56 protein-coding genes, 4 pseudogenes, 1 riboswitch and 2 other annotated features are annotated in these 57,671 nt (G+C 41.6%); of the genes and pseudogenes, 17 read left to right on the top strand and 43 right to left on the bottom strand.

Annotated features, from left to right (window positions below):
• Nucleotides 1-546: 546 nt before the first annotated feature.
• From B9Z54_RS03685 to B9Z54_RS03740, 12 genes are all read right to left on the bottom strand, one after another.
• Nucleotides 547-948 carry a hypothetical protein gene (locus tag B9Z54_RS03685; RefSeq protein ID WP_113927162.1) on the bottom strand — a complete coding sequence of 134 codons (402 nt, stop codon included), beginning with the start codon at nt 946-948 and terminating at the stop codon, nt 547-549.
• 146 nt (nt 949-1,094) lie between these two features.
• Entirely contained in the window at nt 1,095-1,562 is a 468-nt protein-coding gene (locus B9Z54_RS03690) for a GNAT family N-acetyltransferase (RefSeq protein WP_162785081.1), read from the bottom strand.
• A gap of 143 nt (nt 1,563-1,705) precedes the next feature.
• Entirely contained in the window at nt 1,706-1,984 is a 279-nt protein-coding gene (locus B9Z54_RS03695) for a hypothetical protein (protein WP_113927164.1), read from the bottom strand.
• Nucleotides 1,985-2,128: 144 nt separating this feature from the next.
• A complete protein-coding gene (locus B9Z54_RS03700; RefSeq protein ID WP_240189790.1) occupies nt 2,129-2,692 on the bottom strand; it encodes a cysteine hydrolase family protein in 564 nt (187 codons plus the stop codon).
• A gap of 102 nt (nt 2,693-2,794) precedes the next feature.
• On the bottom strand, nt 2,795-3,352 hold the full coding sequence (locus B9Z54_RS03705) for a cysteine hydrolase family protein (protein WP_113927166.1): 558 nt from the start codon (nt 3,350-3,352) through the stop codon (nt 2,795-2,797).
• Between the two features lie 277 nt (nt 3,353-3,629).
• The gene (gene xerA, locus B9Z54_RS03710) at nt 3,630-4,472 is read right to left on the bottom strand and encodes a site-specific tyrosine recombinase/integron integrase (protein WP_113927167.1); all 843 of its coding nucleotides are present in this window, start codon (nt 4,470-4,472) and stop codon (nt 3,630-3,632) included.
• A 235-nt stretch (nt 4,473-4,707) separates the two neighbouring features.
• Nucleotides 4,708-5,106 carry a GNAT family N-acetyltransferase gene (locus B9Z54_RS03715; protein ID WP_162785082.1) on the bottom strand — a complete coding sequence of 133 codons (399 nt, stop codon included), beginning with the start codon at nt 5,104-5,106 and terminating at the stop codon, nt 4,708-4,710.
• 540 nt (nt 5,107-5,646) lie between these two features.
• Nucleotides 5,647-6,675: a hypothetical protein gene (locus tag B9Z54_RS03720; RefSeq protein WP_113927169.1), complete on the bottom strand. Its 1,029-nt coding sequence runs from the start codon at nt 6,673-6,675 to the stop codon at nt 5,647-5,649.
• Nucleotides 6,668-7,552, bottom strand: coding sequence for an ABC transporter permease subunit (locus B9Z54_RS03725; protein ID WP_113927170.1), 885 nt, complete (start codon nt 7,550-7,552; stop codon nt 6,668-6,670). The genes B9Z54_RS03720 and B9Z54_RS03725 overlap by 8 nt, the downstream gene beginning before the upstream one ends.
• Before the next feature lie 165 nt (nt 7,553-7,717).
• Nucleotides 7,718-8,263 (bottom strand): TlpA family protein disulfide reductase, encoded by a 546-nt coding sequence (locus tag B9Z54_RS03730; protein ID WP_113927171.1) that lies wholly within the window; start codon nt 8,261-8,263, stop codon nt 7,718-7,720.
• Entirely contained in the window at nt 8,264-8,821 is a 558-nt protein-coding gene (locus B9Z54_RS03735; RefSeq protein WP_113927172.1) for a MauE/DoxX family redox-associated membrane protein, read from the bottom strand. It lies immediately after the preceding gene.
• On the bottom strand, nt 8,821-10,623 hold the full coding sequence (locus tag B9Z54_RS03740; RefSeq protein ID WP_113927173.1) for an ABC transporter ATP-binding protein: 1,803 nt from the start codon (nt 10,621-10,623) through the stop codon (nt 8,821-8,823). The genes B9Z54_RS03735 and B9Z54_RS03740 overlap by 1 nt, the downstream gene beginning before the upstream one ends.
• Nucleotides 10,624-10,820: 197 nt before the next feature.
• Between B9Z54_RS03740 and B9Z54_RS03745 the strand changes: the two genes are divergently transcribed.
• From B9Z54_RS03745 to B9Z54_RS03755, 3 genes are all read left to right on the top strand, one after another.
• Nucleotides 10,821-11,246, top strand: a complete 426-nt coding sequence (locus B9Z54_RS03745; RefSeq protein WP_113927174.1) for a peroxiredoxin family protein — start codon at nt 10,821-10,823, stop codon at nt 11,244-11,246.
• Between the two features lie 394 nt (nt 11,247-11,640).
• A complete protein-coding gene (locus B9Z54_RS03750) occupies nt 11,641-11,844 on the top strand; it encodes a hypothetical protein (protein ID WP_113927175.1) in 204 nt (67 codons plus the stop codon).
• A 35-nt stretch (nt 11,845-11,879) separates the two neighbouring features.
• On the top strand, nt 11,880-12,245 hold the full coding sequence (locus B9Z54_RS03755) for a hypothetical protein (protein WP_113927176.1): 366 nt from the start codon (nt 11,880-11,882) through the stop codon (nt 12,243-12,245).
• 475 nt (nt 12,246-12,720) lie between these two features.
• Here B9Z54_RS03755 and dat read toward each other — a convergent pair whose 3' ends face one another.
• From dat to B9Z54_RS03775, 4 genes and pseudogenes are all read right to left on the bottom strand, one after another.
• Nucleotides 12,721-13,572, bottom strand: coding sequence for a D-amino-acid transaminase (gene dat, locus B9Z54_RS03760; RefSeq protein ID WP_113927177.1), 852 nt, complete (start codon nt 13,570-13,572; stop codon nt 12,721-12,723).
• 21 nt (nt 13,573-13,593) lie between these two features.
• A pseudogene (gene pepV, locus B9Z54_RS03765) lies at nt 13,594-15,006 on the bottom strand (dipeptidase PepV).
• A 750-nt stretch (nt 15,007-15,756) separates the two neighbouring features.
• Nucleotides 15,757-16,947, bottom strand: a complete 1,191-nt coding sequence (locus B9Z54_RS03770; protein ID WP_113927178.1) for an ABC transporter permease — start codon at nt 16,945-16,947, stop codon at nt 15,757-15,759.
• Complete coding sequence (locus B9Z54_RS03775) at nt 16,907-17,617, bottom strand: ABC transporter ATP-binding protein (protein ID WP_113927179.1); 711 nt, start codon at nt 17,615-17,617, stop codon at nt 16,907-16,909. The genes B9Z54_RS03770 and B9Z54_RS03775 overlap by 41 nt, the downstream gene beginning before the upstream one ends.
• Before the next feature lie 297 nt (nt 17,618-17,914).
• Between B9Z54_RS03775 and B9Z54_RS03780 the strand changes: the two genes are divergently transcribed.
• A complete protein-coding gene (locus B9Z54_RS03780; RefSeq protein WP_113927180.1) occupies nt 17,915-18,136 on the top strand; it encodes a DeoR family transcriptional regulator in 222 nt (73 codons plus the stop codon).
• Nucleotides 18,137-18,233: 97 nt separating this feature from the next.
• On the opposite strand, the pseudogene B9Z54_RS03785 reads toward B9Z54_RS03780, so the two are convergent.
• Nucleotides 18,234-18,952 (bottom strand): annotated as a pseudogene (locus B9Z54_RS03785) (pseudouridine synthase).
• Between the two features lie 296 nt (nt 18,953-19,248).
• Between B9Z54_RS03785 and B9Z54_RS03790 the strand changes: the two are divergent.
• Nucleotides 19,249-19,470 carry a hypothetical protein gene (locus B9Z54_RS03790; RefSeq protein WP_113927181.1) on the top strand — a complete coding sequence of 74 codons (222 nt, stop codon included), beginning with the start codon at nt 19,249-19,251 and terminating at the stop codon, nt 19,468-19,470.
• Between the two features lie 1,004 nt (nt 19,471-20,474).
• Here the strand turns inward: B9Z54_RS03790 and B9Z54_RS03800 are convergent.
• Nucleotides 20,475-22,096, bottom strand: a pseudogene (locus tag B9Z54_RS03800) (putative polysaccharide biosynthesis protein).
• 153 nt (nt 22,097-22,249) lie between these two features.
• Here B9Z54_RS03800 and B9Z54_RS03805 point away from each other — a divergent pair.
• Nucleotides 22,250-23,530, top strand: a complete 1,281-nt coding sequence (locus B9Z54_RS03805; protein WP_113927182.1) for a BaiN/RdsA family NAD(P)/FAD-dependent oxidoreductase — start codon at nt 22,250-22,252, stop codon at nt 23,528-23,530.
• Between the two features lie 318 nt (nt 23,531-23,848).
• On the opposite strand, the gene B9Z54_RS03810 is transcribed toward B9Z54_RS03805, so the two are convergent.
• Nucleotides 23,849-24,034: a sporulation protein Cse60 gene (locus B9Z54_RS03810; RefSeq protein ID WP_113927183.1), complete on the bottom strand. Its 186-nt coding sequence runs from the start codon at nt 24,032-24,034 to the stop codon at nt 23,849-23,851.
• 1,602 nt (nt 24,035-25,636) lie between these two features.
• Nucleotides 25,637-25,837, top strand: a binding site (T-box leader).
• Between the two features lie 45 nt (nt 25,838-25,882).
• Between B9Z54_RS03810 and proS the strand changes: the two genes are divergently transcribed.
• Nucleotides 25,883-27,313 carry a proline--tRNA ligase gene (gene proS, locus B9Z54_RS03820; RefSeq protein WP_113927185.1) on the top strand — a complete coding sequence of 477 codons (1,431 nt, stop codon included), beginning with the start codon at nt 25,883-25,885 and terminating at the stop codon, nt 27,311-27,313.
• 48 nt (nt 27,314-27,361) lie between these two features.
• Here the strand turns inward: proS and B9Z54_RS03825 are convergent, their stop codons facing one another.
• The 9 genes from B9Z54_RS03825 to B9Z54_RS26375 form a co-directional block, all read right to left on the bottom strand.
• Complete coding sequence (locus B9Z54_RS03825; RefSeq protein WP_113927186.1) at nt 27,362-28,120, bottom strand: hypothetical protein; 759 nt, start codon at nt 28,118-28,120, stop codon at nt 27,362-27,364.
• The gene (locus B9Z54_RS03830) at nt 28,110-28,643 is read right to left on the bottom strand and encodes a sigma-70 family RNA polymerase sigma factor (protein WP_113927187.1); all 534 of its coding nucleotides are present in this window, start codon (nt 28,641-28,643) and stop codon (nt 28,110-28,112) included. Before B9Z54_RS03830 ends, B9Z54_RS03825 begins: the two co-directional genes overlap by 11 nt.
• Nucleotides 28,644-28,977: 334 nt before the next feature.
• Nucleotides 28,978-29,298: a rhodanese-like domain-containing protein gene (locus B9Z54_RS03835; RefSeq protein WP_113927188.1), complete on the bottom strand. Its 321-nt coding sequence runs from the start codon at nt 29,296-29,298 to the stop codon at nt 28,978-28,980.
• A 97-nt stretch (nt 29,299-29,395) separates the two neighbouring features.
• Complete coding sequence (gene leuS / locus B9Z54_RS03840; protein ID WP_113927189.1) at nt 29,396-31,810, bottom strand: leucine--tRNA ligase; 2,415 nt, start codon at nt 31,808-31,810, stop codon at nt 29,396-29,398.
• Between the two features lie 286 nt (nt 31,811-32,096).
• Nucleotides 32,097-32,316: a binding site (T-box leader), on the bottom strand.
• A 139-nt stretch (nt 32,317-32,455) separates the two neighbouring features.
• Complete coding sequence (locus tag B9Z54_RS03850; protein ID WP_113927191.1) at nt 32,456-33,643, bottom strand: MDR family MFS transporter; 1,188 nt, start codon at nt 33,641-33,643, stop codon at nt 32,456-32,458.
• 718 nt (nt 33,644-34,361) lie between these two features.
• Nucleotides 34,362-34,928 (bottom strand): DUF2812 domain-containing protein, encoded by a 567-nt coding sequence (locus tag B9Z54_RS03855; protein ID WP_113927192.1) that lies wholly within the window; start codon nt 34,926-34,928, stop codon nt 34,362-34,364.
• Nucleotides 34,915-35,232 carry a PadR family transcriptional regulator gene (locus B9Z54_RS03860; RefSeq protein WP_113927193.1) on the bottom strand — a complete coding sequence of 106 codons (318 nt, stop codon included), beginning with the start codon at nt 35,230-35,232 and terminating at the stop codon, nt 34,915-34,917. Before B9Z54_RS03860 ends, B9Z54_RS03855 begins: the two co-directional genes overlap by 14 nt.
• 274 nt (nt 35,233-35,506) lie before the next feature.
• Nucleotides 35,507-35,959, bottom strand: coding sequence for a M20/M25/M40 family metallo-hydrolase (locus B9Z54_RS26370; RefSeq protein WP_345840685.1), 453 nt, complete (start codon nt 35,957-35,959; stop codon nt 35,507-35,509).
• A gap of 14 nt (nt 35,960-35,973) precedes the next feature.
• Nucleotides 35,974-36,567 carry a M20 family metallopeptidase gene (locus tag B9Z54_RS26375; protein ID WP_345840686.1) on the bottom strand — a complete coding sequence of 198 codons (594 nt, stop codon included), beginning with the start codon at nt 36,565-36,567 and terminating at the stop codon, nt 35,974-35,976.
• A gap of 171 nt (nt 36,568-36,738) precedes the next feature.
• On the opposite strand from B9Z54_RS26375, the gene B9Z54_RS24670 reads away from it, so the two are divergent.
• Entirely contained in the window at nt 36,739-36,885 is a 147-nt protein-coding gene (locus tag B9Z54_RS24670) for a hypothetical protein (protein WP_162785083.1), read from the top strand.
• A gap of 102 nt (nt 36,886-36,987) precedes the next feature.
• On the opposite strand, the gene B9Z54_RS03870 is transcribed toward B9Z54_RS24670, so the two are convergent.
• The 3 genes from B9Z54_RS03870 to B9Z54_RS03880 form a co-directional block, all read right to left on the bottom strand.
• The gene (locus B9Z54_RS03870) at nt 36,988-38,313 is read right to left on the bottom strand and encodes a hemolysin family protein (protein ID WP_113927194.1); all 1,326 of its coding nucleotides are present in this window, start codon (nt 38,311-38,313) and stop codon (nt 36,988-36,990) included.
• 410 nt (nt 38,314-38,723) lie between these two features.
• Nucleotides 38,724-38,894: a glycogen biosynthesis protein GlgD gene (locus B9Z54_RS03875; protein WP_113927195.1), complete on the bottom strand. Its 171-nt coding sequence runs from the start codon at nt 38,892-38,894 to the stop codon at nt 38,724-38,726.
• Nucleotides 38,891-39,184 (bottom strand): YtzC family protein, encoded by a 294-nt coding sequence (locus tag B9Z54_RS03880; protein ID WP_113927196.1) that lies wholly within the window; start codon nt 39,182-39,184, stop codon nt 38,891-38,893. The genes B9Z54_RS03875 and B9Z54_RS03880 overlap by 4 nt, the downstream gene beginning before the upstream one ends.
• A 187-nt stretch (nt 39,185-39,371) precedes the next feature.
• On the opposite strand from B9Z54_RS03880, the gene mnmL reads away from it, so the two are divergent.
• On the top strand, nt 39,372-40,331 hold the full coding sequence (gene mnmL, locus B9Z54_RS03885; RefSeq protein WP_113927225.1) for a tRNA modification radical SAM protein MnmL/YtqA: 960 nt from the start codon (nt 39,372-39,374) through the stop codon (nt 40,329-40,331).
• On the top strand, nt 40,328-40,900 hold the full coding sequence (gene mnmM, locus B9Z54_RS03890; protein WP_113927197.1) for a tRNA 5-(aminomethyl)-2-thiouridylate-methyltransferase MnmM: 573 nt from the start codon (nt 40,328-40,330) through the stop codon (nt 40,898-40,900). The genes mnmL and mnmM overlap by 4 nt, the downstream gene beginning before the upstream one ends.
• A gap of 94 nt (nt 40,901-40,994) precedes the next feature.
• Here the strand turns inward: mnmM and B9Z54_RS26080 are convergent, their stop codons facing one another.
• From B9Z54_RS26080 to B9Z54_RS03905, 5 genes and pseudogenes are all read right to left on the bottom strand, one after another.
• Nucleotides 40,995-41,129 carry a hypothetical protein gene (locus tag B9Z54_RS26080; RefSeq protein ID WP_275887777.1) on the bottom strand — a complete coding sequence of 45 codons (135 nt, stop codon included), beginning with the start codon at nt 41,127-41,129 and terminating at the stop codon, nt 40,995-40,997.
• Between the two features lie 77 nt (nt 41,130-41,206).
• Complete coding sequence (locus B9Z54_RS26085; protein WP_275887778.1) at nt 41,207-41,341, bottom strand: hypothetical protein; 135 nt, start codon at nt 41,339-41,341, stop codon at nt 41,207-41,209.
• Between the two features lie 290 nt (nt 41,342-41,631).
• On the bottom strand, nt 41,632-42,633 hold the full coding sequence (locus B9Z54_RS03895) for an LLM class flavin-dependent oxidoreductase (RefSeq protein WP_113927198.1): 1,002 nt from the start codon (nt 42,631-42,633) through the stop codon (nt 41,632-41,634).
• 469 nt (nt 42,634-43,102) lie between these two features.
• Nucleotides 43,103-43,666 (bottom strand): annotated as a pseudogene (locus tag B9Z54_RS03900) (DUF2600 family protein); the annotation flags it as partial.
• A gap of 31 nt (nt 43,667-43,697) precedes the next feature.
• Nucleotides 43,698-44,507, bottom strand: a complete 810-nt coding sequence (locus tag B9Z54_RS03905) for an alpha/beta hydrolase (RefSeq protein ID WP_113927199.1) — start codon at nt 44,505-44,507, stop codon at nt 43,698-43,700.
• A 293-nt stretch (nt 44,508-44,800) separates the two neighbouring features.
• Here B9Z54_RS03905 and B9Z54_RS03910 point away from each other — a divergent pair, with 293 nt between their 5' ends.
• Nucleotides 44,801-45,319, top strand: coding sequence for a gamma carbonic anhydrase (locus B9Z54_RS03910; RefSeq protein WP_113927200.1), 519 nt, complete (start codon nt 44,801-44,803; stop codon nt 45,317-45,319).
• An 839-nt stretch (nt 45,320-46,158) separates the two neighbouring features.
• On the opposite strand, the gene metK is transcribed toward B9Z54_RS03910, so the two are convergent.
• The gene (gene metK, locus B9Z54_RS03920) at nt 46,159-47,358 is read right to left on the bottom strand and encodes a methionine adenosyltransferase (RefSeq protein WP_113927202.1); all 1,200 of its coding nucleotides are present in this window, start codon (nt 47,356-47,358) and stop codon (nt 46,159-46,161) included.
• A 208-nt stretch (nt 47,359-47,566) separates the two neighbouring features.
• A riboswitch (SAM riboswitch) is annotated at nt 47,567-47,722 on the bottom strand.
• Nucleotides 47,723-48,586: 864 nt separating this feature from the next.
• Between metK and pckA the strand changes: the two genes are divergently transcribed.
• Complete coding sequence (pckA, locus tag B9Z54_RS03925) at nt 48,587-50,176, top strand: phosphoenolpyruvate carboxykinase (ATP) (protein ID WP_113927226.1); 1,590 nt, start codon at nt 48,587-48,589, stop codon at nt 50,174-50,176.
• A 46-nt stretch (nt 50,177-50,222) separates the two neighbouring features.
• On the opposite strand, the gene B9Z54_RS03930 is transcribed toward pckA, so the two are convergent.
• Together B9Z54_RS03930 and B9Z54_RS03935 are read right to left on the bottom strand one after the other, a co-directional pair.
• Nucleotides 50,223-50,465: a DUF2584 domain-containing protein gene (locus B9Z54_RS03930; protein WP_113927203.1), complete on the bottom strand. Its 243-nt coding sequence runs from the start codon at nt 50,463-50,465 to the stop codon at nt 50,223-50,225.
• Between the two features lie 15 nt (nt 50,466-50,480).
• Nucleotides 50,481-51,266 carry an alpha/beta hydrolase family protein gene (locus tag B9Z54_RS03935; RefSeq protein WP_113927204.1) on the bottom strand — a complete coding sequence of 262 codons (786 nt, stop codon included), beginning with the start codon at nt 51,264-51,266 and terminating at the stop codon, nt 50,481-50,483.
• Between the two features lie 241 nt (nt 51,267-51,507).
• On the opposite strand from B9Z54_RS03935, the gene B9Z54_RS03940 reads away from it, so the two are divergent.
• The 3 genes from B9Z54_RS03940 to B9Z54_RS03950 all read left to right on the top strand — a co-directional run bounded on the left by B9Z54_RS03940 (nt 51,508) and on the right by B9Z54_RS03950 (nt 54,158).
• Complete coding sequence (locus B9Z54_RS03940; RefSeq protein WP_113927205.1) at nt 51,508-52,512, top strand: ABC transporter substrate-binding protein; 1,005 nt, start codon at nt 51,508-51,510, stop codon at nt 52,510-52,512.
• An 85-nt stretch (nt 52,513-52,597) separates the two neighbouring features.
• On the top strand, nt 52,598-53,371 hold the full coding sequence (locus tag B9Z54_RS03945; protein ID WP_113927206.1) for an ABC transporter ATP-binding protein: 774 nt from the start codon (nt 52,598-52,600) through the stop codon (nt 53,369-53,371).
• Nucleotides 53,355-54,158 carry an ABC transporter permease gene (locus B9Z54_RS03950; protein WP_113927207.1) on the top strand — a complete coding sequence of 268 codons (804 nt, stop codon included), beginning with the start codon at nt 53,355-53,357 and terminating at the stop codon, nt 54,156-54,158. The genes B9Z54_RS03945 and B9Z54_RS03950 overlap by 17 nt, the downstream gene beginning before the upstream one ends.
• Before the next feature lie 25 nt (nt 54,159-54,183).
• On the opposite strand, the gene ytkD is transcribed toward B9Z54_RS03950, so the two are convergent.
• From ytkD to B9Z54_RS03965, 3 genes are all read right to left on the bottom strand, one after another.
• Complete coding sequence (gene ytkD, locus B9Z54_RS03955; RefSeq protein WP_113927208.1) at nt 54,184-54,660, bottom strand: RNA deprotection pyrophosphohydrolase; 477 nt, start codon at nt 54,658-54,660, stop codon at nt 54,184-54,186.
• Nucleotides 54,661-55,868: 1,208 nt separating this feature from the next.
• Nucleotides 55,869-56,192: a hydrolase gene (locus tag B9Z54_RS03960; protein ID WP_113927209.1), complete on the bottom strand. Its 324-nt coding sequence runs from the start codon at nt 56,190-56,192 to the stop codon at nt 55,869-55,871.
• A 52-nt stretch (nt 56,193-56,244) separates the two neighbouring features.
• Entirely contained in the window at nt 56,245-56,655 is a 411-nt protein-coding gene (locus tag B9Z54_RS03965; protein WP_240189791.1) for a phage holin family protein, read from the bottom strand.
• A 148-nt stretch (nt 56,656-56,803) separates the two neighbouring features.
• On the opposite strand from B9Z54_RS03965, the gene B9Z54_RS03970 reads away from it, so the two are divergent.
• Complete coding sequence (locus B9Z54_RS03970; protein WP_222928185.1) at nt 56,804-57,052, top strand: DUF6154 family protein; 249 nt, start codon at nt 56,804-56,806, stop codon at nt 57,050-57,052.
• Nucleotides 57,053-57,096: 44 nt separating this feature from the next.
• Here B9Z54_RS03970 and B9Z54_RS03975 read toward each other — a convergent pair whose 3' ends face one another.
• Nucleotides 57,097-57,288: a hypothetical protein gene (locus B9Z54_RS03975; RefSeq protein ID WP_113927210.1), complete on the bottom strand. Its 192-nt coding sequence runs from the start codon at nt 57,286-57,288 to the stop codon at nt 57,097-57,099.
• Between the two features lie 141 nt (nt 57,289-57,429).
• On the opposite strand from B9Z54_RS03975, the gene ytzI reads away from it, so the two are divergent.
• Nucleotides 57,430-57,606, top strand: coding sequence for a YtzI protein (gene ytzI / locus B9Z54_RS03980; protein ID WP_113927211.1), 177 nt, complete (start codon nt 57,430-57,432; stop codon nt 57,604-57,606).
• The last annotated feature ends 65 nt before the right edge of the window (nt 57,607-57,671 follow it).

A 57,671-nucleotide genomic window follows, 5' to 3' on the forward strand; every position in this document is an offset into this window, starting at 1 on the left:
TGTAAGCCTGTTAGCATTCATACGCCTGTAACGTATCATGGATTTTAATATTAATTAATCTTACTCACCCATATCTAACCTCACAATTTGGTGATATACACATTTCTATGTATCGCAGGTATAGACCCGTACATCCAGAAGTTTGTCAGCTTAACCTTTTCTTTAGGTCATTTAAGCATTCTCACCATATTCAATCAACCCAAGCATCATGATTTACACCACCCCCGCGGGTAGGCTTTCGTCAGCTCATTTTAGCTGATACGGTAAATTCTTACGCCTTTTCACCGAGCTCTTAACACTATCTTTCTTACTAAATCCAGTGCTAATCGACTAAGAGAGAACCCTTCCAAGCGTTACCTCTTCATTTGATTCTTCGATATAATCCTTCAATTCCATAAGGAATTGTCTACCTTTTACCTGAGTAATGTGTAACCACTCTCAGCTGTAGTAGAAACATTTCGCACAATTAACCTGCCCTTTAACTTAGTACCAATTATTTCAAATCCGAGCAACTTACTCAAGGAAAACTTAAATTAAAAAAAGAGCTTACCCTGTTCTGGATAAGCACCTGTTACTTAAAGAAGGATTAAGGTTTTTATTTGAAACATTTATCATCAAAATGGTTGAAATAAGGTAACATACAAGAGGATAGTAAACTAATGGTAGAGTATCAGGGATAATAAGGGGTTTAATTCCAATATACTTTACTAAGGGTACACTAATCAAAAAGGCTAATAGCATTAGATGAGTTTTACGAAAAACTACTGCAACTAAAGCTATGCAACTTGGTATATAAAGAAAAATAACGTATTTCAATCTTAATATCCATATCCAATCTTCAATAGTGTCTCCAGTTGATTTTGGTATATAGTCTTTCCATATATATAGCCCCATTAAAGAACCAACAGTCCCTATAATAGTTGCAAACAAAAACCTATTCTTTTTCACTGAGACAACCCCCTTCTTAGTAATACTGTATTCATTACTAAGAAGGTAAACACTTATTTAAATATCCTGCTTATTAAAACCTGCCCTTTACTTGAACAGAGGGCGGCTGCTTATTCAGCAAACGCCCCCGATTGTTGAACAAGACATTATAAATTCTTTTCTAAACAATAGTGTGGTTTTCCTTCGAAAATTACTTCTTTAAACTTATTAAAACCTAACCTGGTCCAAAACAAAATCCCTTTCTCATTCCCCTTATGGACTGCCAATCGTAATTTTTTCTTTCCTTCTTTTCTAATAAGGTCTTCTAATTGTTGAAATACTCCAAGTGAATTTCCTTCCCCTTGAAATTGCTTATGAATTACAAATAAACTAATCCAAGGAGAATTATCTGAGGGATTATTTATACAATAATCCACTAATCCTATGTAATTATTCCCCTGCTTGATTAGCAGTCGAGTCGTATTTAACTTCTTGGATTCTTCATATTCAGAAAGGATATCATCGTAGTTAATAGTGCTTTTATTTTTAGACATCTGATTATAGGAAGAGTTTGAATTCATAATTTCTAATTCAATCTTCCATTTATTTATTTCGTTAGTTTCAAAAGTAATCACGTTAAACACCCTTTCCTTCTTACAATGTTAACCAATGCTACCCGATACTCACATAACAGGGCGGCTGCTTATTCAGCAAACGCCCCCGTTTCTTTAATAAGATATTAGTTGTATTAGGTATGTGGTTAATTTTAGTTTTTATGTTATAAACTTGTATCATTAGTCTTTTTAGAGTATATTACCAAGATTGTGAATAAAGAAAGTGCTAAAACTATGGCAGGTAAAACAAAGTGATTAATGTACGGAATATTGACAACACCACTAATCAATAATCCAGTACCAAGGATTAAATAAAAGCCAATAGCAATTTTGGAGTTATTTTTAAACCCCATTGGCGCAACTAACCAATGAAATTTATTTTTATTTAACATAACTAAGAAACCACACATAATACTAAGAAAACCTAAAAATGACAGACTCATTTTTTTCACCTCCAAACCATAAGGAAATTCCAATGCTTTGTTAAAGTATCCTGCCCAATAATTGAACAAGGCTACAGCTAAGATAATTGACTAATCTTCAAAATCTATAGAATAGGTTAAAGCAGTTCAATAAATCAAGTTTAATCATAGTTCATTAATAGTTTTTATCAATTGTTCTGTGTTTAAAATAGTAGCAAATTCTTCATTCAAAGTAGCTAAAGTTGTATTATGAATAATCTCAGGTCCAAAATAATTACCAACTTGGTCATTCATCCCAAAGGCTGCAGTGGCATCTGAAATTAAATAAGTATCAAAACCTAAATTTCCACTCATTCTTGTGGTAGTAGAGACACAATGAGGAGTAGTTAAACCTACTATTACCACTGTTTCGATGTTGGCAGCATGAAGATATTCTTCTAGATTTGTTCCGATAAAACTACTGTTAACTGTTTTGGTCATAACGACTTCTCCTTCAAATGGTTTGGCCACCTCTTTTATCTGGAAGCCTTCATTTTTTGGGTAAAAAACAGAAGAAGGATTTTCAGACTTGTGCTGAACATGAATAACATTCCAGCCTTTTTTTCTCCAAGCTGTTAGTATTTGACCAATATTTTCTTCTGCATTGAGATTGTTTCGTTCTCCCCACTTGGGATCATTAAATGCGTCTTGAACATCTATAATTATTAAGGCATTATTGTTTCCATTCAATTTAAAACTCCCCCTTCTGGATACTCTTATAAAAAGAACATCCCAATTTCCTACTAAGAAATTGGGAGCTGTTCGTAAGACGATTGCTATTTTCATACGACTTTATCTATATGAATTATGAGTAGGATTGAATAATTCTTCTTCAGAACTTCGTACAATTGAAAAGTGTTCAACATTGTAATGTCCATGTAGTGTGTGATTATGATGCTTGATAATTTGTTCAGCGCTTAGTACCTCATTGTCTGTCGTAGAATGGCCATCCCCAACTAGTGTGACATCGAACCCACTTATAGTGGCAGTTCTAACTGCACTGTCAATACAATGTTCTGTTGCACATCCCATGATTACCAGATGTTTGATTTGAAGAGATCTTAGGTGACTTAGTAGCTCTGTTCCATGGAAAGAATTCGTAGCAGCTTTGTCGAAGATTTTAGATTCTGCTGGCACATTAATTCGTTCATGAATTTGAAACCCTTCACCTTGACCTTGTGCAATATCCGTGTCTCTTACAAAAATAACAGGAATATCAAATAATTTAGCCTTTTCAATAACCATATTAACATTTGAAATCAACTTGGATTTGTTAAACACAGCTCTTGTTTCCTGACTTCCTTCTATTAATTCTTGTTGTACATCAATAACAATTAGTGCTTGGTTCAAATGATTTTACCCTTTCAGATTGGGGGAAATGCTTGGTTATAAATAAATTAGTTAGGCAATTTCCCCGTTGTATTTTTTTCTACTATTTTTTTGTCTTTCATAATATCTACCTCCTGTATAAATTATTGAACTAAAAATCACAAGGGAATTTCCAGACAACTAAATCTTATCATAAAATAGCAGTAAAAGGATACTTTTCCCAGAAAGCTTTTCCATTAAATGGCCCGAAACAAGAAGAAAGAGCCTCATACCCACTAAGGGTTGAAGCTCTGAAATGTTAAAAATATTTACAGTAGAAGTCCTGGCGTAGCTTTCCACTAAGTTGAGCATAAATCTTTGTCGTTTCACTTTTCTCATGCCCCAGAAGGCTTTGGATCACTTCCAGAGGAGCACCGTTATTAATTAGATGAGTAGCATAGCTATGTCTTAATTGATGAGGGTGAATACTCTTCTTTATACCTGCTCTTTTTGAAACTCGTTTTATAATGTATCGAATCATATCAATACTCATTCGGTGTTTGGGCTTTCTCTCTGTTATAAATAGGCAATCCTCTTGATCGTCACGTTCATCCAAGTATCGTTTCAACCAAAGGGAGCAGCGAGTATTAAAATACACTTCCCTCTCTTTGTCACCTTTTCCATGAACAATCACAGAGTTCGCTGAGAAGTTTATGTCTTCCCGGTTTAGCTTGACAATTTCCCCTATCCGACAACCCGTCGAATAAAAAATTTCAAACAAGGCATTTTCCAAGGAGCTCTCGCAAGCCTCCCTTAAGTGTTCGATTTCAAGATCCGTGAGGAACTTTGGGATTCTTTTCCCTATCTTCGGTTCCTTTAACTTAGCAGCCGGATTGTATGGAAGATGCCCCTCATCATGAATCCACTTAAAAAGGGATCTGATGCAACGGACACGATGCCCCAAGCTCGCCGGTTTTAAATGGTCTCCTGAATGAATTAGATAACTCTTCAATTCGTCGGTTGTGAAGTCCTTTATGCTGATATCACCAAAGTGTTTTAACAGAAGAGTGTATTGAAAACAATAAGCTTTCAATGTTAGCGGAGAATAGCCTTCAATCTTCTTATCTAACTGATACTTTTCCCAGGCTTCAGACAGTCTCATCACGTCATCATCTCCTACAAGGCTGCCAACCAAGTAAACTTTGGTTCTAGTATGCCCATTCGGAAGATGGTTTATACAAAGCTATTAAATAAGTGTTCCTTTTTGTAGGAACACCTTTATGGCCACTGATCTTACATTAGCGCCCCCCGATTGTTGAACAAAAATTTTTATAAATTCTTTTCTAAGCAATAGTGTGGTTTTCCTTCAAAAATTACTTCTTTGAATTTATTAAAACCTAGCCTCGTCCAAAACAAAGTTCCTTTCTCATTCTCCTTATGGACTGCCAATCGTAATTTTTCTTTCCTTCTTTTCTAATAATGTCTTCTAATTGTTGAAATACTCCAAGTGAATTTCCTCCCCCTTGAAATTGCTTATGAATTACAAATAAACTTATCCAAGGAGTATTATCTGAAGGATTATTTATACAATAATCCACTAATCCTATATAATTATCACCCTGCTTGATTAGCAGTCGAGTAGTATTTAACTTCTTGGATTCTTTATATTCAGAAAGGATATCATCGTAGTTAATAGTGCTTTTATTTTTAGACATCTGATTATAGGAAGAGTTTGAATTCATAATTTCTAATTCAATCTTCCACTTATTTATTTCGTTAGTTTCAAAAGTAATCAACTTAAACACCCTTTCCTTCATTCAATGCTACCCGATAGTCACACAACAGGGCGGCTGCTTGTTCAGCAAACGCCCCCGTTTGTTCAGTAAGGTTCTTTTTCTTATTACTAATGAAAATACATCAAGAAGGAATTACTCGTTACCTTCTAGATACATAAGATAATTAGAAGATACTATATCTAGTTCTGTGTAGTTAACATCATTACAATACCTCTAACAATATAGATTATTAGAGGAGAGGAGGAGATTCTCCTAAAATGAACATATTTATACCCAATAAAGAAAGACTAATCCCTAGGAAAAATATCCAAGGATTATCTTCTGTTTACTTAACCAAGCCCCTTTCTTAAAAAATCTTAAACTTTTCAATTGAACAAAGAAAAAGCGGGAGATCAACAGTTCAATCTTCCGCAATAGCCCTTTTAACAAAATAATCCAATACTGTAAATTCTACTTCCTTTCAATTTTTTTAAAAATCACTAGAAGGAGTAAAATAATTAACCTCTTTGGAAAAATCAGACCTGTTTTATTCTACTCTTTCTACCCACTTCTCTTTCCTTGATTAACTAAATCGAACCTCTCCTGCATTGAGAATGATGGTGCCTCTCTATCACCACCGTCTGATGGCTTAGATATTTTCCCGCTTTGTTCGGAATCCAGGAGTAGCACTTTTAAGTTGGTGCTGATTGTATTTATGAAAAAGATAAGCATTGCAAAAAAGATGAGTGGACTAACCACAAGCCAAGGATTCACAAATATTTGATTTAAATTGATACTAATCATAGCCGCCCATTCATTTGTGGCTGTAAAGTATTCTGGTTCTGTTCCTCCAATACCAAAATTAATAATTTTTAGTCCACCAAGGGTGATATATATAATACCCAGTTGGATTAATAATGCGAGTGTCTGAGAAATTTGTTCTGAAAAAAGCACAACTGAATGGCGACGAAATTGTGGCCAAAGATGGGCAGTAATGAGATGTCTCTTAGTTCCGCCTATTGTTTTTGATACCTGAATAAATTCGTTATGCATAAATATCTTCATCTCTTCACCAATATAAATGCCCAGTGAGGGTACGATTACAATGGAGATTACTAGCATTTGAATGAACAAATAATTTGTAGTTCCAAGTGAATTTAATTGGAATGCTTTATCTACATAAAAAAGAAGTGCATAAACTATAATAACAAGCGGAATAAACTGAAAGACTTCTGCCATGGCCTTTACATGTTTCACTACTTTTTGGGATAAAAAAGTATAAACCAGTCCAAAAAAGAAGCCGAATAACATTCTTAGAAATGCTATCCCAATAGCAGCTAAAATAGTGTACTTTGCTCCAACAATTAGTAAAATGGCCACGTTCCTTCCCAATTTGTCACTACCCATTGGCGGCATCTCTCGAGGGTTATATGGAGGAGCAGCTATTATCTTGCCACTAGAATCTTTCATATAATCAGAAGTATTACTATTAAAATCTGGATATATGTATGGTAGTAAGAAACTGGCTACTAGCATGAGTGCAATAATGAACAGAGGGATAGCTATCCCCAGTTTAGCTTGATTATTCAATTGTTGTCCCCTCCTTTAACCAAAACTTTAAAAATAAAGATCCAAGAGTATATAACAAAAAGAACGGTAGAACTATCATCAACATTCCTATTAAGAAAGCAGGTGGAGATGTTGTTGATGCTAACAACAACGCTTTCATGAATCCGTTTATATTAAAAAGGAGTTCTATGATTAACAAGTTAGATAGCATTAATAAAAAGACCGGTTTTGAATGATAAAAGAAATGAATCCACACGTTGCGAAACAGGTGAACCCAAAGCGTATAGAACTTTGAAAACCCTTTGGAATATGAAAACTCTATATACGGTTTAACCTCTTCTTCTTTCAATTGAAAAATAAAGTTCTTCATTAAGTAAGTGATTGGTAAGATAGCTAAACATACTACCGGTAGAAAGTAAATCCTATCCTCTCCGAGAGTATATATATCAAATAGTAGATAACCAGTTTTCTTATAAAGCCAAATAATTAAGAGCTGAAGCAGCACCACAATAAACACATCAGGTAAAGCATCAAGCAAATCAAGGATCCGAGTCACAAAGCGATTAATTTTTTTCGGTAGTACCATAATCATATAAGTTAAAACAATTGAAACAGTTATCGAGAGTATAAATGCTAACAACAGGATAAAAAACGAATAAAAATATGAATCAGCAAATACATCCTTTATTGGATAGTATTTACCGCTGTCCTCCCACTTTAGTTGAAGTGAGGTAATATCAAACATTTGCTGAAGGGTAGTTTTTAACGTTAATAAATAGTTATCTAAGTGAATTACTAGTTCATGGTCGTATTTGAGAATTGAACTCACACTACTTATTAAAAAAAATCCAAAGAAGACAAGCACCGTATATATAAATCCACTCTTAATGGTTTTCATGACTCCCCCTATTTCTTATCGAAAGATATTTGAAATTAAGAATTATTAATAGTAAGTTCACGAACTGAACCTAACCTTTGGCTATCGGTATAGTAATCAAATAATCACACCCATGTAATAATAAAGTCTCTTCCAGCAGAAAGAGACTCATAAGTCCTAAATAAGTTATGAAACCAAACGATTTTCATTAATTAACAAATTCCATAAGCTTCCCTTATTTTTCAACTCACCTGCTGCCTTAACTTCATTCTCCTCTATGATAAGGGCATATGGAACTTTTGTAATAGAATAAAGTTGAGTGATTTTATTTGATCGCATATAAGATACCCGGTCACCCAAGTTCTTTCTTATTATAACGTCATCATGATTTTCATCAGTATTTATCACTAAAACTTGTATTTTGTAAGTATTTATAATTCTGTCAATTTCTGGGATTACCTCCTTGCATGTAGCACAATTTGTATTGACGAATAATAAGATTGATCTTTTATTAAAGAAATCCTTAGAAACAACCTTTCTACCTTGACTATCCAATTCTCTGAAATTTGGAACTGTTTGTCCTTCCTGAAGTGACCCTACCTTTATACCATTAATACTTTCAATCTTCGACATGAACTCTCCTATATATCGAGCTAGATAGAATATAACAACTGTTTGAAAGATAACAATAATAGTTACCGCTAGTAATGAGACATTGTATAGTGTATTCACTTAAGCACTCTCCTCCTCAAATATTTTTACAGTTTTCATTATTTGGTCTCTCTTCTTATTTAGTAATAAAAGTATTTTTCCAATTGAAAAAAATAGTAATGTAGAACCACATATAAATATAAGACTAAATTTGGCCGTGAAAGGAAGCTGCTCTGAAATAGTTCCATAAAATATAATTACTCCAGACAAGATGATAATTAGATTTCTTAGTACTAGCCCCCAGTGGAGTTTCTCACTCTCTAAAACACTTCCACAACCACAACTGAAATCCGTATTTTTTCTTGCTAAATTTAAAGTAACAGCGGTTGAATATATGAAAACAAGAATTATTAGTGATAGTGCTGCTATTCTATTATTAGTAAATAAAAGGAAATTAACACTAATAAAGGATTCAATTAATAAAAAGAAAATCAAAGCAGGTTTGTTTAAAATTGATGGTATAAGGCTATACATTTTTATAGTTGTAAGATGTTTACTCCAATTTATGATTTTATCAATGGCAGTAAGGAAAAATAATAATCCTAACATATACTTCAAGATGATCATTAAATATAACATTAGATTAGAACTCCTTTCCTTGGATTTAATTTTGACTGGGCATTATAGAGATTATAGTATTCTCCTTCTTGTTCCATTAATTCTAAATGACTTCCTCTCTCTATAATTTCTCCATCTTTTAAAACAATGATTTCATCCAATAGGTGTGTAAAACTCATCCTATGTGTGACCAATATTAAAGATTGATCTGGAGTATTTTCGAGTAAGTTCTTAATGATGTTCACCTCAGAAATTGGATCAAGGCTTGAAGTTGGTTCATCGAGGATTATAAAATCTCCCGACCTTAAAAGACATCTTGCTAAGGCGATTTTTTGCCACTGTCCCCCAGATAAATCTTGGCCGCCTGAAAATAACCGCCCTAGAATTAAATCATACTTATTATCAAGTTGATTGATGAAACTATGTATGCCTGTTACTTGTGATGGTTTTATTATTTCACTTAAATCATTTAACTTATCGATATTGCCAAACCCGATATTTTCTCTAACTGAAAAATTGTATTTTTGGAAGTCTTGAAACAATACCGAAACATTTCTTAGGTAATCTTTCTTGTCTATAGTCTTTATATTCTTGTTATTGACTAATATTTGTCCCTCACTTGCAGCAAAAAGACCTGTTAAACACTTTATTAATGTTGTCTTACCGGATCCATTTGAACCTACAATAGCAATTTTCTTACCCTTTGAAATATTGAAAGTAATGTTCCTAAGTACTGGCTCTCGAAATCCCGGATAGGTAAAGCTCAGGTTTTTCACCTCAATTGATTCTATATTTTTAATATGATTGTGATCACCTCTTTGTTCTATCAATTCTTCTTCTAAATTCAAGAATTTTCTATAGTCTTCAATGTACAGAGCACTTTCATATATTGCCGAAAAATTTCTTGAAGTTGCACTTAATGAATCTTGAATTGATTGTATGGCCTGAAGAATTGCAACAAAGCTTCCGACCTTGAACCTACCGACATTAATAAAAAAAATGACTACAACACCTGAGATAGCGTAGGTCAGTACTAAAAAAAATTCTGCAATTAAACTAAATTTCGAATTATTTATTGTCACCTTTAATTCTTCTTCAACATAAGATCTGTAGTTGAACCTCCATTTTTTCATTAAGTAGTCAGATAAGGAAAACAAGCGTATTTCTTTTATGGAATCTCTTTGCGTCAGTAAATCTGTTATATAAGATTCTAATCTTCCGGTCGGTGTTAGAAATTTAATCAGTTCAAACCTCTTTTTACCAAATACCATTTCCACAATAAAAAGGGGTAACATACCTAGAAATAATACAAGTATAAAAATCCAATGCTTGGTTAGCAAAAAAGCTAGAACTGATAAGACTGAAATAATATTCTTGATCAGAGACGTGCTTTCAAATATGGTATTCAATAGTTTTGACTGACTACTGCTTATCCTTTGTAAGAAATTCTGTGTCTCAGGATTTTCAAAATTTATGTAAGGAATTGCATTACTCTTGCTAAAAATCGAAGAATTAACCTCTTCCCCCATTGCATTTTTAACTCTTTTATCTAGCACCGTACTAATATGTTGGAACACATATAAAGCATAGACAATAAGGATTTGAGCTAGAAACAATAAAATTACTTCCTCTAGATTGTTACCTTCTGTAATTAGTTGAACGACACTATTAACTAATGATTGTGTAATTGATAGTAAAGCAAGGGGGGCAAGTCCAGACAACACCTGTAAAATAATCAAAATTGACAACTCTATCTTTGCGTTTTTCCATGCTAAGGAAAAAGAGTATCCAATACTCTTTGTAATTTTCACTGCAATTGACAACCAATCAACTCCTCTCGTTCATTTTCGGAATAGTGTTGACATTCTGACAAATCAATATTACCATTAATTTGTAAAAAAGAAAACGTTTTCAAGGAGGTTGGTTTAAAAGTGATGGAGTTAATTGTTGGTTTTTGTATATTTGTAGCAGGTTTTGCCTCTCTTTTTAATTTTTTAATTTAAAAAGGAAGAGATATACTATGTTTCGTTTATCCAATGAAAATTTGCTCCAAGAAGAATTTATTAAAGTTCCCGCAAAAAATTTTGAATTAAGTGATACTAATGGTAAGTTTCATAACCTCAAAGATCTTGTTAAAAATGGTCTCATTCTCGTCTTTGTAGATGCTCAGTGCACTCATTGTGAAAATAACCTTGAGGAGTTTATTTATGAAGTAGGATTTAAATTCAAAAAAAACTTTGTTGTAATTTGTGGGGATAGTGATCTCAAGCAATGCGAAAAACTTTCAAGGTTATATGATCATAAATTCCTGGTACTACAAGGGGATAAGGAAGTATTTGCTGAATATGAGATTCCGTTCCTGCCTGCTTTTTATTATATAAACAACCAACAAATAATTACTAAAAAAACTCCAATACCATATCAGTTAATTCATATGCCAGCATAGTAATTTTACACCAACTATCCATGATACTTATTTAAAGGGGATGTTTTAAAATGGCAGGATTCTTATCTAAATTGACCAGTGGACCACAAAAAGCACCAGTTTGCTCGACTACTAGAAATGTAGAGTATTGTTGCGACTCTTCAGATTGTTTTAGAATTTATAAAAGCTACAGAGCTACTTGTGTTAAGAAAGTAGATGCTATGACTGGCTACGAATGTAGCGGTGAATATGTCGGAAGTTGCGGCTGCTAAGATAATTATAAGCTAATACTATAATTTTATATCACATGGAGTTGGTTTAAAATTATTGCCATGAAGAAACTGCTTTTATCTTAAAGCAGTTTCTTCTAATTAAACTTATAGATGATGTAAACAAGATCAGGGGGGGTTTAAAAGTGGGGATTAAAAAAAGCTTAATTATTGTTTATTTATTTATCCCTATGCTTCTGCTGTTAAGTGGTTGTAGAATAGTTTTTTTGGAAGAACCCTTAACTGAGCAAATAACAAACGAAAAGGTTCATCTTGATTCAAAAGTGTTTATAAAAAAAATAAACTTACAATTAGGCAATCAACTACCTTCCCTCCCAATACAATATTAACGGTAGCTTTAAGGCCATATCCAGTTGATTCGAGTTTGATCAACATACAAAATTATAGAGTTGACGCTCAAAGAGATAGTATAGTTTTAAAAGAAGTCACTGTTAATGCTGATAAAACTTTGGATGCTGTGATTCTAGATAGACCGGACCCTATGAAAAGATACCTCTTACAAGTAACTTTTGATCCGAAAATCCAAAAAGACTCTGTGAAGGAGATTTTTGGGGAGAATGGAGAGAGACTGTCAAAAGGAGCTGGGGTAGAAGAACTCAGTGATGGTTCCTACATCTTTAGAAAGTACATAAATATTATGAGCTATGAAGATCCAAACGGTATCGGAGGACCTTTAGACTTCCTTTCAAAATTAGAGATCGATGAGATGTATCATAGAGAAAAGCAATAATACAAGATTAGAAAAGAAAGAAACACCTTGAATAAAGAATTATTAAATGTCTACTCCTACCCGATCCAAATATATTAGCTTTAATAAGAACTTTCATCATCCAAACGTTATTTTCACCACCCTATAATTTAAAGGCTGCACCATTTTCTTTGAATAAATAACCATCCGGCAAACACGCTTAATTATTGATCCTTTAAATTACTTTCTCTAATAATTAACTATGTAGGTATAGGCAATCTCCTTGATAATAGGTACTAATTGTAAATGAAAAAGTCACATCAAAATAACCTGATTTTTCTGGAATGTTTTATAATCTTATTTCCCTTAATCCCCTTATAAGAGAAGAACCTATAATATTCCATTATTTTGTAATACCTGTGCAACATACTCTGCCATTAAATGGCCCTTTAACGGAACAACCCTTTCCAAAAAACGAAAAAACAGCCCTATTAAAAGGCTGTTCATCTGGTATTCCTTATTCCCCACACTGCTGAACAATTCTCTCTTCAAACCCTGCCTGCAGTTTTCTAGTTACTTCTCCCGGCTCTTCGGTTTCGAAGCTTTCTCCGGTGACTTTAACGATCGGCATCACTTCTGAAGTGGTGCTGGCGAGGAAGATTTCGTCTGCGGCGATAAGCTCTTCGATGCTGAATTCCTCTTCTTTAATAGTGATGTTTTGCTCTTTACAGATTTCCATGATCACTCTGCGGGTGATTCCGTTAAGGATCAGGTTTGTTGCAGGGTGCGTTTTGATGACCCCGTCTTTTACGATGAACATGTTGGATGATGATCCTTCTGTGACAGTTGAGCCCCTGTGGAGGATGGCTTCAAAGCAGCCACTTTGAGCCGCTTCCTGCTTGGCCATGATGTTCCCCAGGAGATTAAGGCTTTTGATATCGCATCTCAACCAGCGGACGTCTTCCACCAGTTTTGCGTGCACGCCTTTTTCCAACTTGTCTTTTGGTCTTTCGATTTCTTTTGTGTAGGCTGTAAAAGCTGGTTTCACATCTTTTTCTGGGTAGTGATGTTGCCTTGCTGCCACACCGCGGGAAAACTGAAGATAAATCGTTCCATCGTTAATATTGTTGCGTTTGACCAATGAAGCCAGGAGATTCTTCAGTTCTGCCAATGTGTATGGAAGGGTCATTCCGATTTTTTCTGCACTTTGAAATAAGCGTGCAAGGTGCTCATCAGCAGTAAAAAATTTTGAGTTGTAGACACGGATCACTTCATAGATACCGTCCCCGAATTGATATCCCCTGTCTTCGATATCGACTTTTGCTTTGTTTCTTTCAAGAATCTGGCCATCCAATATTACATAATCCAATGTCTTCTCTCCCTTTAGAAACTATTTTTTGGCAAGCTCTGCGATTGCCTGTGCATAAATTGCCGTTGCTTTAAGAATGTCTTCGACAAACATATGCTCATCTTTCTGGTGAGCCACATCAGCTCTTCCCGGGAATAACGGACCAAAGGCCACACCTGATTCCAATGACCTGGCGTAGGTTCCGCCTCCGATGCTTAATAGTTCCCCTTTATCACCAGTCTGCTCTTCGTAAACCTTTTGCAGGGTTTTTATTAAAACATGATCTTGGTCCACGTGATGCGGCTCTGAATCAGAGGAGTTTTCAATAGAGAAGCCGTGCTTTTCCACATGCGCTTCCAATGTCTCTCTGGCTTCCTTCATTTTAAAGGTAACAGGGTATCTCATATTTAACCCTAGTGATCCGCCGCTTTCATGGTCAAAACGCAGCTTGCCGACGTTGATGGTCAGCGGGCCAGTGATATCATCCTCATAATTGATTCCAAAGCTCCTGCCTCTTGAATCGCCATGGAAATGATTTTTGACAAAGCTGAAGTATTCCTTGGAAGTGGAATCAATCTCACTTCCACTTAAGAAGCATGCCAGAAGAAGACCGGCATTCTTTCCATTGTCAGGTTCCATTCCGTGGGCAGATACTCCTTCAAGTTCAAGGTAAAGATCGCCATTTTCCATATAGTACTTCCCTTGCAGGTCTTGCTCTTTCAGGAACGAATGGTAGGCCTGCACCAGTCTGGAGTGGTCTGTTTAGACTGAAATCCTGGCCTTAGCAAAATCAGGAACCATGTTGTAGCGTCTGCCTGATTCAAACTGAAGTACGCGGAAGTCGGCGTCTTCTCCGCTTCCAGAAACCTTTGAAACCAAGTCATAATCCGCGATTCCTTTCTCAGCATAAATGATCGGAAAATCCGCATCTGGCGCAAATCCCATTGTCGGCATTTCTTCCACCTTAAAATAGTGGTCAACACAGCGCCAGTCACTTTCTTCATCTGTTCCGATAATCATCCGGACACGTTTATCGAGCGGGATACCTAGTTCCTTGACGATCTTCATCGCATAGTAAGCGGCAATCGTCGGTCCTTTATCATCCATCGCTCCCCGGGCAAAGATTTTGCCATCTTTAATTTCGCCTCCGAACGGATCGACACTCCATCCATCTCCTTCAGGAACCACATCAACGTGGCAAAGGATTCCGAGCAATTCATCTCCTTGACCGAATTCAAGATGTCCTGCCAAGTGATCAACATTCTTAGCTGTAAAACCATCTTTTTCACCAAGATTCAATAAATATGTAAGAGCTTCTTTTACCCCTTCCCCAAGAGGCGCTTCGTCGGTCGCATTCTCTTCATCAAGGATACTTTTGATCTGCAGGAATTTCTGCAGGTCTCTTAATAAGTCACTTTTACGTTTCTCTACTTCTTCCATCCAATTAATATTCATAAGCAATCTCCTTTTCCAAAATGAGTTGACTACTCTCTATTCTATACGTTCTGCGGCTTCATGCAAATGATCATAAATTATTGTTGATGGGGTTAATGCGATCTTTTTCAATTATTGTGGCTCTCGACACTCGCCTCGGAGCCACTATAACGATCATTTTCTCTTTTAGTGGCTCTCAACATCTTCCTGAAGGACACTATCACGATTTTTTTCTCTTATAGTGACTCTCGACACCTTCCTGAAGGACACTATCACGATTTTTTTCTATTATAGTGGCTCTCGACACTCTCCTGAGGGACACTATAACGATTTTTCTCTCTTATAGTGGCTCTAGACTTCTTCATGAAGGACACTATCACGATTTTTTCTCTCATAGTGGCTCTCAACATCTTCCTGAGGGACACTATCACAATTTCTTTCTCTTATAGTGGCTCTCAACACCTCTCTGAGGGACACTATCTCGATTTTTCTCTCTTATAGTGGCTCTCGACTTCTTCATGAAGGACACTATCACAATTTCTTTCTCTTATAGTGGCTCTCAACACCTCCCTGAGGGACACTATCACAATTTCTTTCTCTTATAGTGGCTCTCAACACCTCTCTGAGGGACACTATCTCGATTTTTCTCTCTTATAGTGGCTCTCGACTTCTTCATGAAGGACACTATCACGATTATTTACTAATATAGTGTCCCTCAAAACTCCACTCAGTGAGTAACAGGCAACAGCTACAATTCTTTTAGGAAATTCCCTAAAAAACACCAAAATAATGCAGCATTGATATAGCCAGAATGGCGAAATACGGAATGAACGCCAGAGCCCTTGTTATGCTTTGAACTTTTATGAACTCAGCTTTTTCACTATATTTACTTCCAATCGGATGCTTGGTGACCAGCTTCTCCCAAATCCACTCGTTCCACGCGAAGATGGACAGCGCCACCAGAGCTGCTGCGCCAAGCTTCAGCCATAACGCGGGAAGTACAATCTGTGAAAAAGAAAGGACTCCGATGGACTGAGTGTAAGTCGCACTATAGGTGAAGTTCCGGATCAATACCTTGGTGAACAACTCAAGGTATCCAAAGGTTGGAGTCTGTCTCTTGAATATGCGCTGTGATTTCGGGAAAAGCAGCGGCTTGCTTCGTTCTGAAGAAACCGGTTGTTTTTCCACATGCTGCGAGAAGAGAAGGATGAGTGAAATCCATTTCATCTTTAAATTTCCCTCGATGTGCAGATTTCTTTTCATTGAATTTTCACTGAAGATTCTCTTTCGATTCAGAACGAGAGAGAAGAAAATCAACCCGATATTGACCAGCAGCAGGATGACATCCAAACCGGCAGCCATAAGTCTGTATGCAATTCCCCATAATTGCAGCTGAACGACGATAGCCAAAAGGAATAGTCCCGTCCTCTTCCAACTTTTCTTTTTACCTGCCAGCGCTCCTTTTACCGCCATATGGCTCCATTTTGAACTCAATAGGAAAACCATATAAACTACAAAAGCAAAGACACTGATGCTATAGTGGTTCAGCCAAAAAGGTGCCAGGAGTCCCCCGACTGCAAAGGTTAACAAAAATGTGCCCGCATAAGTGCTGAATATTCCCCATTTTTTCACACCGAGGAATAGTCTTTGATGCTTTACCAAAAATACCTGGTCGGCTTCCAGCAGGCACGTTCTGAAGTACCCTGTAAGAATGTACAAAAATGGGATGAGATAGAACAATTCAAATGGGACCTGTTCCACCCAATCCGGAATGTCTATCCACCACGACCTGTAAATCATCGTGCCGATCACCAGTGATGGAATGATTAAATAGAGCATGACGGTCCAGTCTGCGACGGATTTGAAAGCTTTATATTGAAATTGGAACCCATCTCGGTACCTTCGAGAGAAAAGCCGGAAACTATTCACTGCCTTCCCTCTCTTCATCAGGGATGCAATCATAGAGGCTTCCTCCCTCTGCACCGCATTCCTTTAAAACTTTTTCCAGAGGTCCGGAAGAGAGCATCGTCCCTTGGTCTATGATGACAAATTCATCGCAGATCCTTTGAGCTGTGTCGAGAACATGCGTACACATCAAGATTCCCGCACCTCTGCTCCTCTCTTCTTCCAGAGATCTCAGCATCAATTTGGTAGCATTCGGATCAAGTCCGATGAACGGCTCATCAATGATCAAGAGCTGAGGCTCTGTCAATAATGCCAGCACAATCATCCCTTTTTGCTGCATTCCTTTTGAAAAAGTCGAAGGAAACTGATGCGCGTGGTCAAACAGCCTGTATTTCTTAAGAAGTTCTTCGCCTCTTTGTTTGTAAATATTCTGCGGAATTTTCTCCACACTTCCGACAAAATCTATGTGCTCCCATAGGGTCAGTTCATCATAATATATCGGCCTTTCAGGAATGTAGGAATACGTGACACCCTCAGCAATGTCCGTTTCACCTTCCATGAACGGCAGCAGCCCCAGCATCCCTTTAATAGTCGTGCTCTTCCCAGCCCCATTGGAACCGATCATTCCCAGAATACTACCAGAAGAAATTGAAAAAGCAACATTATGTATTAAAGACTTTCCTGCTTCATATCCACCCTGCTCTATATCTACTTTTAAAATTGTCATAAGTTCCCCTCCACTAGATATATACGGCATAGTGGAAAAAAAGTTCTGTTTTTTAATTTTTCTGACGGGTATACATATACTATAAGGAACAACCCTTCTTCAAGTTTTAATTTTTTGTAAATTTGGACATTAACCTAGAATTCCTTTGTGAAGAGGGGTACAATAGAAGTGTTCCGACATCTATGGAAAACCAATAAAAAGGAGCTGTCTCAAACGGAATATATTCCTTGATGAGTAGAATCTCTATAAGCTGATATGCAGGCTTGCCTTTGGGAAAAAAGATGAGGGAGTGGTTTTTTGAAACCTTCAACAAATCGAATGCTGACTCGAATTAAATCAATCTACATTTTTATTAAAAAGAATGGCACTGTTACCACACAGGACCTGGTAGATGAGTTCTGCATTACTCCGCGCACCATTCAAAGAGATCTGAATGTATTGGCTTACAACGACTTGGTAGAAAGTCCAGGACGGGGCCAATGGACAACGACGGAAAAGAAGGTTAAAATGACCTCCTAGCTACATAGATTAGCGGGAACACCAATACTAAAAATGAACATTAAAATGGATACCAACAAAAAGAGCTGACGCGGATTAGATCGCATCAGCTCTTTTCTTATTCTATCTTGAAGTTCTTCAATTCCTCGACTTCCTCATCCGTCAGTTCCCGGTATTCCCCAAGCTCAAGAGTTTCATCAAGCGGCAGCGGTCCCATAGACATCCTCTTCAAGTAAATGACCCGTTTGCCCACTGCTTCAAACATCCTTTTCACCTGATGGAACTTTCCTTCGGTGATCGTTAATTGAATTTCTGACCTGAGCCCGGAAGAGATGATGTTAAGTTCACCCGGTTTCGTTTCGTATCCATCCTCCAGCGTAACTCCTTTGGCAAAAGCAGCCACATCTTCTTCTGTCACTTCTCCATCAATGAATGCAAAGTACGTTTTGGGCACATGCTTTTTCGGTGAAAGCAGCTGGTGTGAAAGCTGACCGTCATTAGTGATCAGCAACAGGCCTTCTGTGTCTTTATCAAGTCTTCCCACAGGAAATGGATTGAAGATCTGATCCTCCATCTGGAGCAGATCAATGACCGTCTCTCCCTCAGCATCTTCCGTGGCAGACAGGACACCCGGCGGCTTGTTCATCATAAGATAGACGAACTCTTTGTAAACGACCTCTTCTCCATGGACGGTAACCGTATCTTTTTCAGGATCAACCTGAAACTTTGCATCCTTGACCACTTCGCCGTTGACAATGGTACCTCCGCCTTTTAAATGTTTTTTACTTCTTTTCTGCTTCCATATCCCATATTAGATAACAATTTATCGATTCTCAAATTTTGTCACTTCCCATTCTGTAGGTAATGGCCTATACCCTTTCAAAGGCTTCGCATAGGCTGTAGTGAATATATAAATAAGGCTGTTTTCGCATACATTGTTGCTTTTCGGAAAAAACCCAAGAGCCGGATTTTTCCCCTGGTACTAAGGGTTTTCTCTCAAATCTGGGAGAGAAGCTCTTTTCTTTTCATGTTTACCAGGTTACTCCCCTGAACTATGGTTGTTTTTTCAGAATTGGCGTCAAATAGCAACAAAGTTTACGAAAAGAGCCATAAATAATGCGAGGTGTGCACGTATGTATCCTAGACAGCAAGGACAGGGCGGATTGTTCCTTCCCCTGCCTCAATTCCCGCAGACTCCCGGTTACGGCGGAGGCTATGACGGAAGCTATGGCGGCGGAATTGGTTCTTTTGAAAACCGGCTGGACCGTCTCGAAAAGCAGTATCAGCGCCTGGACCGCAGGGTTGACCGGTTGGAGCGCCAAGTTGACCGAATTCAAAGGCAGTTGGGTTATTAGGCCATATTTAAATTTAGATAAAAACGAAGAGGCGGATTATTTTATGACCGCCTCTTTATTTCTGAAAAATTGTTTGGAGTGGTTTGCCTTTCTCTCCTTTTACTTAAGGGGATTGGAGCGGAAGCCGCGCGATCTCCTGCGGGCCAAGCGGTCGTCTAGTTCCAGCGCCTAGCCCCTCGGGGTCAAATAACCTCAAGAGAATAAAAGGAAAGACCGCCTTTTTTTCTCTTGAGAACATTTGCCTGTCGGGGCTGACCGAGGCGCTTCCACTTTTAATGACAGGTGAGACCAAGGTTACGTACCCACTGGAACGTAACCCCGCAGGCGAATCCAGCTCCAGCGGCCAACGACTAGCAGATTTCGGTCTCTCTTCTTGCCAATCTAGCTGCATGGCCCCAACGGCTAGCTGACTTCCCTGCCTCCTCCTTGCGATAAGTCAACATCAACTCACTGTGTTCGTTGTGTTTCCTTTATCTCATGCGGAGTCAGTCCAGTCCGTACGCCGCTGAGCGGGGCCTTTCCACTTTATATAGATAAGTTATCATCGAATCGCTAGCACTCTTCGTGATTCATTTATCTCATGCGAGAGCCCTAAAATCTGTACGTCGCTGATCGGCCGCTTCCGCTTTTTATGAAGCTGAGGAGGCTCACCGCCCGCCCCGTAGAGTCGCGCGGCTGGAGCGGAAATCCATTATTTTTAAACAAGGCTCTTTTCGTAAACTTTGTTGCTATTTGATATAAATTTCGAAAAACATCACTAAAATTCACCTTTATATCCTGGTAAGCAAGAAAGAAAAGAGCTACTCGCCACGTTAAGAGAGATAAACATTAGTATTCAGGGGAAAAATCCGGCTCTTGGGATTTTTCCGAAAGCCACAATCTATACGAAAACAGCCTTAAACAAAGATAACTTTTCCAAAAATCGTTTATAATCCCCACTCTTATAGCTTGTTCGATGATTAATAATTCATTCGGCATAGTCCATCATTTTTACAAGCCTTCTCTTACTGTCCCATCCTCAGCTTTCTTCTGACCTTGGCCGCCCTTTCGCCGAACAGCCTGTCAGCAAGACGGGATCTGAAGCTGAGATAGAAATAAATCAGCGCACCGGCACCTCCGCAAATCGCTACGAGAGCAATGGCCTGCATTTTGGCTGAAGGATCGAGGAAGTTAACTAAAATCATATATAAGACAATGACCGCTGCAGCCATCACTGCGTTAAACATGATAATCAGCAACGTTCTTCTGAAAACGGTAGTGTATTGATAATTTCCATAAATCTTAATCACGATAAGGTTGATGACAGTCGCTGCCAAATAGCCAATAGTCGTGGCAAGGACTGCTCCTTGTGTTTCCATCAATTTAATCAACGGAATATTCAGTATCAGCTTTACCAACAAACCGACCAGCAAACTAAGTATCGTATATTTTTGCTTGTCTATGCCTTGAAGGATTGCTGCAGTGACAGCAAACAATGCAAACAAAATCGCTACTGGGGCGTATGTTCGCAGCACTTCTGTTCCAAGGTCACTATGGCTGTAGAACAGCGTATACGTTGGCTCTGCCAGCAACGAGATTCCAAGCGCAGCCGGAATCGTCAGGAATAACAGAATCTGAAAGGTCTGATCAAGCTGACGGTTCATCTTGCCGTATTCGTTTTTTGTAAAAGCTGAAGTGATCAAAGGCAGCAATGACATAGAAAATGCCGTAGCCAATGAAACAGGGATGATAACGAGCTTATGGGCAGCAAAGTTCAAAACACCGAAAGCCGTATCCGCTATATCCGCATTACCGATTGCCCCCATCGCTCTGTTGAAAGTCATTTGATCGACAAGCTGAAACAAAGGATTCGCAATACCGACAAAGATAAACGGAATCGAGTAGGCAATGATCTCTTTATAGATTTCTACCAAGGAAATGTCCACTGTTCCTTTATCATCTTCCAGCATTCTATCAAAGCGGGGCTTTCTCTTGAACCAGTACCAAATCAAGGAAATCAAACTGGCGGCTCCCCCGACAAACGCACCGAAAGTTGCAACGCTGATAGCGGTAGTCATATCTCCTTTGATCACATAAAGGACGACATAGACACCGACCAGGAGGAAGACGATCCGGACAATCTGTTCAATTACCTGGGAGACAGCCGTCGGTCCCATGGAATTGTGTCCTTGAAAGAATCCCCTGATCAAGCTCATAAATGGGATAATGATCAAAGCAAAGCTGACCGCCCTGATGACCGTTGTAACCTGTTCAACCGTAATAACCTGCTCTTTACTTGGTATGGTGATTTCAGCAAAGAAAGGAGCAAACGCATACATGATCAGGAATGAGACAATACCTGTAAGGGTCATCAACACGAGACCGGATTTGAACAGCTTCCTTCCAACATGATACTCTTGCATAGCATTATATTTAGAGATGAATTTTGACACTGCCAGCGGCACCCCTGCCGTCGCAATCGTCAAAAAGATCGTGTAAGGGACATATCCATAGGAATACAGTGAAGTCGGTTCAACTTCATTTCCCAGTAAAGCGTAAAACGGTATAACAAAAAAAGACCGAGAAACTTTGAAATAAATACGCCGAGCGTTAAAATAAACGTACCTCTAATTAAAGTCGATGACATAAAAATTCCCTTCCGAAACTTCTAATTTCACACTATAGGTAGTTTACTATTCAGGCTTATGAAACACAACTAGAAAGCAATCGGATTAGGGTTTGTAATCTATGGCAAATAGCATTAAAATTAGCGGTGACAGCGTGAAAGATGGTGGAATGAATGAAAAAATATGATGTAATCGTCATCGGAGGAGGGCCATCGGGTTTGATGGCATCCATCGCCGCAGGAGAAAACGGCGGGAAAGTCCTCCTGATTGACAAAGGAAATAAGCTCGGCAGAAAGCTGGCAATCTCAGGCGGCGGCCGGTGCAATGTGACAAACAGGCTTCCAATTGAAGAAATCATCAAGCACATCCCAGGAAACGGCCGCTTTCTCTACAGCGCCTTTTCAGAGTTTAATAATGAAGATATCATCTCTTTTTTTGAAAAACTGGGCATTGAACTGAAGGAAGAAGATCATGGCAGAATGTTTCCTGTTTCCAACAAGGCCCAGTCTGTTGTAGATGCTCTTTTAAACAGAATGAATGAGCTTGGCGTCGAAAAACGAACGAACTCACCTGTTAAAAAAGTGAATTATGTGGACGGCCGGGCTGCAGGTGTTACATTGCAATCCGGTGAAAGCTTCGCTGCCGGGTCCGTCATCATCGCAGTAGGCGGGAAATCCGTTCCACACACAGGTTCCACAGGTGACGGCTATGCCTGGGCAGAAGATGCCGGGCACACGATCACAGATTTATTTCCGACAGAAGTTCCGCTCACATCTGATGAGCCCTTCATCAAGGAACGCGAACTTCAAGGATTGTCTCTTCGTGATGTCGCGCTCAGCGTCCTAAACCCGAAAGGAAAAGCACTGGTCACCCATAAAATGGACATGATCTTCACCCATATCGGCATTTCCGGACCAGCTGTCCTTCGCTGCAGCCAATATGTCGTCAAAGCAATGAAAAAATGGAACCTGACTCATGTGACCATGCATATCGACAGCTTTCCCGATAAGAATGAAGAAGTATTGTTTCAGGAGCTGAACTCTCTTATCAAAAAAGAAGAAGAGAAAAAAGCGGTGAAAAACATACTTAAAGGTTTGATGCCGGAACGTTACCTCCTGTTCCTGCTCGAGCGTGCCGAAATCGATCCCGGCCAGCAGGGCATCACTCTCTCTGGTGAAAAAATCCGCGAATTGGCCCGCCTGGCAAAAGGGTTCACCTTCACGGTCAATGGAACCCTATCCATTGACAAAGCCTTCGTGACAGGAGGCGGCGTGTCCGTGAAAGAAATCCAGCCAAAGACAATGGCTTCGAAAAAAATGGACGGGCTTTTCTTCTGCGGCGAAGTCCTCGACATCCACGGTTACACAGGCGGGTACAACATTACGTCTGCCCTTGTAACTGGAAGGCTTGCAGGTGTGAATGCGGCTTTGAGTGCGTTGGAAGTCTCGAAATAAGTGCTGTGAAAGCGCCGGGTCCCTCTCCTTCCATTCGGTTGGAGAGGAAGCCGGCGTTTTTTTGTTACACTTTAGCCCTTTGTAGCACGACCAGGGACAGTTCCTCTTCGCGCTTTAAAGTATTAAAGTGAAATCTAGCAGGTCGTATCTGTGTATAAGGTGATCGTATAGTTGCATACTCCGCTCAGAATTGTGAATAACCCGATCGTATTCTTGCATGTTCCGCTCGCAAAGCCATCCCACCCATAAAACGAGCTCCTAACTTCCGTCACTTTCAGATGACATAACCCTATTTTCCACCGTGAGCCACTCCATAAATCACTTTTTATAAACAATCATCGCGGAAAAACAATAGATCTGCTCATCATCCACATCTTCCGGCATGGCAGCCACATGATATTTAATATCGACGATGCTGTCTTCGTCCACCGACTTGAGGAATCTATTCATATCTCTCTCCAAATCCTTTTCATGTTCATAATCAAATACTTTCACCTGGATCATGATCATTGCTCCCTTTTCACATAGATTCTACTAACATTCTAGACATTTTTTCTAATTTTCAGTCATGCAGAAGCATGCCTTTACATCAAATGCGGGAAGGCGTGAATCCAAAAAGGTATATTTGCTACATGAGTTGCTTTAAAATCGATAACTCCTGTATTTTGATAGTCATTCTGGGTACATGGGTTGCACCTAAACCAAGAACTCATGTATCCAAGGAGACTCGCTGGGTACATGAGTGACATCAAAACTGGTAACTCATGTATCCACATAGCCGCTCTGGGTACACGAGTTGCATTAAAACCACAAACTCATGTATCCACGCAGACTCGATGGGTACACGAGTGACGTCAAAACCAGTAACTTATGTACCCACATAGCTGCGCTGGATACATAAGTTGCATCAAAACCAGCGACTCATGTACCCACATAGCCGCTATGGGTACACGAGTTGCACCAAAACCACGAACTTATGTATCCAAGGAGACTCGCTGGGTACATAAGTGACGTCAAAACTGGTAACTCATGTATCCACATATCCGCTATGGGTACACGAGTTGCATCAAAACCAGGGACTCATGTATCCACGCAGACTCGATGGGTACATGAGTTGCACCAAAACCAGGGACTCATGTATCCACTCAGACTCGCTGGATACACGAGTTGCACCATAACCACGAACTCATGTATTCACGCAGGCTCGTTGGGTACACGAGTGACGTCAAAACCAGTAACTCATGTACCCACATAGACTCGATGGGTACACGAGTTGCATCAAAACCAGGGACTCATGTATCCACGCAGACTCGATGGGTACATGAGTTGCACCAAAACCACAAACTCATTTCTCCATGCAGGCTCGCTGGGTACACGAGTGACGTCAAAATCGGTAACTCATGTATCCACTTACGCTCTCTGGGTACATGAGTGACGTCAAAACTGGTAACTCATGTATCCACATAGGCTCGCTGGGTACATAAGTTGCACCATAACCACGAACTCATGTATCCAAGGAGACTCGCTGGGTACATGAGTGACGTCAAGAACCAGTAACTCATGTATCCACATAGCCACTATGGGTACACGAGTTGCATCAAACCAGGGACTCATGATCCACGCAGACTCGCTGGGTACATGAGTGACGTCAAAATCGGTAACTCATGTATCCATGCAGGCTCGCTGGGTACATGAGTTGCATCAAAACCAGCGACTCATGTACCCACATAGGCTGGCTAGGTACACGAGTTGCACCATAACCACGAACTCATGTACCCACGCAGACTCGATGGGTACATGAGTTGCATCAAAACCAGTAACTCATGTACCCACGCAGACTCGATGAGTACATGAGTTGCATCAAAACCACAAACTCATGTATCCATGCAGGCTCGCTGGGTACATGAGTGACATCAAAACCAGCGACTCATGTACCCACATAGCCGCTCTGGGTACACGAGTTGCACCACAACCACGAACTCATGTATCCAAGGAGACTCGCTGGGTACATAAGTAGCATCAAAATCCGGAACTCACGTATCCACAAAATATAATTCCAAAAATAAATTGACTTTTTCATCCAAGGAAAATATAATACTTAAAAATAATGAAACATTGAGAAGGATCAGTAGGATGATCCGGTCATTGAAAGAGAGGGAGCTCCCGGCTGCAAGGTTCCCATTGGCCTCCATCCGAACCTGCCTTTGAGTTCTGTAGCGCATACAGCGGTTCAAACCGTTATCATGATATGAGAGTAAAGCTTTGCTTTGAATCAGGGTGGTACCGCCAGTTTTTCTGGTCCCTGACATAGCAGGGCTTTTTTGTTTTTATAAAAATTTGGAGGTGCAAGGAATGGGAAAAGAGTTTGTAAAGAACATCACTGGCATGGATGAAGATTTTGCTCAGTGGTATACCGATGTTGTCACAAAAGCTGAATTGATCGATTATTCCAGTGTCCGGGGGTCAATGATCATCCGCCCCTACGGCTATGCTCTTTGGGAAAATATCAAAGATGCACTCGATAAAAGAATAAAAGAAACCGGGCACGAGAATGTCTATATGCCGCTCTTTATTCCTGAAAGCCTGCTTCAAAGAGAGAAAGATCACATTGAAGGGTTTGCTCCGGAGGTCGCCTGGGTCACTCACGGCGGTGATGAAGAGCTGCAGGAGCGCCTTTGTGTGCGCCCCACATCAGAAGTCCTGTTTGGCGAGCACTATAAAAACATCATCCATTCATACCGCGACCTGCCAAAGCTTTATAACCAGTGGGCAAACGTGGTGAGATGGGAAAAAACTACGAGACCTTTCCTGCGCACGCTTGAATTTCTTTGGCAAGAGGGACATACATGCCACGAAACTGATGAAGACGCTCATGATGAAACAGTAAAAATGCTTGAGGTATATGCGGAGCTTTGTGAGAACATCCTTGCCATCCCTGTCATCAAAGGACAAAAAACAGAGAAAGAAAAGTTCGCAGGAGCCAAATACACTTATACCATCGAAAGCCTGATGCACGATGGAAAAGCACTGCAGTCCGGGACCTCCCATCATCTAGGTGACGGGTTTGCCAAAGCATTCGGCATCCAATTCTCCGACCGTGAAGGCAATCTTCAATATGTACAGCAAACGTCATGGGGGTTCACTACCCGCATCATCGGTGCGATGATCATGGTCCATGGTGATGACCGCGGCCTTGTCATTCCGCCAAAAGCAGCTCCAACCCAGCTGATGATCGTGCCGATTGCCCAGCACAAAGAAGGTGTATTAGACTTTGCTTACAACCTGAAAGACAGATTAACAGGCACCGTTCGGGTAAGTATCGATGCCAGCGACAAAAAGCCTGGCTGGAAATTCAATGAATATGAAATGAAAGGGATTCCTCTTCGTTTGGAAGTCGGCCCTCGGGATATTGAAAATAACCAGGTCGTCATTGCCCGCCGAGATACTGGGGAAAAAGTGACGGTCAGCCTGGATGAGTTGGAAAGCACCATTGCCCAGCTGCTCGATGACGTACAGAACAACCTGTTTGAAAAAGCTCTTAAACACCGAGAGGAAAAAACAAGCATTGCCTTGAACTTTGAAGAATTTGCGGAAAAATTGGATTCCAACAAAGGATTCATTAAAGCCATGTGGTGCGGTGACCAGGCTTGTGAGGTAAAAATCAAAGAAGAAACTGGTGCAACTTCACGCTGCATACCTTTTGAAGAAGAGAAAGTTTCAGATGATTGTGTATGCTGCGGCAAGGAAGCAGAACAGCTGGTTTATTGGGCTAGGGCTTACTAAATAGAAAAAGGATGACCGTTTTTGATAACGGGCATCCTTTTTCAACATTCACTCAATCATCTGGTTAGCAAGATCAATTAATACTTCACGCGTATCATATTTTTCAGCATTTGAAATGTAGATGTTGATATGAATTCCTTCTCTACTCTCAAATTTGATCGTTCCTCCATCATCCCCTAGATTCAATTCGCCTGTTTCTCCCTTTTTGAGTTCTACTTGCTCAGGAGACTTATTTCCCTCTCCAATAATTTGCTGTTCAAAATCAACCGCACCAATCATAATAACTTCCCTGCCATTGGTAGCTCTAAAGTCTACCGAGATATCTTTTCCATCTGAGTTCGATTCGAAATGCCAGTCATATATCCTGTCTACTGCAAATTCACCTTCGAAAGGGAGATCCTCAGGTAATACTAACTTAAATGGCAAAGCGTTAAGGGCATCGTCGACTGAATCAGCCTTATATGATTTGGGCTGGTTGCTTAAGAACTTGGTTCTTTCTTCTTCAGTCATATTTTCCAAGCCGCCTTGACTTTCTTCTTCTTTTAAAAGAGAAGTATCCAACCTCTCAGGCTGCCTGTCTGCCGAAAATGGCAGAATTCCAGTCTGGCTGCCAATAATGCCAAGTAACAGTAGAATCGCCGCACCTGCCAGACCCCAGCCTAACAATTCAGGAAACCACCTTCTCTTTGGCCGGAGAGTTTGATTGTTCTCTATCTTAGTGAGCAGTTCATTTTCCTCTCTTTCAGAAAAAACCCGTCCTTCTCCGATATGGTTGTGAACAGCATCTTGAATTCGCTTATTGTTCATTGAGATCGCCTCCAAGCTTTTGGTTCAAAAGATCACGGGCACGGGATAATCTGGTTCTGATCGTAGAAGAATTCATTCCAAGTATTTCTGATATTTCTTCAATTTTTAACTCTTGATAATAGAAAAATATGATGACTTCCCTGTATTTCACCGGAAGAGCAAATACTGCTTCACTCAACTCTGTTTTCTGCTGCTGTTTCAGCAAGTAGTGTTCGGGGCTCTCTGTTTTTGAATTTGAGGAGAAAGTATTCGTAAATAATAGCTTTTTATAATGCCAGCTTCTCAGATAATCCTTCGCTTTATTGGCCGCAATAGATAGAATCCATGCTTTCGCCGAGGTTTCATTTTCCAAGGTATCCATCTTTTGAAAAACAGTAATGAATACTTCCTGTACCAAGTCCTCTGCTGCACTCCAGCTTTTCACGTAGGAGTAAATCAGCCTCTTAACATCCTCGCCGTATTCGGTGACGAGGTCTCGGATTGACCGCTCTTTTCCTGTACACTGTTCAGCACTCTTTGTCATATCACACCACCATAAATCGTATTTTCACTTAACAGACGATTGCCGTTTATAAAAAGTCCCAAAATATGTTGAAGAAATTCGCTAAAAGGACTAAAATCAGCTGGTTATGAAATGTTTATCGGCGAACCGCTTTAACTTATCAGCGCTTTTTAACTTTTATCGGCGTAATTTTGGTTTTTATCCGCACTTTCAGGACTTTTATTGGCGTAAAACCAGATTTATCAGTCAAGCGGCAAATTTCGACACGCACATCACGCACCCTATGTTCCTCACTGCAAGCCCCTTCCCTAAACAAAACAAAAAAAGCACGCCCGAGAGCGTGCTTCCACCTAGCTTAAACGCATTTGTCCTTTGGCTGTGTCTCGCCTTCCCACTCGAGCATGCCGCCTTCCATGTTGACGACCTTGAAGCCTCGGTCATGCATGAACTGGCTGACTTTGCCGCTGCGGTTGCCGGAACGGCAGATGAGGATGTACTCTTTGTCTTTATCGAACTGATCAAGAGATTCTGGAATGTCGCCCATTTTGATGTGTTTTGCTTTTGGGATCATGCCTTCTTCTACTTCTTCGTCTTCACGGACGTCGACAAGGTCCAGATTCGCTCCCTCATCCAGCATTTTTTTCAATTCATCTGTTGTGATTGTTTTATAGCTCATTATGTACCCACCTTTCTTCTTTATTTTTTCATTATATCAGAGCTCTATGCACGGGAAAAATAAGAAGGCCGGCACCCAAAGCGCCGGCCGGAATAAATTAGTTTGCTACGATGTTAACAAGTTTGCCTGGAACAGCAATCACCTTGCGAACTGTCTTGCCTTCGATAAACTCCTGAACCTTCCCATCCTGAAGGGCGATTTCCTGAAGCTCATCTCTGCTGATGTCACGAGGTACAGTCAGCTTGGCACGAACTTTTCCATTCACCTGGAACACAATTTCGATTTCGTTGCTGACAAGCTTTGACTCATCATAAGAAGGCCACTCTGCATAAGCTAATGTTCCTTCATGGCCAAGCTTGCTCCACAGTTCTTCGGCAAGATGCGGAGTGACAGGTGCTAGCATTTTCACGAAACCTTCAATGTACTCTTTTGGAAGTACGTCTGCTTTGTAAGCGTCGTTGATGAAAACCATCAACTGGGAAATTCCTGTGTTTAAACGAAGTCCTTCAAAGTCTTCTGTCACTTTTTTCACCGTCTGGTGGTAGCTCTTCTCCAGATCTTTGTTCGTTTCGTCTTTGACTTTTTCGCTGATGCTTCCATTTTCGTCTACTAGAAGTCTCCATACACGATCAAGGAATCTGCGGGAGCCGTCCAATCCGTTTTCACTCCAAGCGATTGAAGCTTCCAGAGGCCCCATGAACATTTCGTACATACGAAGTGTATCGGCACCATGAGAAGAAACAATCTCATCTGGATTCACGACGTTTCCTTTGGATTTACTCATCTTCTCGTTGTTTTCCCCGAGGATCATCCCTTGGTTGAACAGCTTTTGGAATGGCTCTTTCGTTGGCACTACGCCGATATCGTAAAGGAATTTGTGCCAGAAACGTGCATACAGCAAGTGAAGCACAGCATGCTCTGCTCCGCCGATGTACATGTCGACCGGCAGCCAGTGGTTCAGGTTCTCTTCACTCGCAAGTGCCTCATCGTTATGAGGATCGATGTAGCGAAGGTAATACCAGCAGCTTCCCGCCCATTGCGGCATTGTATTGGTTTCACGGCGTCCTTTTTTCCCTGTTTCAGGGTCTGTAACATTCACCCACTCGCTGATATTGGCAAGCGGAGATTCACCTGTTCCCGAAGGCTTGATTTCCGTCGTTTTCGGAAGTGTCAGCGGCAGATCTTCAACAGGAACTGTCGTTGTCGTGCCGTCCTCCCAATGAATGACTGGAATCGGCTCGCCCCAATAACGCTGGCGGCTGAACAGCCAATCTCTCAAGCGGTAAGTCGTTTTCTTCTCACCGACACCTTCTTTTTCAAGCCACTCGATTGCTTTTGTGATTCCCTCTTCTTTTCCAAGACCATTAAGGAAATCAGAGTTTACATGCTCACCGTCGCCTGTGTACGCTTCTTCGTCCACATTTCCGCCGGCTACAACTTCTTTGATAGGAAGCTCGAATTTTTTCGCAAATTCATAATCTCTTTCATCATGCGCTGGAACCGCCATGATTGCGCCTGTTCCGTAACTCATCAATACATAGTCGGCAATCCAGATCGGCATTTTCTCGCCATTGATCGGGTTGACTGCATATGCACCAGTGAAAACGCCTGATTTATCTTTTGCAAGGTCTGTACGCTCAAGGTCACTCTTCGTTTTCACTTTATCAATATAAGCAGCAACCGCTTCTTTTTGCTCGCTCGTTGTGATTTCGTCTACCAGCCCATGTTCAGGAGCAAGCACAGCATACGTTGCACCGAAAAGGGTATCAGGGCGGGTTGTGAAAGCAGTGAACTTCTTATCAGTGCCTTCAATCGTAAAGTTGACTTCCGCTCCTTCAGAACGGCCGATCCAGTTTCGCTGCATGTCTTTGATGCTCTCCGGCCAGTCAACCTCTTCAAGGTCTTCAAGAAGGCGGTCTGCATAAGCCGTGATTTTCAGCATCCACTGTCTCATCGGACGGCGTTCTACCGGATGCCCTCCACGCTCACTTTTTCCATCAATAACTTCTTCGTTTGCCAGTACCGTTCCAAGTGCAGGGCACCAGTTAACGGCAACTTCATCGACATAAGCAAGATCTTTTTCATAAAGCTTTGTAAAAATCCATTGCGTCCATTTATAGTACCCAGGATCCGTTGTATTGACTTCGCGGTCCCAATCATAAGAGAATCCAAGAGCCTTGATCTGGCGGCGGAATGTGTTGATGTTCTTCTCCGTGAATTCTGCCGGGTCGTTGCCAGTATCAAGCGCATACTGCTCTGCCGGCAGGCCGAATGCATCCCAGCCCATTGGATGAAGGACGTTGTATCCCTGCATTCTCTTCATGCGGGAAAGGATATCTGTAGCCGTGTATCCTTCCGGGTGCCCTACGTGGAGGCCGGCACCTGATGGATACGGAAACATATCCAGTGCATAGAACTTCGGTTTATCCTTTTCAGTTTCGGTTTTGAATGTTTTTTGTTCTTCCCAATAATGCTGCCACTTTTGTTCGATGTCTTTGTGGTTAAAACTCATTGTGTGGAGCCTCCTTTTTTGATAAAAAATAAATTACTGTCTCAATCACTTTGCTTTTCCTAAAAGGGTTCGTTGATTTCCGCTCCAGGATGCTCGACTCCGCGGGGCGGGCGGTGAGCCTCCTCGGCTTTGCCTGTGGGGTCTCACCTGCCCGCTGCTCCCGCAGGAGGTCGCTCATCCTTCCGCTCCAATCAACTCTGTAGAAAAACCCATTTTCAAACTAAAAGCATAGCCCTTGAAAACCATTAAAAACAAAAAACTCCCGCCCCAATTATTAATAAATAATAATTGGGACGAGAGGTCTTTGATAAACTCCCGCGGTACCACCCAGATTAGTGTACACGCACTCACTTAATTCCATCCTTAACGCGGAAAACGGCAGGCATTACTTAGGTTCACACCCGCAACTCAAAGGCGAGTTCATGATGGTATCCGGTTGACTTTCACCTGCCGTCAACTCTCTAAAACGGTTCCTCATCATTACTATTCCTTATCAACGTTGAATTCTATACAACTATTGTATTCACTATTTTATGCAAAAGTATACGGAGTTGCAAGCCTAAATATTTTTATTTTTCTCAGGTATTTTTCTTGGTGTCCTTTTAGAAAAAAAGACCACCTTCATGAAGAAGATAGTCTTGGAATTTAGGAGATGGATATGGAGACAGCTTCTTTCTTTTTCAAAGACTTGTCATAGACTGCTGTAAAGATAATGGCAATGGCAAATAATCCGATTAAAGCTGTAAATAGGAATGAAATGCCGAAACCATCCACGAGCAGCCCTCCTAATACTGGACCGATCATTCTTCCGCCAGTCGCTGTACTGTTGACGATTCCCTGGTAGAATCCTTCCCTGCCCTTTGGAGCAAGGTCATTGGCGATGGTCGGAACCGCCGGCCAGATGAGCATTTCCCCGATGGTCATTATAATCATCGCAATTGCGAACATTTGGAAAGCATCAGCCGTCGCAGCCACACCGAATGAAATCATGAAAATGACAATCCCGATCTGAATCTGCATCTTTAAGTTATTTTCAAAGCGGCGGATGACTTTGGACAGAATTGGCTGCGCCAGGACGATTAACGCACCATTAATGGTCCACAGCAAGCTGTATTGCTTCAGGCTGATATTAATTTCCTGTGTATAGCTTGCGATGGTCGACTGCCACTGCACATAGCCGATCCAGCACAGGATATAGGCTGAGCAGATCAAAATCAAAGCTGTGAATTTAGCTTTATTTTTAATAAATGCGCCTTCTTGAATCACTGAAGTCTGCTTTCCGGTATTCACACTGATGTTCTTGTAGCCAAAGAAGGCGATCAAGAAGAAGACAACATACATAATCAAGTTTGCTAGAAAGATATATTGAAAGGAATAAGAAGCAACAAGCCCTCCGAGTGCTGCACCGACCGCGACGCCGACATTCTGCGCAACATAGATGGCATTGAATGACTTACGCCCGCCTTCAGGCCAGACAGACCCTGCCATGGCGTACACAGAAGGAAAAACGATACCAGAACCAAAACCGACGATTGCAAGAAAAATAACATAATGAGGCCATCCATGATAAAAATTCATTCCAACTAGAGCCAGCAGCGTAATGATGATTCCTGTTAAAATTGAACGGTATCCACCGATTTTATCAAAGAGACTTCCTCCAAACAGATTTCCGATGACACTTGCCCCGGCATTCAACATAAGGACCAATCCGGCAACTGATAATGACTTGCCAAGATGCGAATGAATGTAAATTGTATTCAACGGCCATAAAAACGATGCTGCCGTGACATTTACCATCATACCGGCAATCAGCAGCCACAATGATTTAGGCATAATGAGCGCTTCCCTTCCCTGAGATATTTCGATTCTCAAAATGAATTATAGGGCTTTTCAGGGCACTGCGCAATACACTTTGGAATAGAGAGATTATTCCAAAAAAGACTGGGATATTTTCACCAAACCTTGTCGGATTAATCGGAGATGGTTCTGTTCATTCATGATGTTTTTCTGGGAGGCTTTGAAGGACAGCTCACAGCTTCACTTCCCTTTTTTCTGCACCGGTTTTCTTTTTTTCTTTGGCTCTTTTCTAAGAGATTGTTGCTATTTTATCCTCCTCTTCATTTTACATAGAACGATTGGAGCGGAAGGCGTGCGACCTCCTGCGGGACTAGCGGGACAGGTGAGACCAAGGTTACGTACCCACTGGAACGTAACCCCGCAGGCGAATCCAGTTCCAGCGGCCAGCACCTAGCGGATTACTGTCTCCTTCCTTGCGATAAGTCATCATCGAATCGCTGTCGCTCTTCGTGATTCCTTTATCTCATGCAGGAGCCCTTAAATCCGTACGGTGCTGAACGGCCGCTTCCGCTTTTTATGAAGCCGAGGAGGCTCAACGCCCGCCCCGCGGAGTCGTGCGCATGGAGCGGAAATCCATTACTCTAAAAACAGCAACAATCTTTGCGAAAACAGCCTTTTCGTTTACATTTCCTACACTATCCGGCTCCCCCATCCGCTGCGAAAAATCTGCAAAAAGCGACTAAACCACCTCACATCATGTTTCTTTTAACATTGAATGCTTACGATAAGCTTTAAAGTAACTTCTCCAAAAAAGGATTGCCATAAGTGCGGGCAGCAGCTTCATGAGGACAAATGGAGTTTCAAATAAAAATGCTTTCCAAAATAATGAACCGTCCATACTCCACAGCCCCTCATGATATAACTCAGCATCACTGTAGAACATAAATGAATAAGCCAAAAATAAGGTACCCAGCCAAAATGAATAATTCATCAATCGCTTATAATAATTACCCTGTGATTGGCGGTCAGAGAAGATTTCATTTTGAGCATCGTTTTCTTTTTGCCAATACCGTATGCCGCTAAGCCAGGGTCCCTTTAAATAGTGCCAGCCAAAATCCTCATAAATACCTTTGTATTCCGCGAGCTTTTCCTTAGGCAGATTATCTTGATAATCAAGCCGCATTACATATCTCTTGTCCGTTTGTTCAAAAGTGTATATTCCTGACCCACTAATATTTGTACAGCGATAGCCTTTCTGTAATTGCTCGTTCAGCCATTGCTCTTCTTTTTCAATATTAAAAAATACTCTAAACTTCTTCATTTGATTCACTTCCTTCATACAAGGATAAAATATGCACAAGCCTTTCTTGTTCCATTTTCAAAACGTCGTTTCCTTCTGAAGTAATCATATAGATTTTTTTCCTGCCGGAGTTTCCAACAGATTCAATCCAGCCATGCTTATTCAAGTTTTCAATCGCCCCGTATAACGTACCAGCCGCTAATATAACGCTGCCATTGCTTAATTTTTCTATCTTCTGCATTGCGGCATATCCGTGGAGCGGTTCACGCAGAGCCAATAAAATATAGTGCATGGTTTCAGACAATGGCAATAACTTATGTTTCATACTTTCACCCTCTATTCAGTTCGACTATATAGTTCAACTTAATAATAATGTATTACAGTTCAACTGAATAGTCAACAAAATCCTTAGAATCTACAGATAAATTTTTATATCCAAGCAAAAAAAGTCGATTTCCTTAATATTGGGAAATCGACTCTCTCAGGGATAATATTTTTAATCAAATAAAAGGGCTTGGCAAAATCGATGTGATTAGCCACTCCCCTTTACTAATATTTTTTATTTTTAACTTGCAAACATAACCTGTGAATCAACTCATCTACACACTATGAGCAAAATCCAGCAGCATCTTCTGATACATGTAAAGAGATTTAACTTCGACATTTTCCTTGTTTCCATGCCAGTTTTCACCGACTGGGCCGAATTCGATCGCGGGAATGCCAAGCTGCGCAAAGAACTGAGTGTCAGCCGCCCCATGCTGGCCGAAGAATACAGCTTCTGAGCCTGTATTTTCTTCGACAGCCGCTTTGATTTTTTGCACGTAGAAATCCTCTATATCCGTTCTTACAGGCTTACTGAACATGCTGACGAACACTGAGCTGTCAATCGCTCCTTCAATTTGCTTCACCACATCATCTTTTGTTTGGTCAGGGAGGTACCGTATGTCATACTTCAGAATACACGTTCCCGGTACTTTATTATAAGCATCTCCCCCTTCAATCATTGCGAGATTGAGGGACGGCGTCGGGTAGTATTCAGAGCTTTCTTTCATAAAGGGCAAATCTTTTATTTTTGATGAACTTCATAAGCCTCTTCTATCGCATTTTTTCCTTCCCACGGTCTGCTTCCATGGGCAGGAATTCCCTCCACTTCAATATTAAGTCTTAATACTCCTTTTGCCTGCAGGGCGATGCCAAGCTGTGTCGGTTCAGAACAAATGACAAAGTCGCCTGTATAGCCTTCTTCGACCAGATGGCCTGTGCAATTAAAGCCGCCGATTTCTTCATCGGAGACGATTTGCAATTGGATTTTGGTGTTAAGTTCCTCATCCTTCAATGCAGCCATCGCCTTCATCATACACGCCACTCCCGCTTTCATATCAGCAGAACCGCGCGCATAGATCTTTTCATCCTTCTCACGGGGAATGAACTGCTCCTCCTTTCCGCTGACCACATCAATATGGCCGTTGAAAATAACCTTCTTGTCTCCGCTGCCGATTTCTGATACAAGCATTTTATATCCGTTGTTTTCTATGATATTTACGGACAGTCCATTTTCCTCCAGCCATTGACCGCAGAACTCAATTGCCTTGTTGCTTCCTTCTTTTGTCGAACTATTGATTAATAGTAACTCTTTTAATAGTTCTTTTAGTCCTTCCATAATCATCCTCCTTTAATAGAGATGCTAATGTTCATTTACCACGAACGAGAACGGATGAACCTTATTGATTAATAGTTTGCGAGAAAAGCCGTTCCACTTCTCTTATCACTTTATAAAAATCTGAAAAATTTTAAAAACAGACATATTCACATTCTATAACACCTATAATTATTGGAATTCAATCAATCCTTTGAAGTGAAGGACAGCTGCCGCAACCTCCAAGGCATTCTAATTGATGATGAAGGAAACGGGATTGCTCCCGAGAATACCCACAATATGACTGCCAACAATTTTACGGCCGCCTGCGGAAACGGTTAGCACTCTTGGCAGAAGTCAACAGATGGATGGACGCATATAAAAAATCGTGATAAAACAAAAAATCCAGCTTGGGCATTGAAATCCCGGCTGGATTTTTTATTATTAAGAGTCAAGTACGCTCTCTTCTTTAACCAATGCTTTTATTTTGGCAATCCGCTTGTCATCCATTTCCTCTATAGAGAACTCAATATTATTAAAATTAACTACAGGACGCTCACTTTCATTCGGAATGAAGCCCAGCTGCCCCAGCACAAAACCATTTAATGTATCAAAATCCTCTATCGGCAAATCAGCCTTCAGCACTTCTTCCACTTCATACAGATTGGTAGAGCCCAGAATCATAAAGGTTTCCTCGTCGAGTTGGTTTATTTCATCTTCTTCCAGCTCAGGTTCATCATACTCATCCGAGATGCTTCCGACGATTTCCTCCATGATATCTTCTATCGTCACAACCCCATCTGTTCCTCCATATTCATCTATTACAATCGCCATATGTGTATTGTTTTTCTGCATTTCCGCAAATAATGAATCAATGCTTTTGGATTCCAATACATAATATGGATTTCGAACAAGTGTCTTCAGGTCAAAGGTTTCTTCCCCGCCATTTTCAAGGAACTGAATGAGGTCCTTTACATGCAGGATACCAATGATTTGATCAAGATTCTCTTCATAAACAGGAAAACGAGTATATCTTTCAACATTCACAATATGGGCTGTTTCCTCTAGGTTCAAATCATAAGGAATTGCCATAATATTTGTTCTATGAGTCATTATATCCGAAACGTCCTTGTTGTCTAACTCAAAAATATTGTTGATCATTATCTTCTCATTTTCCTGTATCGTGCCCTTTTCTTTACCGACATCGACCATCATCCTTATTTCTTCTTCTGTCACATTTTCATCCTCTGCATTCGGGTCCACACCAAACAACCTGACAATCGTGTTGGTTGATAAGGTCAGCAACTTAACGAAAGGAGAAGAAACCTTCGAAAGAACAGAAAGCGGCACCACTGCAAACCGCGCAATCCCTTCTGCTTTTTGAAGCGCAAGCCTTTTGGGCACCAGTTCTCCCAGTACAAGCGTGAAATATGAAAGGATCAGCGTGATCATGACAACTGATATCGTTTCCAATACGGCCGCCGAAACCGGTACCCCCATATCCAACAGGACGTTAGTAAATCTGCCTGCAAAGCTTTCGGCTGCAAAGGCACTCGCCAGGAAACCAGCTAACGTAATCCCTATTTGGATGGTGGCAAGGAACCGGCTTGGTTCAGACAAAAGGTTATAAAGAAGGATCGCTTTTTTATCCCCCTTCTCCGCATCCAGCTTTACTTTGTTGTCATTTAATGAGATTAAAGCAATTTCTGACGCGGCAAAAAAAGCATTCAGCACAATAAGAATGAAAAGTATCAACAACTCTATCCCCAATTAAGTTTGCCCTCCAAGTGTTCATCATTTTAATTATACTTACAGATTAATCCTATTATATTTGTATAGAAGCATATTACACAAACTCCAATTTCGTTGAATTTGGCCTGAATAAAGGCTGAATTTACTCAAAAAACAATGCAATGAAGTATGCTTTCTTTTATTATTGCGTCCTTGCGAGGCCAATCATTGATTTTTATTTTCTGACTATTTTGGACCAGCAAAAGTTAGGTGATTTATCATATAGTTCTATACCATCCCAGCACGCCTTTCAATTTCTTAGTACATTTTTTGACTAATCGTACCATCTCTATTTTTGATGATACTGTTTCCGTCTTTACCACCTTCGAACAGAATTACATCTACAAACAGTACAAAGTGCCTCTCTATAAAAGAGAAGCACTCAATATTTACTGATTATCCAATTCCCGGTTCTTGGATTTCACCGGCTGGGCATGTTCTTCATAACGCTTTTTGGCTTCTTTTACCGGATTGTACTCTTTACCAAACTCGGTATCAAGGTTACGATCAGCATTCCTTGTTTTCTGCTCGGGATTATTTTGCTTTGAACGTTTTTTCAATGCAATTTTCCCCCCACGGAATCAGGATCATGATCCAGCAGAATCATTTCATTTTGAAATTGCTGAAGCTGCAGGCGCATTCTGTGAAGCTGTTCACGCTGCTGTGAATTGGCGCTGTTCGCAAGATGCCTGATATCATTTACGGCATCTTCGACCATCTGCATGGCATCTGTATACTCTTGATCATGGTAATGCTCCTGTTTTGTTCCTGATTTATATTGCTGCTGGGCATAACGGAGTGCATCCTCACATTTTTGCAAGCACTCATCAACCGATTGTCTTGTCGCCATCATTATCCCTCCAAAAAACTTCATAAACGAAGCTGTGCTTCTTTGTTTATTGTTTGTTATAAAGATGGAATCATCAGTAGAAAAATTTTCCTTTTGCAACTGTAACCGTGCTGTAATTGGATAAGGCGGCCTTTCATGATAAAATGCTTCTATCATGACCAGAGAGATACATAAGGAGGTGTTTGTCATAAAAGAGACAAACCCATTTCCGTATGCCGCTGATATAAAACGGTATCATACTTGGAATTATCATTTGAGAAATCATTTTGGACATAAAGTTTTTAAAGTAGCTCTGGATGGGGGATTCGATTGCCCCAACCGCGACGGCACAGTTGCTTACGGCGGCTGTACCTTCTGTTCGGCAGCAGGCTCTGGAGATTTTGCCGGAAGCCGAGTGGACCCGCTTGAAAAGCAGTTCAACGATATAAAGGACCGGATGCACCGCAAATGGAAAGACGGCAAGTACATGGCCTACTTCCAAGCTTTCACCAATACCCATGCACCCGTTGAGGAGCTGCGGGAGAAATACGAATCAGTTTTAAAGCAGGACGGCGTTGTTGGAATTTCGATTGCTACAAGGCCGGACTGCCTGCCAGATGATGTTGTTGAATATCTCGCAGAATTGAATGAGCGGACTTACCTCTGGGTCGAACTCGGACTGCAGACCGTCCATGAAAAAACAGCCAGCTTGATCAACAGGGCACATGATTATCAAACCTACGTTGAAGGTGTCAATAAACTTCGCAAGCACGGAATTCGTGTATGTTCCCATATTATTAACGGACTACCGCAGGAAGATTACACGATGATGATGGAAACCGCCAAAGAAGTGGCCAAATTGGATGTTCAAGGGATAAAGATACACCTCCTTCATCTCCTTAAGGGCACCCCTATGGTAAAACAGTTCGAAAAAGGCCAGCTGGAGTTCCTTTCATTTGAAGAATATGTAAGCCTTGTCTGCGACCAGCTGGAAATTCTGCCGCCAGAAATGATTGTTCACCGCATCACGGGAGATGGTCCGATCGACTTGATGATTGGACCGATGTGGAGCGTTAATAAATGGAATGTCCTGAATGCCATAGACGCTGAGCTGCAGCGCCGGAACAGCTGGCAGGGAAAATATTATAAAGCGGAGGTGGAAGTATGAAACTCGAAAAAGTTCTTCCGTTTGCAAGACAATTGCTTTCTGCGGCTGTAAAACCGGGTGACATCACCATTGACGCCACATTAGGAAACGGCCATGACACCCTTTTCCTCGCTCAGCTTGTCGGAGAAAATGGGCGGGTTTACGGATTTGATGTACAGGAAGACGCTCTGTTCAACACCAGAGAAAGACTTCAAACACATGGCTTGCAGGAACGGGTAACGCTCTTTAAGCAGGGACACGAAACAGTCGGCAGTGTCATTCCCCCTGTTCATTACGGGAAGGTAACTGGAGCTGTCTTCAACCTGGGCTATCTCCCAGGCGGGGACAAAACGATCGTCACCAGACCCAAGACAACGATAAAAGCCATTGAAAACCTTTTGGATATGATGGCACCGGAAGGAATCATTGTGCTTGTCATTTACCACGGTCACCGTGAAGGAGCCGTGGAAAGAGATTATATCCTCAGGTATGTCGAACGGCTGGATCAAAATTATGTCCATGTCCTCCGCTACCAATTCATGAACGGACTCAATAATCCGCCCTTCATTGTTGCACTGGAAAAAAGATAAAAGGATGTCCCGAGGCTGCGGGACATCCTTTTTATATTTGAGAGTTCTGGTTCTTTTTTGATTGATCCACGGCGGTCTTTAAGGGCATCATCTCTTAGTGAAGCCGCTGCCTTGAGGTATCCTGTACGCCTCTTGGGGACATCTTCTTCATGACTTCGCGGGCTTGTTGTACCCATGATGACCTCATGGGGACATCTTCTTCATAACTTCTTTGTTTTGATGTACCCATTGAGGACTCTTGGGGACATCTTCTTCTCCACTTCACGAATTTGATGTACCCATAAAGGACTCTTGGAGACATCATCTTCATAACTTCTCTGTTTTGATGTACCCATGAAGGACTCTTGAGGACATCAACTTCATGACTTCACGGTTTTGATGTATCCATAAAGGACTCTTGGAGACATCATCTTCATAACTTCTCTGTTTTGATGTACCCATTGAGGACTCTTGGGGACATCATCTTCACGACTTCACGGATTTGATGTATCCATGAAGGACTCTTGAGGACATCATCTTCATGACTTCACGGTTTTGATGTACCCATAAAGGACTCTTGAGGACATCATCTTCCATGGTTTGCTATTCTGATGTTCCCTTGAAAGACTCTTGGAGACATCATCCAGGCCATATCCCGGTTTTCATGTATCCAAGAGACCCTTTTGACGACATCATCTTTCCCACTTCTCTATTTTGATGTTCCCAAGACTATGTATGAGGACATCATCCGTTCACAACAACACATCCGCCACCAAATCAAATGACTTCAGCTTATCTTCAAAGTCATAGGTGATGGTGACCAGCATGATTTCATCAGTTTGATATTGTTCACTTAATTTAAGCAGCTGCTTTTTTACTTTTTCCGGGCTGCCAACAACCATGCGTTTACGGTTTTCCTTGATTCTCGCTTTTTCAAAAGAACTGTATTGATAGGATGCTGCTTTTTCCGGGCTTGGCGTCCCATTAGAACGCATACCTTGTTCAACCATCAGGATTGATAAGTCGATGCTTGAGGCTACCCGTTCCGCTTCTTCTTCCGTTTCTGCGCAAATGACAAAAACGGCTGCCATGTTCTGAGGCTGCGCAAGAAACTTTGATGGCTTGAAATGCTTTCGATACTGGTTTGTATAATGTGGTCCTTCCTCGCCATTTATAAACTGTGCAAATGTGTATGGCAGGCCTTTCTCTGCCGCCAGCATGGCACTAGAAGGACTTGATCCAAGCATCCATACGTCCGGCTTAGTATTGATGATAGGGGACGCCTGCAAGCCTTCATAAGGGTTGTTTTCTGGACGCTCGTCAGTCAGATAACCGAGCAGATCGTCAATTTGTTCAGGATATTGATCAACGTCGCGATAGCTTCCGTTATTCAAAGCCAATGATGCTCGAGGCATTCCGCCCGGGGCTCTGCCGATACCTAAATCGATCCGGCCGGGATTCAGCCCTTCAAGCACCCGGAAATTTTCTGCCACTTTGTATGCGCTGTAGTGAGGAAGCATCACGCCGCCTGATCCTACACGGATTCTCTCCGTTTTGGCTGCCAGATGAGCAATCAGTACCTCTGGCGAAGAACCGGCAAGAGTAGTTGTATCATGATGTTCGGACACCCAGAAGCGGTTGAACCCGAGCTTTTCAACATGCTGGGCCAGCTTTACTGTATTTTCAAGAGCTTTTTCGGGGCTCATCCCTTCTGCTATTGGTGATTGATCCAACACACTTAATTTTAAAGACACTCTTCCCCAACTCCTTCGTTCCTAGTGCATATTATTATCATTTTTGGGAAAAGAAATGTCCACTAACATGCTTAAAGGAACTTCATATCTCCTTGAACATAAGTGAAAGCGCCGACAGACAAATAGACCAATAAGAAAAAGACGCCTCTTCCTTTTATTCTCTTCGGGTTATTTGACCCCGGGCGGCTATGTCTGTTCCAATGGATACCAAACATAGGGGCTGAGACTCGACTTAGGTATTATAGTTAAATTTATCCAAAACCCATTCTATAATTCCCTGAAAAAAAAACAGATGACCCTTTCTCCGGGCCACCTGCCTCTATCAGGAACTTCTCTTCCATCCCTGAAATCTTCTATATAGTTTTCCATTGTAATAAAAAAACTTTGTCACCCAGCCTGAAGCATTCAGAAATTCTTTTGAAAAAGAGTGCACCTTTTGCTGTTTCCAGGCTTTTTCATCCTATTGATAAAACCAGCTCTTGAGCCTGTCCGTTCTTTCTTCTTTCTTCACATGCTTATGTATTTGCAAATCACAGTAGTAATCGCAGAGCTCATGCAGATAGGGCTTGATGGAAGAGTAACCAGGCACCTCTTTTAAAACAGATTGGCATGTTTGGACAAGGCCGGCCAGGTATCCTCCATCATCCTGGTCCTCCCTGAAGCGGTAATAGTGCCTAAGGGGTGCCTCTATCGTCAATGCATCTTTCATGGATTCATGGAGAGCCGCAAAGTCTTGGGGATCCAGGGATGTACTGCGGTCGCACAGATTATCAAGATAATCACTGATGGTCTGGTAGGCCACTATGAATTTGATAGCCTTATCTCTTTCCATTAACGCAAGCAAGGCCAATATCGAGCCTCCTTCACAATGGAAGGTTTTATGCTGGATACTGGCAAGTGCCTGCGTCCTCAACTCCTGGTTGGGAATTGCATCTGCCTTTGCAGTCCAGAAAGCCAGCTCCCTGTGAACTGCCGGAAATACCTTTCGATACACCTGACTCATCAACGAAATGGGATGAGTGGGTATGGACATACTCTTCACCTCACACGATTTGTCATGCAACTTAATCCTTTACTACATACCCGATTGTTTTCAATCTGGTTTCCACAAATGTTTTAGCGTATTCAAACACTTCGTCCCGCTCAGGTTCGTTAAAAATTTCGTGATAAAACTTCGGCCATTCTTTGTAATGCATTTCCGATAGCGAAAGTTCATTGAACCACTTTTTCACGAGAGACTTGTCTACAACCTTATCATCGCCGCCCTGCATAACTAACAAGGGGATATCGGGCATCTTTTGAACATTGGCAAAAGCCAGTTTGATCGCCTTGTCCAATTCACGATACCAGCGCACAGAAACCTTCGTTACATACAGCGAATCGTTGCTGTCGATTTCCCTTACATCCGCGTTCCGTGTAGCAAGATCCACTGTCAACCCTGATGAAAATTTCACATGCGGCGCCACCTTGTTCAAAATATGCGAGAGCATGTCAAGCGGCTTAGGGGGACGCTCAACAAGTCCCAGACATGGAGAGGACAAAATCAGGCCTGCAATATTGATATGTGACTCCTGCATCATTCTGGCCGCCACAAGACCGCCCATACTATGTCCGATCACAAACACAGGCAAATCAAATTGATAAGCCGCCTGTACCCAATCCTTCACCTCGATAATATATTCATCAAAAGAGTCGATATGTCCTCTTTTGGCACGCGAAGTCATGCCTTGGCCAGGCAAATCTCCCATAATGACGTGATAGCCGGATGTCCGCCACATTTCAATGAGCCACCCATAACGGCCATGATGCTCCATTGCACCATGAATAATGACAATGACCGCCTTCGCTTCCTGTTCAGATTCCCATTTCCACATGGCTGTTCCTCCTTAATCAACATTCATTAATGATAGCTACTTATGATAAACTCAATTTGTTACGCTTTTTTCAAAAAGATAGCTGCTTATGATTTACCTTCATCCCTTATTTTCTTTTGAGATTGAAGTGTCACACTCATGATCTTCCAGGGACTAGCAGGCGTTTATTCCAGCACCTTGCCCATCGGGTTGTGCGTCTGGTAAAGAAATCCATCATTTCCACGGCCGCGATCTTTGCGAAAACAGCCTTTAGTTAAGACTTATTATAACTGCCTTTCGAAAGGAGAAGCAAAATGATTTATGAATATTATGGTAAAATACCAAAAATAGCTGAAAGCGCCTATATTGCTGATTATGTAACGATTACTGGAGACGTCATTATCGGGGAAGAATCTTCGGTCTGGTTCAACAGTTCCATCCGCGGTGACGTAGCTCCTACCATCATCGGCAGCAAGGTCAATATCCAGGATAACTCAGTACTGCACCAAAGCCCTAATAACCCGCTTATCCTTGAAGACGAAGTCACCATTGGTCACAGTGTTATTTTACATAGCTGTAAAATCAGAAGAAAAGCGTTGATCGGCATGGGCTCAACCATATTGGATAACGCAGAGATCGGGGAAGGCGCCTTCATCGGAGCCGGAAGCCTGGTTCCGCAGGGAAAAGTCATCCCTCCGAACACCCTTGCATTCGGCCGCCCCGCAAAAGTCATCCGGGAATTAAACGATCATGATATCAGTGAAATGAAAAGGATTTCCAGGGAGTATGCTGAAAAAGGCCAGTACTACAAATCACTAAAGCCTCTTAAGTAATAGATTCTACTGTTTTTTACCCATTATCCCTTCCAGTTATTCTTTATTGGGAGGGATTCTTTAAATGGTTGCTCTTCCGTTCAGGTTGGAAGGGGTATTTTGGGGATGATTTTGGGTGGGCGCCATCCTTTCCCAGGCATTTGAGCATTTAGAATTCTTGAGACCCCTTTTTACTGAACCTTAGCGCTATTGGGGTCTCTAGAGGGTTTCTTGAGACCCTTTTCAGCTGAATTTCCCGGTCCTTGGGTGCCTAGAGCTCCCCTTGAGACCCAAGAACACTGAATTTTTTGATCCTTGGGTCCCTAGAGCACTCCTTGAGACCCTCCACCTCTGAATATCCTAATCCTTGGGTCTCTTGAGCTCCCCTTGACACCCAAAAACATTGGTTTTCCTTATCTTTGGGTCTCTAGAGCCCTTCTTGACACCCAAGAACACTGATTTTCCTGATCCTTGGGTCTCTAGAGCCCTTCTTGACACCCCAAGAACACTGATTTTCCTGATCCTTGGGTCTCTAGAGCCCTTCTTGACACCCAAGAACACTGATTTTCCTGATCTTTGGGTCTCTAGAGCCCTTCTTGACACCCAAGAACACTGATTTTCCTGATCTTTGGGTCTCTAGAGCCCTTCTTGACACCCAAGAACACTGAATTCCCCACTCCTTGGGTCCCTAGAACCTTTCTTAATGACCTTTCCAACTGAACCCCTGCACTTTGGGCGGGCAGCTAGAACCATACTTGAAACTTTTTTTGCCAAAGACCCCCTCACAACCAAACCAATCTCCAAATACACAAACAGCCCGAAGCATACACTCCGGGCCAAAACATATAACCAATATAGAATTAAGCTTGAACCTGCTGTTTAAGAACCTCAGCTTTGTCAGTACGCTCCCAAGGAAGATCAAGGTCGTTTCTGCCAAAGTGGCCGTAAGCAGCTGTCTGCTTGTAAATTGGACGGCGCAGATCAAGCATTCTGATGATACCCGCAGGGCGAAGGTCGAAATTGTTGCTGACCACTTCGATCAAAGCCTCTTCGGATACTGTACCTGTACCGAATGTGTCGATGGAAATTGATACTGGACGAGCTACACCGATTGCATATGCAAGCTGAACTTCGCATTTATCAGCAAGTCCGGCAGCAACGATGTTTTTCGCTACGTAACGGGCAGCATAGGCAGCGGAGCGGTCAACCTTTGTCGCATCCTTACCAGAGAATGCACCACCTCCGTGGCGAGCATAACCGCCATAAGTATCAACAATGATTTTACGGCCTGTCAGACCAGCATCCCCTTGAGGTCCGCCAATAACGAAACGGCCAGTAGGATTGATGAAGTATTTTGTTTGGTCATCGATAAGCTCTTTAGGAACAACTGGATCGATGACATATTCTTTAAGGTTCCGCTGGATACGCTCCAATGAAACTTCAGGATGGTGCTGAGTTGAAATAACGATAGTGTCGATGCGTACAGGCTTGTCGTTTTCATCATACTCAACTGTCACCTGTGTTTTACCGTCTGGGCGAAGGTATGGAAGTACATCATCCTTGCGCACTTCAGTCAGGCGGCGGGAAATTTTGTGAGCTAAAGAGATTGGAAGAGGCATAAGCTCTTTCGTTTCATTACAAGCGAATCCGAACATAAGGCCTTGGTCTCCGGCGCCGATTGCATCGATTTCTTCGTCGCTCATTTGTCCTTCACGGGCTTCAAGCGCCTGGTCGACACCCATTGCGATATCGGCAGACTGCTCATCGATTGAAGTCAATACTGCACAGGTTTCAGCATCGAAGCCATATTTCGCGCGGGTATATCCAATTCCTCTGATTGTCTCGCGTACAATCTTTGGAATATCCACATAAGTATTCGTAGTGATTTCTCCAGCAACCAGCACTAGACCAGTTGTCACAGACGTTTCGCAGGCTACGCGTGCATTAGGGTCATTAGTTAAGATTGCATCTAAGATAGAATCGGAAATTTGATCACAAATTTTATCTGGGTGTCCTTCAGTTACGGACTCAGATGTAAACAGACGACGTTTAGTTGACATCGGTGTTCCTCCCTTAATAAAAAATAATTGACAGAACAGAAATCCGGCCTGTTCTCAATACTTAATCACGGTACTCATTCCCTCAGTAGTATGAAGTAAACATGGAGATTTTATCAAAAGAACTCAGCGCCGGGGCTGAAAGTTTCCAATAAAAAAACCTTCCCGTCTAAAAATAGAGGAAAGGTTGTGATTTAAGCCGCGCCTTTCACTCTTATTGATCAAGGAATATCCTTGCATCAGATTAGCACCTTTGCCTGGAAGTAACCTGTACAGAAACCGTTAAAGTCTTTCTGTACTATCATTTCTTCACAAGCAGGTTGCTGGGTTTCATTGGGGCTGTCCCTCCACCAGCTCGGAATAAGAGTATCCGTTCAATGGTCAATATTAACTTACTTTGTCAAAACGTGTCAACCATTTTTATTTTACAACAAATTTTCTGGGAAATCCCTTATATCTAAAGGATTAGACGTGATCTCGACAAGGCATAAAAAGTTTCAGGAAATTTGTATATTGATGCTTCAATTCACACAAAACTTCCTATATAATTAGATTCGCCATGAAAACGGTAACATTTCATAAGATCCTGCAATAGCATAACTTATTATAGGTTATTCCTGCTGTAAAAATTGGTGCCGATCCAACTTAATGGCACTTTCCAGTTTTTACGGATAACACTCTTTCTCTCCTGCCTCACTACAAGTGGACTGGGAGATCTTATTAATAGGCTCTTTTCGTAAACTTTATTTTTGATACAAATTCCAAAAAACAACAATAATGAAAAGAAGCTGTTCTCCCCGATTCGAGAGAAATCCTTAGTATACTGGGAAGAACCCGGCTCTTGGGAATTTTCTGTAACCACCAATTATGCGAAGAGCCTTATATTAAGTGAAAAAATAAATGTTTACCTCGCCCTCTTTAAGACTAAAGCATAAGTAGGGCTTAAAATGGCAGCGCTCTCATCCTCTTTAAAAGGATAATTGTGACAATTTGTTAACAGGTTTAAAAAATAGCTAAATAGTATAGACTAATGGTTTTATTGTGTTATACTATTTCTTGAGAAACAAAGGGGTATTCCAATATGGCTCTCCTTTTAAAAGCTTTTCTCTGCTGCTGTCGAATTGGTTCAATAAGATAACCTTATCAGGAGCCAAGCGGCCACAGTTCGAGGGGATGGAAAGTTTTTTTATAAGGAGAGCACTAAATAATGTACAAAGGAAGGTTAGTTACTATGACTTCAGTTAGCCTGTCTAATAAACTAAATGAATTACTTAATGGAAAGAACATAAAAGTACAGTTATCTGTACCTCAATTAGTTGAGAAGGTTTTGAATCGGAATGAAGGAATCCTGACTAATTCAGGTGCTGTCCGTGCAGAGACAGGCAAATATACTGGCCGTTCTCCACAGGATAAGTTCACTGTGGAAGAACCTTCTACGAAAGATAAGATTGAATGGGGCTCTGTGAATCAGCCGATTTCTACAGAAAGCTTTGACAAACTATATAATAAAGTCATTGATTACTTACAAGAAAAAGATGAAATTTTTGAATTCAGAGGATTTGCAGGAGCAGATCCCAAACACCGCATGCCGATCAGGGTCATAAATGAATATGCATGGCATAACCTGTTTGCCCATCAGCTGTTCATCCGACCAGAAGCAGATGAACTCAAGGATCATGATGCTGAGTTCACTGTGATTTCAGCGCCTACTTTTAAAGCTGACCCGGCTGTTGATGGAACAAACTCTGAGACATTCATAATTGTATCCTTTGAAAAAAGGACGGTTCTAATCGGAGGAACAGAATATGCGGGCGAAATGAAGAAGTCCATATTTTCCGTGATGAACTTCATGCTTCCTGAAAATGATATCCTTTCCATGCACTGTTCTGCCAACGTTGGCCAGGAGGGTGACGTGGCACTTTTCTTCGGCCTTTCAGGAACAGGAAAAACAACTCTTTCAGCAGATCCTAACCGCCGCTTGATCGGTGATGACGAGCATGGCTGGTCTCCAAACGGTGTCTTCAATATCGAAGGCGGATGCTATGCAAAAACAGTTGATCTTACACGTGAAAAAGAACCTCAGATTTTCGATGCGATCCGTTTTGGTTCGGTGCTTGAGAATGTAATGGTGGATGAAGACACACGCATCCCTGATTATGAAGACAGCACACTAACTGAAAATACACGTGCTGCTTATCCGCTTCAGGCAATTGACAATATTGTGGATCCGAGTGTTGCCGGACATCCTAATACAATTATTTTCCTTACGGCTGATGCATTCGGAGTTCTTCCTCCAATCAGCAAACTGACGAAAGAACAAGCGATGTATCACTTCTTGAGCGGATATACATCCAAGCTGGCAGGCACTGAAAGAGGCATCACTTCTCCTCAGGCAACATTCTCTACTTGCTTCGGTTCTCCATTCCTGCCGCTTCCTGCTACAGTGTATGCAGAAATGCTTGGCAAGAAGATCGATGAGCACAACGCACAAGTATACCTTGTTAATACAGGGTGGACCGGCGGTGAGTATGGTGTCGGCAGCCGTATGAAGCTTTCCTTCACGCGTGCTATGGTGCAGGCAGCCCTTGAAGGGGAACTTGCGCATGTGGAAACAGCCACTGATGATATTTTCGGCCTTAAAATCCCGGTACATGTACCAGGTGTTCCTGATGAAGTCCTTCAGCCCCGCAAGACCTGGTCTGATGAAGAAGCTTACATCGAGAAAGCAAAAGAACTTGCAGGCAAATTCAAAAACAACTTCACTAAATTTTCTAACGTCCCGGAAGAGATCCAATCCAAGGGCGGACCAATCAAAGCGTAGTATACAAAAAGGCGGGCTCCGTAAAAAACGGGCCCGCCTTTTCTATTTAATTCGTACTGTTAAGTGAGATCAGTTGATAAGTGATCACCGTTTCTCCGTTTTCCCATTGAAGCCGTTTGATTTCTCCGACACCATTGGTTTCCCCATCCCTCGTTCTTTTGACCTCAATTGGAATCTCCATCGGATACAACCGATATCCCTCTTTTACCAGTTCAAATGTATTTTCTTCCAGCCTGCTTTCTCTGCCTTTTGTAACAATCATTGTATTTAATTCAAGACCCATGCCCACCTAACAACACTTCCTTTAGCTGTATTTTTTCATCCAGTCACAAACGATTTTAACGATTTCCCTGTTGATGACCGGAGGAAAATAATGTGTATAGTTTTCAAAATAATAGGTATCGACCTTTTTGTCCAGTTCTTTCAGCCTTTTTTCCAGTCTGTGGGCATGTTCAATGGACACATTTTGGTCCTGCGCGCCATGAACAATGAGGACTGGAGCCTCTATTTCCTCCAACCGGTATAAAGGCGTCCTCCATTTGTATCGTAAAGGGTACTTCTTGGGCGTTCCCCCGATGACTCTCTTCATCATCCTGCGAAGGTCTTTCCGTTCGTCATATGTCAGCACCATATCAGAGACTCCGCCCCATGTAACGACCGATGCTGAATCTTTTTTATCTATTGCGGTCAGCAGCCCCATGACCCCTCCCCTGGAAAAGCCGAACACATGGACCTTTTTCCCGAGTACTCTTGGGTGATCCGCCAACAAGTCAAATGCGCCATAAGCATCTTTACGGTCATCACCTGCAAAGTCCTCATTCCCTTCTCCGCCTTGGTTTCCACGATAAAAAGGCGCGAAAACAATGAATCCCTCCGCCGCAAATTGAGCGATACGCGCCGGCCGCACCTGCCCGACATTTTTGATACCACCCCTTAAATAAAGAAACCCCGGGTACTGTTGATCATCCTTCGGCTCCGCCATCATGCCTTTCACACGGAGGCCGTCTGCTAGATATGTAACAGAATACAGCTCGACCTTTGGATTCGGTGAAGGGAAAATCTGTTTTTCGAGTATCGTCCCGTTGTTCATATTCTCACCCTTTCAAAGATTAGATTTTTTCTATTTGAAGAGTTAATTCCTAGTGCACCCCTGCAAAGCCAATTCTGCCTAAACAATTCCGTTCAATACTTAGTCATCTAGGCTATCACACAATTTTCATTTTTACATACGATATGTAGCAAACAACATATGTTTGTCATCCCCGGTGCAGTGACTCTTTGCAGCCAATATGACCGCGGGTAAGTGACAGCATTAAAGGAGAGGAACCAAATTGAAAAGGCTGCTGAAGATTAGTTTTTCATTCTTTATGATCCTCATTCTCTCAATCGGTGTTTGGGGTTGTGCAAATCAACAAGACACATTGGAGAAAGTGAGAATTGCGGAAGTAACGCGTTCCATTTTTTATGCTCCTCAATATGTCGCCATTGAAAAAGGCTTCTTTGAAGAAGAAGGATTGGATATTGAATTGACAACGACATGGGGCGGAGACAAAACCATGACAACCCTGCTTGCTGATGGGGCCGATGTTGCCCTTGTAGGTTCAGAGACCAGTATTTATGTCGATTCACAAGACTCCAGTGATCCTGTCATCAACTTTGCCCAACTCACTCAAACAGACGGAACCTTCCTCGTCGCAAGAGAAAACGTCGAAGATTTCGAATGGGATCAATTAAAGGGTTCGACTTTCCTGGGCCAGCGCAAAGGCGGTATGCCGCAGATGGTTGGAGAGTTTGTGCTGAAGAAACAGGGAATCGATCCGCAGGAAGACCTCGATCTGATTCAGAATATTGATTTTGCGAATATACCTAACGCTTTCGCCTCCGGTACAGGAGACTATGTCCAATTATTTGAACCGACCGCTTCCATTTTTGAAAAAGAAGGAAAAGGATTCATCGTCGCCTCGTTTGGTGAACAGTCCGGTCATGTACCTTATACCACATTTATGGCAAAAGAAAGCTTCATGAAAGAAAATAGTGAAACCATTGAGAAGTTCACCAGAGCTGTGTATAAAGCCCAGAAATGGGTGGAAGAACACGAGCCTGCAGAAACCGCCGAGGTCATTCAATCCTACTTTGAGGACACCGACCTTGATATTATCGAAACAGTTGTCGATCGATATAGAAGCCAAGGATCCTTTGCAGCCGACCCTATTCTTGATGAAGAAGAATGGAACAATTTGCAGGATATCATGGATGAGGCAGGCGAACTTCCTGGCAGAATCCCTCATGGCAAATTAGTTAATACCACTATAGCTAAAGAGATAATGAATGAATAAAGTAAGGTGAGAGAATGTCATGGTTAGTCCACTTTCCGGGCTAACCTCTCTTTCGCTTCTATAACCATTTAAGGAGGGATACCGAATGGAGCTTCTTGAAATAGACAGCATTCATCACACCTACTTCACACCAGACTCTGCCACAACTGCTCTCGAAGACATCTCATTGACAGTAAATGAAGGGGAGTTTGTCTCTTTTCTAGGTCCAAGCGGATGCGGGAAAACCACTTTGCTTTCCATCATTGCTGGTCTTTTTCAACCCAGCTCTGGAAGAGTCACGATTGAAGGAGAGCCTCTGGAAAAGAACAAACATAAACTCGGCTATATGCTGCAGCAGGACTATTTGTTTCCATGGAAGAATATCGAAGAAAACATCCTGCTTGGGTTAAAAACGATGAATAGGCTTACAGATGAAAAGAAGGCTTGGGCCTTGAACCTGCTGGATGAGATCGGCCTTGAAGGGGTCGCAAAGCAATCTCCTAACCAGTTATCAGGCGGAATGAGGCAGCGTGCCGCACTTGTCCGCACTCTCGCCATGGAACCAAAGCTGCTTCTGCTCGATGAACCATTTTCCGCCCTTGATTATCAAACCAAACTGAAGCTTGAGGATCTGGTATTTCAAACGTTAAAGTCATTCAACAAGACGGCACTGCTTGTCACCCATGATATTGGAGAAGCCATTGCCATGAGTGACCGAATTGTCCTTCTATCCGCGAAACCTGGCAGAGTCCATAAGATAGTCAGCGTACCTGAAGAGCTCAGGAAACTGGTTCCTTTCCACGCAAGAAACCACGAGGCCTACTCAGACTGTTTTCAAGGCATATGGAAGGAGTTGGAGAAACTTGAGTCCGCAAAGTAACATCCAAAAGCAGCACGAACGTTATTTACAGAGCCTGAAAAAAGAAAGAAAAATGGTCTGGTTGTATCAGCTGTTTATTTTCATCTCCTTCTTTTCAATTTGGGAAACAGCAAGCAGATTTAAATGGATTGATCCCCTTATTTTCAGTTCCCCTTATAAAATAGGAAATCTGTTTATCGAAAAGATCGGGGATGGCTCGTTGATCACCCATATTACCATCACATTGGGAGAGACAGTTGCAGGGTTTATTCTTGGTACACTTCTGGGTACTTTGCTGGCGGCGATCCTATGGTGGTCACCATTCCTGTCCAAAGTCCTCGATCCTTACCTGGTCATCTTGAACGCCATGCCGAAAGTGGCATTGGGACCTATACTGATTGTTGCCCTTGGGCCTGGTTTAACTTCCATCATAGCCATGGGTGCCATCATCTCCATCATCATCACAACCATCGTGGTCTACACCTCTTTCAGGGAAGTTGACCCCAACTACCTGAAAGTCATGCAGACATTCGGAGCAACCCGGGCACAAACCTTTAAAGAAGCGATTCTGCCCGCTTCTTTTCCAACCATCATTTCTACTTTAAAGGTCAACGTCGGCTTGTCCTGGGTAGGCGTGATTGTCGGTGAATTCCTGGTATCCGCCAAAGGACTCGGCTATATGATCATTTACGGCTTCCAGGTATTCAACTTCTCGCTTGTACTACTCTCACTGCTGATCATTGCTGTTTTCGCGACACTTATGTATAAAGTTGTAGAAGTGCTTGAGAGAAAATTAATAAGGTTCTAAATGAGAGGCTTTTTAAATAGCCTCTTTATTTTTTCAGGTATCCCTGCTCATCCAAATACTGCAGTGACTTAGCAACAACCTCATCCTTCATCACGAAGCTGAATTGATCATCTTCTTTTACCGATTTCAAATCTCCGCTCCAAATCTGCGGTCCATCTGTCTCCAAGTAGTCTTCTTGATCCTTCAGGAAATCCACTTTGGCAAAAAAAATCGCTTTTGCAAAAGGCTTCTGCTGGTTTACTCTATAGGTTCCAATACGGATAAGTTTTGACGCGTTTCCGCCAGTTTCTTCATACAGTTCTCGAGTGGCGGCTTCCTGTAATGTTTCGCCTTTTTCCACTTTCCCTCCAGGAAACTCAAGCCCCCTTGTTTTATGGCGGGTCAAAAGCCATTCACCCTTATGGAAGGCAATCACTAATACATGTTTAGGAGTGATTGGAAAATCAGTAGTCCCTAGTGACAGTTCAACCTCGTATCCATTGTAGTCTAAGAATTTTTCCATTTTAAATTTCACCATTTCTATGTTAATTATATTTTAAATCATAGGGCGTTCGTTAAGGTATGGCCCTTATATATCCTTTCGAGGTGACCGGATACATATCTCTCAACACAACAAGCCTCTCTTGTATCACGGTGCGGCTTGGATACATACCTCTCAACCAACACGCATACTCATGTATCCACCCATACAGTGTGGATACATATCTCTCAACAAAAGCACTCACTCATGTATCCACTCGAGCAGCTTGGATACATATCTTTCAACAAACACGCTCACTCATGTATCCACCCAAGCGCCTTGGATACATATCTCTCAACAAAAGCGCTCACTCATGTATCCACCCAAGCGCCTTGGATACATATCTCTCACCAAAAGCGCTCACTCATGTATCCACTCGAGCAGCTTGGATACATATCACTCTCCAAAAGCGGACACTCATGTACCCACTCGAGCGGATTGGATACATATCTCTCAACAAAAGCACTCACTCATGTATCCACTCGAGCAGCTTGGATACATATCTTTCAACAAACACGCTCACTCATGTATCCACTCGAGCAGCTTGGATACATATCTCTCACCACAAACGCTCACTCATGTATCCACTCATACGGCTTGGATACATATCTCTCTCCAAAAGCGGACACTCATGTACCCACTCGAGCAGCTTAGATACATATCTCTCACCAAAAGCGCTCACTCATGTACCCACTCGAGCAGCTTAGATACATGTCTCTCACCACAAACGCTCACTCATGTATCCACCTCATACGGCTTGGATACATATCTCTCACCAAAAGTGCTCACTCATGTATTCACTTGATCAACTTAGAAATATACCACAGCCAAACTCCATATTTGTGGCTGGAATAAGATAGAGCCCACCGTTAAAATTGATTACACCCATTATACTATTCTTCTAGAACTCCTTCATGTAAGAGTTATCAACCTTAAAAGGTTTTAAGTAAAATCGCAAACCTTTTAGACGATGCCTCCTACTTCCCAAACCATATTAACCCTAATTTACCTTCCTGTTTTTCTTACTCTAAGTCAGGTTGGGCAGCTAGACACTCCCTTGGTGACCTCCCCCCTTAATCTCAGGGAGGTTCGGGCAGCTAAACACCACCTGATAACATTTAACCCTTTTCCTTCCCGCTATAAGCTAAAAATGTCACACAAAACAAAAAACAGCACTCCAAAGAATGCTGTTAAGTCAGATCCGTCAAGATTCCCATGCTTTTGATATGCTGCTTAGCTTCCTCATCTCCTAGTGTATAAATCATCTGGTAGACATGAAGCAAGTTGTCGTCATAGGCATCATTATCTTTATCAAAATGATATTGAAGGTAAGGTGTATGGGCTCGGTAAAAGTTCCGCCAGTCTGTGGAATGCTGCTGGTCAAATACTTCCCTCAACCTGGTGATTTCCTCATCAGTGGCTGCTATTTTAAAATTCCATGGAGAATCGGTAGAACTTCGGGATATTTCTCCTGTTGCAACTTCAATGTAGTAATCATGTTTTTCTTCTTCCATGAGTTCCACCCCTTCACAGTGTTACTTATCTTTTCCCTCAAATAAGGAAAATTTATTCAGACTTATTTTTCCTGTTGAACTTGTTCCTCAATGACTTTACTGCTCCACTCAAAAATGGAGGAATCGGCAGACCTGCCCTGCCTGCATTTTCAATAATCGATAATACTTCATTGCAAGTATAAAAAATTATGGTGGAATCCCGAATAATATGCTGATTTCCAAGTATAGTATCAATAAGGTGGGCGGCAGCGACCAAGCTGAAGACAAGAACTTTTTTCCCTATTCCTTTCAGCCCTGTTTTGCTCGAAAGTTCACCATTTATCCCGGACGCAATCACCCCGGTAATATAATCAAGAATCATGGCAATTGTCAGCACCAACAGCAATTGATTCCAGCCGCTGCTCGTCATATTGGATACTGTCGAGGTGATGATTGACGCAAATGGAATAATCAGTTTGTTCATCCCATTCCCTCCCCTCTGAAAACAAAATGTGATTAACCTGCTGTAAAAAGGGTAAATATTGAATAAGTGGTTGTCCCTTTATTCATCATATGACGAAAAGTTTCTTACGGTTATAGATATGAAAAAAATGAGTCAGGAGGTGGTAGACATGAAGCTGGTGGAGGAGCTGTATGAAATTTACAGAGGCAAAATCAGGGGAACTGAAGAAGATTTGGATATGATCGCCTTAACAATACTTGAGGAATCCTCAAGAAAAGAGCTACTGAACATCATCGAAGAGATGGACAACGAGGAACTTCACTATTTTATCCGTTTATACATATTGGAAACGTTAAAGGAAAAGCTGACATCCGGAGATCATGAAGAAAAGCATAATTACAGACGGAATATTCATTGAACCAAAAAACTCCCGAAGAGCAGCCACTCTTCGGGAGTTTTTTCTCACCCCTTCAAATCGACAGAGCCGCCTTTAAAAGGATGAGGAGCTTCTTTCACTTGGGCTGTCTCAGTCATATTTTCCATCATGGCTGTTGCTCCAGCCATCTGAGACGCCATTTGACTTTGCAGGAGACTTAAGTTCAAAGTGTGCTGAAGTTCAGCCGTCTGCCTGCCCATCATTGCAGATAAGTTCATCAAGGTCCCTCATCTCTTTTAAAAATGTATGTATGATCAGAGAAGTCTTACTATAAAATTAACAGATTTCCGGGATAATAGGAATAGTATTAACTCGCTTTCACCTTCATGGTAAAATAATTGAAAAGGGAGGAATCAGTTATGGGTTATGTTGGTGTACTCGTCATCTCCATCATCCTAATCGTCATAATTATATTGGTAAGCGTGCTGACCACCAGCAAGGCATACGATTATAAACATACGGTGGATCCGATTGAAAACAATCCCCATCTCGATGTCGATGAGGATCAAAATAAAAGCGAAGATAAACATTCTTAAAAAGGGCGGTTAAGAAGAGGGCAGCTTTCTCAGGAAAATTGCACTCTTTTTAGTTTGGTGCAAAT

It is taken from the genome of Bacillus sp. P14.5, from assembly GCF_003316765.1.
Taxonomy (GTDB): domain Bacteria; phylum Bacillota; class Bacilli; order Bacillales; family Bacillaceae_B; genus Rossellomorea.

Coding starts and splice junctions, on each gene's coding strand:
- B9Z54_RS03735 (WP_113927172.1), bottom strand. CDS start 8,821: ATGTTATATTTAATGATCATCTTGAAGTATATGTTAGGATTATTATTT.
- B9Z54_RS03775 (WP_113927179.1), bottom strand. CDS start 17,617: ATGACAATTTTAAAAGTAGATATAGAGCAGGGTGGATATGAAGCAGGA.
- B9Z54_RS03770 (WP_113927178.1), bottom strand. CDS start 16,947: ATGATTGCATCCCTGATGAAGAGAGGGAAGGCAGTGAATAGTTTCCGG.
- metK (WP_113927202.1), bottom strand. CDS start 47,358: ATGTCAACTAAACGTCGTCTGTTTACATCTGAGTCCGTAACTGAAGGA.
- B9Z54_RS03880 (WP_113927196.1), bottom strand. CDS start 39,184: ATGGCGACAAGACAATCGGTTGATGAGTGCTTGCAAAAATGTGAGGAT.
- B9Z54_RS03970 (WP_222928185.1), top strand. CDS start 56,804: ATGAAGCTGGTGGAGGAGCTGTATGAAATTTACAGAGGCAAAATCAGG.
- B9Z54_RS03830 (WP_113927187.1), bottom strand. CDS start 28,643: ATGACAAAGAGTGCTGAACAGTGTACAGGAAAAGAGCGGTCAATCCGA.
- B9Z54_RS03905 (WP_113927199.1), bottom strand. CDS start 44,507: ATGTGGAAATGGGAATCTGAACAGGAAGCGAAGGCGGTCATTGTCATT.
- B9Z54_RS26370 (WP_345840685.1), bottom strand. CDS start 35,959: ATGAAAGAAAGCTCTGAATACTACCCGACGCCGTCCCTCAATCTCGCA.
- ytkD (WP_113927208.1), bottom strand. CDS start 54,660: ATGGAAAAATTCTTAGACTACAATGGATACGAGGTTGAACTGTCACTA.
- B9Z54_RS03975 (WP_113927210.1), bottom strand. CDS start 57,288: ATGAACTTATCTGCAATGATGGGCAGGCAGACGGCTGAACTTCAGCAC.
- B9Z54_RS03790 (WP_113927181.1), top strand. CDS start 19,249: ATGTATCCTAGACAGCAAGGACAGGGCGGATTGTTCCTTCCCCTGCCT.
- pckA (WP_113927226.1), top strand. CDS start 48,587: ATGACTTCAGTTAGCCTGTCTAATAAACTAAATGAATTACTTAATGGA.
- B9Z54_RS26080 (WP_275887777.1), bottom strand. CDS start 41,129: ATGGGTACATCAAAACAAAGAAGTTATGAAGAAGATGTCCCCATGAGG.
- B9Z54_RS03810 (WP_113927183.1), bottom strand. CDS start 24,034: ATGATCCAGGTGAAAGTATTTGATTATGAACATGAAAAGGATTTGGAG.
- B9Z54_RS26085 (WP_275887778.1), bottom strand. CDS start 41,341: ATGGGTACATCAAAACAGAGAAGTTATGAAGATGATGTCTCCAAGAGT.
- B9Z54_RS03725 (WP_113927170.1), bottom strand. CDS start 7,552: ATGAAAACCATTAAGAGTGGATTTATATATACGGTGCTTGTCTTCTTT.
- xerA (WP_113927167.1), bottom strand. CDS start 4,472: ATGAGACTGTCTGAAGCCTGGGAAAAGTATCAGTTAGATAAGAAGATT.
- B9Z54_RS03855 (WP_113927192.1), bottom strand. CDS start 34,928: ATGAAGAAGTTTAGAGTATTTTTTAATATTGAAAAAGAAGAGCAATGG.
- B9Z54_RS03960 (WP_113927209.1), bottom strand. CDS start 56,192: ATGGAAGAAGAAAAACATGATTACTACATTGAAGTTGCAACAGGAGAA.
- B9Z54_RS03965 (WP_240189791.1), bottom strand. CDS start 56,655: ATGAACAAACTGATTATTCCATTTGCGTCAATCATCACCTCGACAGTA.
- proS (WP_113927185.1), top strand. CDS start 25,883: ATGGGAAAAGAGTTTGTAAAGAACATCACTGGCATGGATGAAGATTTT.
- B9Z54_RS03695 (WP_113927164.1), bottom strand. CDS start 1,984: ATGAGTCTGTCATTTTTAGGTTTTCTTAGTATTATGTGTGGTTTCTTA.
- B9Z54_RS03860 (WP_113927193.1), bottom strand. CDS start 35,232: ATGAAACATAAGTTATTGCCATTGTCTGAAACCATGCACTATATTTTA.
- B9Z54_RS03745 (WP_113927174.1), top strand. CDS start 10,821: ATGTTTCGTTTATCCAATGAAAATTTGCTCCAAGAAGAATTTATTAAA.
- B9Z54_RS03850 (WP_113927191.1), bottom strand. CDS start 33,643: ATGCCTAAATCATTGTGGCTGCTGATTGCCGGTATGATGGTAAATGTC.
- mnmM (WP_113927197.1), top strand. CDS start 40,328: ATGAAACTCGAAAAAGTTCTTCCGTTTGCAAGACAATTGCTTTCTGCG.
- B9Z54_RS03945 (WP_113927206.1), top strand. CDS start 52,598: ATGGAGCTTCTTGAAATAGACAGCATTCATCACACCTACTTCACACCA.
- B9Z54_RS03835 (WP_113927188.1), bottom strand. CDS start 29,298: ATGAGCTATAAAACAATCACAACAGATGAATTGAAAAAAATGCTGGAT.
- B9Z54_RS03935 (WP_113927204.1), bottom strand. CDS start 51,266: ATGAACAACGGGACGATACTCGAAAAACAGATTTTCCCTTCACCGAAT.
- leuS (WP_113927189.1), bottom strand. CDS start 31,810: ATGAGTTTTAACCACAAAGACATCGAACAAAAGTGGCAGCATTATTGG.
- B9Z54_RS03910 (WP_113927200.1), top strand. CDS start 44,801: ATGATTTATGAATATTATGGTAAAATACCAAAAATAGCTGAAAGCGCC.
- B9Z54_RS03805 (WP_113927182.1), top strand. CDS start 22,250: ATGAAAAAATATGATGTAATCGTCATCGGAGGAGGGCCATCGGGTTTG.
- B9Z54_RS26375 (WP_345840686.1), bottom strand. CDS start 36,567: ATGGAAGGACTAAAAGAACTATTAAAAGAGTTACTATTAATCAATAGT.
- ytzI (WP_113927211.1), top strand. CDS start 57,430: ATGGGTTATGTTGGTGTACTCGTCATCTCCATCATCCTAATCGTCATA.
- B9Z54_RS03825 (WP_113927186.1), bottom strand. CDS start 28,120: ATGAACAATAAGCGAATTCAAGATGCTGTTCACAACCATATCGGAGAA.